The 56554-nt window shown below is 70.9% G+C and carries 52 protein-coding genes (1 of these 52 cut by a window edge); 32 read left to right on the top strand and 20 right to left on the bottom strand.

The genetic code is table 11. The annotated features are described in order from the left end of the window. Together M2283_RS09175 and M2283_RS09170 are read left to right on the top strand one after the other, a co-directional pair. Positions 1–548: the 3' portion of a sensor histidine kinase gene (locus tag M2283_RS09175; protein WP_280875630.1), read on the top strand. The gene continues 655 nt to the left of window position 1, outside the view; the window shows 548 of its 1203 coding nt (coding positions 656–1203); the start codon falls outside the window, past its left edge; the stop codon is at positions 546–548. A gap of 91 nt (positions 549–639) precedes the next feature. Continuing rightward, a complete protein-coding gene (locus M2283_RS09170; protein ID WP_280875629.1) occupies positions 640–1311 on the top strand; it encodes a response regulator transcription factor in 672 nt (223 codons plus the stop codon). A gap of 219 nt (positions 1312–1530) precedes the next feature. On the opposite strand, the gene M2283_RS09165 is transcribed toward M2283_RS09170, so the two are convergent. Continuing rightward, entirely contained in the window at positions 1531–2634 is a 1104-nt protein-coding gene (locus M2283_RS09165; protein ID WP_280875628.1) for a DUF5937 family protein, read from the bottom strand. Between the two features lie 176 nt (positions 2635–2810). Between M2283_RS09165 and M2283_RS09160 the strand changes: the two genes are divergently transcribed. Further along, positions 2811–3020, top strand: a complete 210-nt coding sequence (locus M2283_RS09160) for a hypothetical protein (RefSeq protein ID WP_280875627.1) — start codon at positions 2811–2813, stop codon at positions 3018–3020. On the opposite strand, the gene M2283_RS09155 is transcribed toward M2283_RS09160, so the two are convergent. Beyond that, positions 3010–4233, bottom strand: a complete 1224-nt coding sequence (locus tag M2283_RS09155; RefSeq protein ID WP_280875626.1) for a threonine aldolase family protein — start codon at positions 4231–4233, stop codon at positions 3010–3012. The genes M2283_RS09160 and M2283_RS09155 overlap by 11 nt on opposite strands. A gap of 185 nt (positions 4234–4418) precedes the next feature. On the opposite strand from M2283_RS09155, the gene M2283_RS09150 reads away from it, so the two are divergent. The 10 genes from M2283_RS09150 (at position 4419) to M2283_RS09105 (ending at position 12611) form a co-directional block, all read left to right on the top strand. Continuing rightward, positions 4419–5375 (top strand): Rossmann-like and DUF2520 domain-containing protein, encoded by a 957-nt coding sequence (locus M2283_RS09150; RefSeq protein WP_280875625.1) that lies wholly within the window; start codon positions 4419–4421, stop codon positions 5373–5375. Then, positions 5372–6364: a pantoate--beta-alanine ligase gene (panC, locus tag M2283_RS09145; RefSeq protein ID WP_280875624.1), complete on the top strand. Its 993-nt coding sequence runs from the start codon at positions 5372–5374 to the stop codon at positions 6362–6364. The genes M2283_RS09150 and panC overlap by 4 nt, the downstream gene beginning before the upstream one ends. After that, positions 6361–8076: an L-aspartate oxidase gene (locus M2283_RS09140; protein ID WP_280875623.1), complete on the top strand. Its 1716-nt coding sequence runs from the start codon at positions 6361–6363 to the stop codon at positions 8074–8076. Before panC ends, M2283_RS09140 begins: the two co-directional genes overlap by 4 nt. A 5-nt stretch (positions 8077–8081) precedes the next feature. Beyond that, entirely contained in the window at positions 8082–9071 is a 990-nt protein-coding gene (nadC, locus tag M2283_RS09135) for a carboxylating nicotinate-nucleotide diphosphorylase (protein WP_280875622.1), read from the top strand. 9 nt (positions 9072–9080) lie between these two features. Continuing rightward, the gene (locus M2283_RS09130) at positions 9081–9878 is read left to right on the top strand and encodes a type III pantothenate kinase (protein WP_280875621.1); all 798 of its coding nucleotides are present in this window, start codon (positions 9081–9083) and stop codon (positions 9876–9878) included. A gap of 165 nt (positions 9879–10043) precedes the next feature. Beyond that, positions 10044–10700, top strand: coding sequence for a hypothetical protein (locus M2283_RS09125; RefSeq protein WP_280876238.1), 657 nt, complete (start codon positions 10044–10046; stop codon positions 10698–10700). A 48-nt stretch (positions 10701–10748) separates the two neighbouring features. Continuing rightward, entirely contained in the window at positions 10749–10928 is a 180-nt protein-coding gene (locus tag M2283_RS09120; protein WP_280875620.1) for a hypothetical protein, read from the top strand. Positions 10929–11075: 147 nt separating this feature from the next. Then, entirely contained in the window at positions 11076–11483 is a 408-nt protein-coding gene (locus M2283_RS09115; protein WP_280876237.1) for a BlaI/MecI/CopY family transcriptional regulator, read from the top strand. Between the two features lie 9 nt (positions 11484–11492). Next, a complete protein-coding gene (locus tag M2283_RS09110) occupies positions 11493–12035 on the top strand; it encodes an amino-acid N-acetyltransferase (RefSeq protein WP_280875619.1) in 543 nt (180 codons plus the stop codon). A gap of 240 nt (positions 12036–12275) precedes the next feature. After that, positions 12276–12611 (top strand): histone-like nucleoid-structuring protein Lsr2, encoded by a 336-nt coding sequence (locus M2283_RS09105; protein WP_123998589.1) that lies wholly within the window; start codon positions 12276–12278, stop codon positions 12609–12611. Between the two features lie 37 nt (positions 12612–12648). Here M2283_RS09105 and M2283_RS09100 read toward each other — a convergent pair whose 3' ends face one another. Further along, complete coding sequence (locus M2283_RS09100; protein WP_280875618.1) at positions 12649–13338, bottom strand: SCO3374 family protein; 690 nt, start codon at positions 13336–13338, stop codon at positions 12649–12651. Positions 13339–13779: 441 nt separating this feature from the next. Between M2283_RS09100 and M2283_RS09095 the strand changes: the two genes are divergently transcribed. After that, entirely contained in the window at positions 13780–16308 is a 2529-nt protein-coding gene (locus tag M2283_RS09095) for an ATP-dependent Clp protease ATP-binding subunit (protein WP_280875617.1), read from the top strand. 137 nt (positions 16309–16445) lie between these two features. Here the strand turns inward: M2283_RS09095 and M2283_RS09090 are convergent, their stop codons facing one another. From M2283_RS09090 to M2283_RS09075, 4 genes are all read right to left on the bottom strand, one after another. Next, positions 16446–16796 carry a trypco2 family protein gene (locus tag M2283_RS09090; protein ID WP_280875616.1) on the bottom strand — a complete coding sequence of 117 codons (351 nt, stop codon included), beginning with the start codon at positions 16794–16796 and terminating at the stop codon, positions 16446–16448. Between the two features lie 106 nt (positions 16797–16902). Beyond that, positions 16903–17523, bottom strand: a complete 621-nt coding sequence (locus M2283_RS09085; RefSeq protein ID WP_280875615.1) for an HAD family acid phosphatase — start codon at positions 17521–17523, stop codon at positions 16903–16905. A 108-nt stretch (positions 17524–17631) separates the two neighbouring features. Beyond that, complete coding sequence (locus M2283_RS09080) at positions 17632–20760, bottom strand: NACHT domain-containing protein (RefSeq protein WP_280875614.1); 3129 nt, start codon at positions 20758–20760, stop codon at positions 17632–17634. A 6-nt stretch (positions 20761–20766) separates the two neighbouring features. Beyond that, complete coding sequence (locus M2283_RS09075; protein WP_280875613.1) at positions 20767–23715, bottom strand: NACHT domain-containing protein; 2949 nt, start codon at positions 23713–23715, stop codon at positions 20767–20769. Between the two features lie 371 nt (positions 23716–24086). Here M2283_RS09075 and M2283_RS09070 point away from each other — a divergent pair, with 371 nt between their 5' ends. Continuing rightward, positions 24087–24791 (top strand): M23 family metallopeptidase, encoded by a 705-nt coding sequence (locus tag M2283_RS09070; protein ID WP_280875612.1) that lies wholly within the window; start codon positions 24087–24089, stop codon positions 24789–24791. Between the two features lie 8 nt (positions 24792–24799). Here the strand turns inward: M2283_RS09070 and M2283_RS09065 are convergent, their stop codons facing one another. Continuing rightward, complete coding sequence (locus M2283_RS09065; protein ID WP_280876236.1) at positions 24800–25396, bottom strand: TetR/AcrR family transcriptional regulator; 597 nt, start codon at positions 25394–25396, stop codon at positions 24800–24802. Positions 25397–25564: 168 nt separating this feature from the next. Between M2283_RS09065 and M2283_RS09060 the strand changes: the two genes are divergently transcribed. From M2283_RS09060 to M2283_RS09045, 4 genes are all read left to right on the top strand, one after another. After that, positions 25565–27142 (top strand): MDR family MFS transporter, encoded by a 1578-nt coding sequence (locus M2283_RS09060; protein WP_280875611.1) that lies wholly within the window; start codon positions 25565–25567, stop codon positions 27140–27142. 200 nt (positions 27143–27342) lie between these two features. Continuing rightward, the gene (locus tag M2283_RS09055) at positions 27343–27765 is read left to right on the top strand and encodes a helix-turn-helix transcriptional regulator (protein WP_280876235.1); all 423 of its coding nucleotides are present in this window, start codon (positions 27343–27345) and stop codon (positions 27763–27765) included. Between the two features lie 58 nt (positions 27766–27823). Then, on the top strand, positions 27824–28270 hold the full coding sequence (locus M2283_RS09050) for a VOC family protein (RefSeq protein ID WP_280875610.1): 447 nt from the start codon (positions 27824–27826) through the stop codon (positions 28268–28270). Further along, a complete protein-coding gene (locus tag M2283_RS09045; RefSeq protein ID WP_432423060.1) occupies positions 28267–29127 on the top strand; it encodes a class I SAM-dependent methyltransferase in 861 nt (286 codons plus the stop codon). Before M2283_RS09050 ends, M2283_RS09045 begins: the two co-directional genes overlap by 4 nt. 285 nt (positions 29128–29412) lie before the next feature. On the opposite strand, the gene cseC is transcribed toward M2283_RS09045, so the two are convergent. The 5 genes from cseC to M2283_RS09020 form a co-directional block, all read right to left on the bottom strand. Continuing rightward, positions 29413–30762: a two-component system sensor histidine kinase CseC gene (gene cseC, locus M2283_RS09040; protein WP_280875608.1), complete on the bottom strand. Its 1350-nt coding sequence runs from the start codon at positions 30760–30762 to the stop codon at positions 29413–29415. Positions 30763–30779: 17 nt separating this feature from the next. Continuing rightward, complete coding sequence (gene cseB, locus M2283_RS09035; RefSeq protein ID WP_280875607.1) at positions 30780–31484, bottom strand: two-component system response regulator CseB; 705 nt, start codon at positions 31482–31484, stop codon at positions 30780–30782. A gap of 110 nt (positions 31485–31594) precedes the next feature. Next, positions 31595–32275 (bottom strand): hypothetical protein, encoded by a 681-nt coding sequence (locus M2283_RS09030; RefSeq protein WP_280875606.1) that lies wholly within the window; start codon positions 32273–32275, stop codon positions 31595–31597. Next, positions 32263–32802, bottom strand: coding sequence for a SigE family RNA polymerase sigma factor (locus M2283_RS09025; RefSeq protein WP_123998575.1), 540 nt, complete (start codon positions 32800–32802; stop codon positions 32263–32265). Before M2283_RS09025 ends, M2283_RS09030 begins: the two co-directional genes overlap by 13 nt. A gap of 258 nt (positions 32803–33060) precedes the next feature. Beyond that, the gene (locus tag M2283_RS09020) at positions 33061–34005 is read right to left on the bottom strand and encodes an A/G-specific adenine glycosylase (RefSeq protein ID WP_280875605.1); all 945 of its coding nucleotides are present in this window, start codon (positions 34003–34005) and stop codon (positions 33061–33063) included. A 193-nt stretch (positions 34006–34198) separates the two neighbouring features. On the opposite strand from M2283_RS09020, the gene M2283_RS09015 reads away from it, so the two are divergent. Next, a complete protein-coding gene (locus tag M2283_RS09015; RefSeq protein WP_280875604.1) occupies positions 34199–35026 on the top strand; it encodes a hypothetical protein in 828 nt (275 codons plus the stop codon). A 49-nt stretch (positions 35027–35075) separates the two neighbouring features. Here M2283_RS09015 and disA read toward each other — a convergent pair whose 3' ends face one another. Both disA and radA read right to left on the bottom strand, forming a co-directional pair. Then, positions 35076–36200, bottom strand: coding sequence for a DNA integrity scanning diadenylate cyclase DisA (disA, locus tag M2283_RS09010; RefSeq protein ID WP_280875603.1), 1125 nt, complete (start codon positions 36198–36200; stop codon positions 35076–35078). 81 nt (positions 36201–36281) lie between these two features. Further along, complete coding sequence (gene radA / locus M2283_RS09005; protein WP_280875602.1) at positions 36282–37691, bottom strand: DNA repair protein RadA; 1410 nt, start codon at positions 37689–37691, stop codon at positions 36282–36284. A 250-nt stretch (positions 37692–37941) separates the two neighbouring features. On the opposite strand from radA, the gene M2283_RS09000 reads away from it, so the two are divergent. After that, entirely contained in the window at positions 37942–39639 is a 1698-nt protein-coding gene (locus M2283_RS09000; protein ID WP_280875601.1) for a BACON domain-containing protein, read from the top strand. Between the two features lie 4 nt (positions 39640–39643). Here the strand turns inward: M2283_RS09000 and M2283_RS08995 are convergent, their stop codons facing one another. Beyond that, the gene (locus M2283_RS08995; protein WP_280875600.1) at positions 39644–40468 is read right to left on the bottom strand and encodes a hypothetical protein; all 825 of its coding nucleotides are present in this window, start codon (positions 40466–40468) and stop codon (positions 39644–39646) included. Positions 40469–40539: 71 nt separating this feature from the next. Here M2283_RS08995 and M2283_RS08990 point away from each other — a divergent pair, with 71 nt between their 5' ends. From M2283_RS08990 to ilvD, 4 genes are all read left to right on the top strand, one after another. Continuing rightward, positions 40540–41472 (top strand): Ppx/GppA phosphatase family protein, encoded by a 933-nt coding sequence (locus tag M2283_RS08990; RefSeq protein ID WP_280875599.1) that lies wholly within the window; start codon positions 40540–40542, stop codon positions 41470–41472. 128 nt (positions 41473–41600) lie between these two features. Next, complete coding sequence (locus M2283_RS08985; RefSeq protein WP_280875598.1) at positions 41601–42425, top strand: sugar phosphate isomerase/epimerase family protein; 825 nt, start codon at positions 41601–41603, stop codon at positions 42423–42425. After that, positions 42422–43027, top strand: coding sequence for a TetR family transcriptional regulator (locus tag M2283_RS08980; RefSeq protein ID WP_280875597.1), 606 nt, complete (start codon positions 42422–42424; stop codon positions 43025–43027). Before M2283_RS08985 ends, M2283_RS08980 begins: the two co-directional genes overlap by 4 nt. Before the next feature lie 166 nt (positions 43028–43193). Further along, a complete protein-coding gene (gene ilvD, locus M2283_RS08975; protein ID WP_280875596.1) occupies positions 43194–45047 on the top strand; it encodes a dihydroxy-acid dehydratase in 1854 nt (617 codons plus the stop codon). A gap of 115 nt (positions 45048–45162) precedes the next feature. On the opposite strand, the gene M2283_RS08970 is transcribed toward ilvD, so the two are convergent. Next, positions 45163–47268 (bottom strand): serine/threonine-protein kinase, encoded by a 2106-nt coding sequence (locus M2283_RS08970; RefSeq protein ID WP_280875595.1) that lies wholly within the window; start codon positions 47266–47268, stop codon positions 45163–45165. Between the two features lie 180 nt (positions 47269–47448). On the opposite strand from M2283_RS08970, the gene M2283_RS08965 reads away from it, so the two are divergent. The 3 genes from M2283_RS08965 (at position 47449) to M2283_RS08955 (ending at position 49171) form a co-directional block, all read left to right on the top strand. Further along, entirely contained in the window at positions 47449–47766 is a 318-nt protein-coding gene (locus M2283_RS08965; protein ID WP_280875594.1) for an SH3 domain-containing protein, read from the top strand. Positions 47767–47809: 43 nt separating this feature from the next. Continuing rightward, complete coding sequence (locus M2283_RS08960; protein WP_280875593.1) at positions 47810–48313, top strand: EamA/RhaT family transporter; 504 nt, start codon at positions 47810–47812, stop codon at positions 48311–48313. 87 nt (positions 48314–48400) lie between these two features. Continuing rightward, complete coding sequence (locus M2283_RS08955; protein WP_280875592.1) at positions 48401–49171, top strand: class I SAM-dependent methyltransferase; 771 nt, start codon at positions 48401–48403, stop codon at positions 49169–49171. Here M2283_RS08955 and M2283_RS08950 read toward each other — a convergent pair. Next, positions 49135–50577, bottom strand: a complete 1443-nt coding sequence (locus M2283_RS08950; RefSeq protein WP_280875591.1) for a SulP family inorganic anion transporter — start codon at positions 50575–50577, stop codon at positions 49135–49137. The genes M2283_RS08955 and M2283_RS08950 overlap by 37 nt on opposite strands. A 266-nt stretch (positions 50578–50843) precedes the next feature. On the opposite strand from M2283_RS08950, the gene M2283_RS08945 reads away from it, so the two are divergent. The 3 genes from M2283_RS08945 to proC all read left to right on the top strand — a co-directional run bounded on the left by M2283_RS08945 (position 50844) and on the right by proC (position 53372). Then, entirely contained in the window at positions 50844–51701 is an 858-nt protein-coding gene (locus tag M2283_RS08945) for an ABC transporter ATP-binding protein (RefSeq protein WP_280875590.1), read from the top strand. After that, positions 51698–52498, top strand: a complete 801-nt coding sequence (locus M2283_RS08940; RefSeq protein ID WP_280875589.1) for an ABC transporter permease — start codon at positions 51698–51700, stop codon at positions 52496–52498. Before M2283_RS08945 ends, M2283_RS08940 begins: the two co-directional genes overlap by 4 nt. Positions 52499–52559: 61 nt before the next feature. Beyond that, positions 52560–53372 carry a pyrroline-5-carboxylate reductase gene (proC, locus tag M2283_RS08935; RefSeq protein ID WP_280875588.1) on the top strand — a complete coding sequence of 271 codons (813 nt, stop codon included), beginning with the start codon at positions 52560–52562 and terminating at the stop codon, positions 53370–53372. Between the two features lie 49 nt (positions 53373–53421). Here proC and M2283_RS08930 read toward each other — a convergent pair whose 3' ends face one another. Continuing rightward, the gene (locus M2283_RS08930) at positions 53422–54009 is read right to left on the bottom strand and encodes a cysteine hydrolase family protein (RefSeq protein WP_280875587.1); all 588 of its coding nucleotides are present in this window, start codon (positions 54007–54009) and stop codon (positions 53422–53424) included. 75 nt (positions 54010–54084) lie between these two features. Between M2283_RS08930 and M2283_RS08925 the strand changes: the two genes are divergently transcribed. Further along, positions 54085–55128 (top strand): GlxA family transcriptional regulator, encoded by a 1044-nt coding sequence (locus tag M2283_RS08925; protein WP_280875586.1) that lies wholly within the window; start codon positions 54085–54087, stop codon positions 55126–55128. On the opposite strand, the gene trpS is transcribed toward M2283_RS08925, so the two are convergent. Beyond that, a complete protein-coding gene (trpS, locus tag M2283_RS08920; RefSeq protein WP_280875585.1) occupies positions 55044–56093 on the bottom strand; it encodes a tryptophan--tRNA ligase in 1050 nt (349 codons plus the stop codon). The genes M2283_RS08925 and trpS overlap by 85 nt on opposite strands. Positions 56094–56554 lie beyond the last annotated feature (461 nt).

Raw genomic sequence — 56554 nt, 5'->3', positions numbered from 1 at the left:
TGGACTCCGCGCCCGACCAGGCCAAGAAGGCCCTGGAGACCATCTCCTCCACCGGCCGCCAGGCCCTCGCCGAGATGCGCCGCCTGCTGGGCGTCCTGCGCACCGGCGAGCACAAGGAGGCCGGCGAGTACGTGCCGCAGCCCGACGTCGAGCAGATCGACGACCTGGTCGCGCAGTGCCGTACCTCCGGCCTGCCCGTCGACTTCAAGGTCGAGGGCACCCCGCGCCCGCTGCCCAGCGGCGTCGAGCTGACCGCGTACCGCATCGTGCAGGAGGCGCTGACCAACACCCGCAAGCACGGCGGACCCAACACGGGCGCCAGCGTGCGGCTGGTCTACTTCGACGACGGCCTGGGGCTGCTCGTCGAGGACGACGGCAAGGGCGCCCCGCACGAGCTGTACGAGGAGGGCGGCGCCGACGGCCAGGGGCATGGGCTGATCGGCATGCGCGAGCGGGTCGGCATGGTGGGCGGCACCCTGGACGCGGGCCCGCGCCCGGGCGGCGGATTCCGGATCAGTGCGCTGCTGCCGCTGAAACCCGCACACTGACGTAGACGTACGCCCCCGCTGACACCTGTAACGATCCTCCCGATGCAACGACCCTGCCGACGCAAACGTGAAGAGAACGAAAGAGGCCCCGATGACGATCCGCGTGATGCTCGTGGACGACCAGGTGCTGCTGCGCACCGGATTCCGGATGGTGCTCGCGGCGCAGCCGGACATGGAGGTCGTCGCCGAGGCGGGGGACGGGGTCGAGGCCCTTGAGGTGCTGCGCGCGACGACCGTCGACGTGGTGCTGATGGACGTCCGGATGCCCAAGCTCGACGGCGTGGAGACCACCCGCCGCATCTGCCAGGACGACAACCCGCCGAAGGTGCTGATCCTGACCACCTTCGACCTCGACGAGTACGCCTTCTCCGGGCTCAAGGCCGGCGCCTCCGGGTTCATGCTCAAGGACGTGCCGCCCGGCGAGCTCCTCGCCGCGATCCGCGCCGTGCACAGCGGCGACGCGGTGGTGGCCCCGTCGACCACCCGCCGGCTGCTCGACCGGTTCGCACCGATGCTGCCGAGCGCCGGCAAACAGCCGCAGCACAAGGAACTGGAGCGGCTCACCGACCGTGAGCGCGAGGTCATGGTGCTGGTCGCGCAGGGCCTCTCGAACGGCGAGATCGCGGCCCACCTGGTCCTCTCCGAGGCCACGGTGAAGACCCACGTCGGCCGCATACTGACCAAGCTGGGGCTCCGGGACCGGGTACAGGTAGTTGTCCTGGCGTACGAGACGGGTCTGGTGCGGGCGGGCGGGCACGGCTGACACCACCCGTGCCGGGCGGTCGGCGCGGGATGCCCTGTGCCGGGCGCTCAGTTGCCGGACGCCCTGTGCCGGATGGTCCGTGCCGGGCACTCAGCGAGGGGCTCCCTGCGCCGCACGGTCACTTCTGGACGACCCGTGCCGGACGACTCAGCGCAGGGCGGTCCGCGCAAGACACCCTTCGTCAGACGGCTCGCCGCAGGACGCCCCGTGCCGGACGGCTCAGCGCAGGACGCCCTCCAGGAAGTCGCTGCCCAGGCGGGCCACCACCGTCACGTCCAGCTGGTGCAGGACGTACCGGCCGCGGCGGCGGGTGGTGATCAGGCCCGCCTTCTTCAGGACGCTCAGGTGGCGGGATATCTCGGGGGCCGTCATGCCGTGCACCTGGGCCAGCTCGCTCGTCGTGTAGGCGCTGCGGGCCAGATGCCGGCAGATGCGCATCCGGACCGGGTGGGACAGCGCGGTCATGCGCAGGGTCAACTGCTCCACGGAGGCGGGGGAGGTCAGCTCGGGGGTGGCGACCGGGTAGTGCACGACCGGCTGCCAGCCCGGGCGGTACAGGACCGAGAGGTGGGGCCAGCCAAGGCTCGTCGGTACGAGGATGAGGCCGCCGTCCTCCGTGGCCGTGCGGCCCACGCTCAGCTTGTCGACCGTGATCTGTCCGGCGCCCTCGTCGAGCGTGACCACCGGTGAGACGGCGGTCAGCATCTCGGCCAGGCCCTTGTGGCGCAGCAGGTCCGTCTTGAGCCGGGCGTCGGCGGCGAGCTGGTGGCGCAGCCGGGCCCAGGTGTCCGCGAAGAACGCCTCGTCGCAGTCCGCCAGGAACTGCCGCAGCCACGCCCGGATCCGGGGCGGGTCGCTCAGCAGCCGCTCACTGAAGCGCACCTGCTGGGGTCCGCGCGAGGCGGCCAGCTCCAGGGCCCGGCGGCGCAGCCCGGCATCGACGAGGGGGCTGGGGCCCGTGCCGTAGGGCATCGCGCAGGTGAACTCCAGGGCCGCGTCCACGAACTGCTCGTCCGTCAGCTTGTCGAGCTGGTCCAGCTCCTCGGCGAGCGTCGCCCCGGGGAGCGTGGTCCGGCCGGGGATGCCGGCGCAGGGCATGAAGAGGTCCGAGAACGTCGTCCGCCACAGGAAGTCGGCCTCGCACATCCGGTCGGCCAGCTGCGGGTCCATCCGGGCGGTCACGCCGGTCACCCAGCCCTGCAGGCCGGGATGGTGCCCCGGCTCGGACAGCGCGTGCAGCGCCATGCCGAGCTCGGCCAGGGGCGAGGGGACGACGGCGACCCTCTCCGGCCGCAGCCCCGCGATGTCGATGCGCACGCTCATGACCTCATGGTGCACCCCGCCACTGACAACGCCCCGCCCGATTGACGGCGGCCGTCAATCGGCGCGACGCGACCGACGTACCGGCGCAATCTGGAAGCACCGGGGCAGCCGCGGAGCCCACGGACCTCTGTCCGCACGTCCTCCACCGTCTCCACGTCCCGAGAAGGCGATCCGCCATGAGCATCACGCAGCAGTACCTCCTCGACACCTACCGTGCCCGCCGGCTCGGCGAGCCGGCGCCGCCCGCGCCCGGCGCCAACGACTGGCAGGTCGTCCGGGAACTGCGCGACCACTGGCAGTTCCGCGCCGTCGTCGCCGGGCGCCCGGCCCGCGGGCGGATACGGCAGACCCTGGGCCGGTGGCTGCGGCCGCGTTCTACGGGCTGACGGCGCCCGCTGTTCCCGTGCTGCCGGTCTCCTCCGTCACGCGGGACACGAACTCCGCGGCCGCCGCCTTCACGTCCGCCGCCGTCCACTCCAGGGCGGCGGCCCGGACGTAGACCTCGGTCATGGCCAGGCCCGGGCCCTTCTCGTCCCAGTAGTTGGCGAACAGGGAGACCCCCGTCTCCTCGGCCTGCCGGACCGCGGCCTCGGAGAGCGCGTCGACGTCGTACGGCAGCCAGACCTGGAAGTCGAAGGTGTGCGGTACCTCGGGGTGGACCCGTGCCCACGGCACCCCGGCCGCCGCGAAGCCCTCGCGCAGGGCGGTGGCGACCACGCGTGCGTGGGTCACGTACTCGGGCAGCCGGGGCAGGTCCCGCTCCAGGCCCGCGAGGGCCGACAGGACGGTCGGGAACTGCTGGAAGACCGCGCCCCCGTAGCGGTGCCGCCAGGCCTTCGCTTCCTCGATCAGGGTCTTCGGGCCGGCGAGCGCGGCGCCGCCGAAGGCTTCGAAGGACTTGTAGAACGACACGTAGACGCTGTCCGCGAGGTCCGCGATCTCGTCCAGGGGGCGGCCGAAGTGGACGGTGGTCTCCCACAGGCGCGCGCCGTCGAAGTGCACCACGGCGTCGCGCTCGTGCGCGGCGTCCACGACCGCGGTCAGCTCCTCCCAGGTGGGCAGCACGAAACCGGCGTCCCTGAGGGGCAGTTCGAGCGTCAGGGCGCCGAAGGGCTCCTCGAAGTCGCGGACCTCGTCGGCGCTCGGGAGTCGCGGCTCGCTCGTCAGCCGGACCGGGCGCAATCCGCTGACCTGGCTGAACGCGTTCCGTTCGTGCACCTCGGGGTGCGCGAGGGCGTGCAGGGCGACCGTCGGGTTGCCGGTGCGGCCCGCCCAGCAGCGCAGCGCGACCTGCTGGGCCATCGTGCCCGTGGGGAAGAACGCGGCGGCCTCCTTGCCGAGCAGTCCCGCGACCTTCTTCTCCAGGGCCTCGACGATCCCGTTGCCGTAGATGTCCGCCGTCTCGTCCAGGTCGTACAGCTCGTGCGCGTCGTCCAGCAGCGCCAGGCGCTCGCGCAACGGGTTCAGGAAACCCATGCGGGCCAGTACGCGCTCCGCGTTCCGGTTCGCGTCGACGCGCCGCTGACGGCGCTGCTTGAGCCGCTCTCCCTCGGAGGCCGTCTCGTCCTTCTGCTCGTCCTGTTCCGCCGCTTCACTCATGGTCCGGATCATGCCGGGCGCCCTCCCGTGCGGGCATCCGGTTTTCCACAGGCTTTCCGGTGTGTGGACGGCGTGCCGTCGCCCACAGCCTGTGGACAACCGGACGCCCCTCGAACCAATCGCGTTAACATGACGAGAAATCGTCCGGTACCCAGAGCGGACTGGAACGGGAAGGCCTCGGTCGCGTGAGCACAGTCCAACAGCCAGACCCCAGGGACCGCCCCGCGCGGCTCACCGTAGGCGTCGTCGGCGCCGGTCGGGTGGGCCCCGCGCTGGCCGCGTCGCTCCAGCTCGCCGGGCACCGCCCGGTGGCCGTCTCGGGAGTCTCCGACGCCTCCAGGCGGCGCGCCGCGCTGCTGCTGCCGGACGTGCCCGTCGTGCCGCCCGCGGAGGTGCTGGCGCGCGCCGAGCTGGTGCTGCTGACCGTCCCGGACGACACCCTGCCCGGGCTGGTCGAGGGCCTCGCGGAGACCGGGGCCGTGCGGCCGGGACAGCTGCTCGTGCACACCTCCGGGCGGTACGGCTCCAAGGTCCTGGACCCGGCTCTGCGGGTGGGCGGGCTGCCGCTGGCCCTGCACCCGGCGATGACCTTCACCGGCACCCCCGTGGACGTCCAGCGCCTGGCCGGCTGCTCGTTCGGCGTCACCGCGCCGCACGAACTGCGGCTGGCCGCCGAGGCCCTGGTGATCGAGATGGGCGGCGAGCCCGAGTGGATCGCCGAGGAGCGCCGCCCGCTCTACCACGCGGCCCTCGCGCTGGGCGCCAACCACCTGGTCACCCTGGTCGCCCAGTCCATGGAGCTGCTGCGCGAGGCCGGCGTCGAGGCCCCCGACCGGATGCTCGGCCCGCTGCTTGGCGCCGCGCTCGACAACGCGCTGCGCTCCGGCGACGCGGCCCTGACCGGCCCGGTCGCGCGCGGAGACGCGGGCACCGTCGCCGCGCACGTCGCGGAGCTGCGCAAACACGCCCCGCAGACCGTCGCCGGCTATCTGGCGATGGCCCGCGCGACCGCCGACCGCGCGCTCGCCCACGGCCTGCTGAAGCCGGAGCTCGCCGAGGATCTGCTCGGAGTGCTCGCGAACGGGACGACCGGGACGACGGGCACCGACGGGACCGACGGCGCCGAGGGAGATGCCCGATGACCACCACCCTGCTGCGCACCGCCCAGGAACTGCACGCACGCACGCGTACCGGCCGCCGCGCCGTCGTGATGACCATGGGCGCCCTGCACGAGGGCCACGCCACCCTGATCCGCACCGCGCGCGAGGTCGCCGGACCGGACGGCGAGGTCGTCGTCACCGTCTTCGTGAACCCCTTGCAGTTCGGCCAGGGCGAGGACCTCGACCGCTACCCGCGCACCCTCGACGCCGACCTCAAGCTCGCGGAACTGTCAGGCGCCGACGCCGTCTTCGCGCCCTCCGTGGACGAGGTCTACCCGGGCGGCCGGCCCCAGGTCCGCATCACCGCGGGCCCGATGGGGGAGCGCCTGGAGGGTGCCTCGCGCCCCGGGCACTTCGACGGCGTGCTCACCGTCGTCGCCAAGCTGCTCCACCTCACGCGCCCCGACGCGGCCCTGTTCGGCCAGAAGGACGCCCAGCAGCTCGCCGTCATCCGCCGCATGGTGCGGGACCTGAACTTCGGCATCGAGATCGTCGGCGTACCCACCGTCCGCGAGGACGACGGCCTCGCCCTCTCCAGCCGTAACCGCTTCCTCTCGCCCGAGGAGCGGCGCACGGCCCTCGCGCTCTCGCGCGCGCTGTTCGCCGGCCGCGACCGGCACGCGGCGCAGGAGGCGCTGCGGGCCCGGGCGCGTGAGGTGCCCGCCACGCACGCGCGTGCCGAGGCGCTCAGCGCCATCGGGGAGTCCCGCGCCGCCGCCGACACGCACGCCGTCGCCAAGGCGCTCCCGGGCGCCCCCTCCGCCGTCCGCGCCGCCGCCCGCCTGGCCCTCGACGAGGGCGCGCGCCTGTCGCCGCCGCTCGAACTGGACTACCTGGCCCTCGTCGACCCGTCCGACTTCACCGAGATCGAGGACGGATTCACCGGCGAGGCCGTCCTCGCCGTCGCCGCCCGGGTCGGGACGACCCGGCTGATCGACAACCTCCCCCTGACCTTCGGAGCCGCCTCGTGACCAGCACAGGCATACGACTGCACGCGCCCACCCCCGGGTGGTCCATCGCCGCGGACGTGGTGGTCGTCGGCTCCGGAGTGGCCGGACTGACCACGGCCCTGCGCTGCGAGGCCGCGGGCCTGCGCACGGTCGTCGTCACCAAGGCCCACCTCGACGACGGCTCCACGCGCTGGGCGCAGGGCGGCATCGCCGCGGCCCTCGGCGAGGGCGACACCCCCGAACAGCACCTCGACGACACGCTCGTCGCGGGCGCGGGCCTGTGCGACGAGGAGGCCGTACGGATCCTGGTCACCGAAGGACCCGACGCCGTACGCCGGCTCATCGACACCGGCGCACACTTCGACGAGTCCTCCGAGGGGCTCCTCGAACTCGCCAGGGAGGGCGGCCACCACCGCCGCCGTATCGCGCACGCGGGCGGCGACGCGACCGGTGCGGAGATCTCCCGGGCGCTCGTCGAGGCGGTACGCGCGCGTGGGCTGCGCACGATCGAGAACGCGCTCGTGCTCGACCTGCTGACCGACGCCGACGGGCGCACCGCCGGCGTCTCCCTGCACGTCATGGGCGAGGGCCAGCACGACGGCGTGGGCGCCGTGCACGCGCCCGCGGTCGTCCTCGCGACCGGCGGCATGGGCCAGGTCTTCTCGGCGACCACCAACCCGTCGGTGTCGACGGGCGACGGCGTGGCGCTCGCGCTGCGCGCCGGGGCCGAGGTGAGCGACCTGGAGTTCGTGCAGTTCCACCCCACCGTGCTCTTCCTGGGCGCCGACGCGGAGGGCCAGCAGCCGCTGGTCTCCGAGGCCGTGCGCGGCGAGGGCGCCCACCTGGTCGACGCCGACGGCGTGCGCTTCATGGTGGGACAGCACGAACTGGCCGAACTCGCGCCCCGGGACATCGTCGCCAAGGGCATCATGCGGCGCATGCAGGAGCAGGACGCCGAGCACATGTTCCTGGACGCCCGGCACTTCGGCGCCGACATGTGGGAGCACCGTTTCCCGACGATCCTCGCCGCCTGCCGTGCGCACGGCATCGACCCGGTCACCGACCCCATCCCGATCGCGCCGGCCGCCCACTACGCCTCCGGCGGCGTGCGCACCGACTCCCGGGGCCGCACGACCGTCCCGGGCCTGTACGCGTGCGGGGAGGTCGCCTGCACCGGTGTGCACGGCGCCAACCGGCTCGCCTCCAACTCCCTCCTGGAGGGTCTCGTCTACGCCGAGCGCATCGCCGCCGACATCGGGGCGACGGGCGCGCAGGACGGCCTCCACGCGCGCGTGCCCGAGCCCGTCGAGCACCCGCGGACGCCCGCGCACCCGCTGCTCGCCCCCGAGGCCCGGTTCGCGATCCAGCGGATCATGACCGACGGCGCGGGCGTCCTGCGCTCCGCCGACTCCCTCGCCCAGGCCGCCGACCAGCTCCAGCGACTGCACACCGAGGCCCGCGACGCCCTCGCCGAGAACGGCAAGACGTCCGAGCCCGGCGTCGACACCTGGGAGGCCACCAACCTCCTGTACGTGGCCCGCGTCCTGGTCGCCGCCGCCCTGCTGCGCGAGGAGACCCGGGGCTGCCACTGGCGCGAGGACCACGCCGAGCGCGACGAGACGACGTGGCGGCGCCACATCGTCGTACGGCTGAATCCGGACCGCACACTCGCCGTACACACCACCGATACCGCAGACTTCCCCCCGACCCGGCAGCCCCATCAGGAGCAGTGACAGACGTGAGCACCCCCGACCTCCCCCTCGCCCCGTCCGGAGGCTGCGGCGACGGCTGCGCCTGCGGTGCCGAGGGCGATCCCCATGATGTGGCGGAGTACCTGGAGTGCGGGCTCGATCCCGCGCTCGCGCAGCTCCTGACCGACGCCGGGCTCGACCCCCTGGAGGTCGAGGACATCGCCAACGTGGCCATCCAGGAGGACCTCGACCACGGCGTGGACGTGACCACGGTCGCGACCATTCCCGAGGACGCGGTCGCCACCGCCGACTTCACCGCGCGCGAGGCGGGCGTCGTGGCGGGCCTCAGGGTCGCCGAGGCGGTGATCTCCGTGGTGTGCACGGACGAGTTCGAGGTCGAGCGGCACGTCGAGGACGGCGACCGGGTGGAGGCCGGGCAGCGGCTGCTCTCGGTCACCACGCGCACGCGTGACCTGCTCACCGCCGAGCGCAGCGCGCTGAACCTGCTGTGCCGCATGTCGGGCGTCGCGACCCACACGCGCGCGTGGGCGGACGCGCTGGAGGGCACGAAGGCGCGGGTGCGCGACACCCGCAAGACGACGCCGGGGCTGCGGGCCCTGGAGAAGTACGCGGTCCGCTGCGGCGGAGGCGTCAACCACCGGATGTCGCTGTCCGACGCGGCGCTCGTCAAGGACAACCACGTGGTCGCCGCGGGCGGGGTCGCGCAGGCCTTCGAGGCGGTGCGCGAGGCGTTCCCCGAGGTGCCGATCGAGGTCGAGGTCGACACGCTGCACCAGTTGCGCGAGGTCGTCGACGCGGGCGCGGACCTGATCCTGCTGGACAACTTCACGCCCGGCGAGTGCGAGGAAGCGGTGGGCATCGTGGCCGGCCGCGCCGCCCTGGAGGCCTCGGGCCGGCTCACCCTGGAGAACGCGAAGGCGTACGCGGACACCGGCGTGGACTACCTCGCCGTGGGGGCCCTGACCCACTCCTCGCCGATCCTGGACATCGGCCTGGACCTGCGAGCGGCGGAGTAGGAACCGGCCATGCTGCTGACCATCGACGTAGGGAACACGCACACGGTCCTCGGCCTGTTCGACGGTGACGACATCGTCGAGCACTGGCGGATCTCCACGGACGCACGCCGCACGGCCGACGAACTGGCGGTCCTCCTCCAGGGCCTGATGGGCATGCACCCGCTGCTCGGCGACGAGCTCGGCGACGGTATCGACGGCATCGCCATCTGCGCGACCGTCCCCTCCGTCCTGCACGAGCTGCGCGAGGTGACCCGGCGCTACTACGGCGACGTGCCCGCGGTGCTCGTCGAGCCGGGCGTGAAGACGGGCGTCCCGATCCTCACCGACAACCCCAAGGAGGTCGGCGCGGACCGGATCATCAACTCGGTCGCCGCGGTCGAGCTCTACGGCGGCCCGGCGATCGTCGTCGACTTCGGCACGGCGACGACGTTCGACGCGGTCAGCGCGCGCGGGGAGTACGTCGGCGGCGTCATCGCCCCCGGCATCGAGATCTCCGTGGAGGCGCTGGGCGTGCGCGGCGCCCAACTCCGCAAGATCGAGGTGGCCCGCCCGCGCAGCGTGATCGGCAAGAACACCGTCGAGGCGATGCAGTCCGGCATCATCTACGGCTTCGCCGGCCAGGTCGACGGCGTCGTCACCCGCATGGCCCGCGAACTCGCCGAGGACCCCGACGACGTCACAGTGATCGCCACCGGCGGCCTGGCCCCGATGGTCCTGGGCGAGGCCTCGGTGATCGACGAACACGAGCCGTGGCTGACGCTGGTGGGACTGCGGTTGGTCTACGAGCGGAACGTCTCCCGGATGTGACGCCGACGGCGGCGCCTCACGCGCGCGGGGCGTCTCGTGCACGCGGTTCCGAGCAGGCGGATCAACCGGGTGGCTCCCTCGCGCCACACCGTCCCCCTATGTCGAGTTTGTCTGATTAGCGCGTACCTTCGGCGCATGCCCACGCCATACGGATCCCGCGGCGGCATGGCGTTCGGTGTGGAGGAGCTGCGTGTGCTCCGACGCGCTCTCGCTCTCGCCCTTCGCCCCAGCCCCGCTTCGGCCGAGGACGTCAAGGACTGCCTCCGCCTAGCCGAGTCCCTCGACGAGGCATTGCGCGAGGGGGCTCGGCTGCGCGCCTTCCTGGTGGCCGACCTGGCCCGCTATCGCGCCGCGCTCCCCGGTACCGTCGCCGGATATCTCGCGCTTCTGGAGGAGGCGCTGGGATCCGGGTACCGCCCGGAGCCCGACGACCTCGCGGCACTGCGTGCCCTGCGCGGCAATCCGGTCGCCGCCGCGCTCCTGGACCGCTGCCAGAGGCTCGCGGAACAGGACGTACGCGCGCGTCTGGCGCGCCGTACGGCCCGTGCGGTCGCTCCGGTCGTCCCCGTCTCCCGAACGCGCCTCACGGCCCTGCCCGGCGGTCTCTCGGGCGCGGGTGCCGTCAGTGAGGCGGCGGACGGGGATCCCGCGAGGCGGCCCGAGAAGCGGCCCGCGGAGAAGCCGGCCGCTCCCAAGCCGGCGCCCGCCCCGGCGGCCCCGAAGCCGAACCGGCCCATCCCCACCCCGGGCGAGGTCTTCCCGCGCCGCAAACCGACCCCGCCGACCACGGCGACACCGCCCCGGGAACTCGCGGCGGGCTGAGCCCACCCCCCGCCCGGCCTCCGCACGCCCCGTGGCTACCCTGGAGGCATGGACTACGTCTCCGCGCTCGTGCCCCCGGTCGTCATGGCCGTGTTCTTCATCGGCGTGATCAGGGTGATCGTGAAGACCCAGGGCGGGGCCAACAAGGCCAAGGAGGACGCGGCCGTGGACGCCGTCCTCGCGCGCGTGGAGGGGGCCCAGCAGGCCTCCGCCAAGGGCGACGGCTGAGCGGTTCCCCCAAGGGCGCCCTCATCGGCGTACGACTCGCTTGTTTTCGGAGTCGTACGCCCTTTTTGTTGCCGTTTGCCGGTGAAGTGCACGTCCGGCACGCCAATGCGGTGATCTCCCACTATTGTGCGAGCTGTGCCTCGCCCATTGGGAGAACTCGAAGACTCGGTCATGACGCGGGTGTGGAAGTGGAACCGCCCGGTGACCGTTCGAGAAGTCCTGGAAGACCTTCAGCAGGAACGGTCCATCGCGTACACCACGGTGATGACCGTTTTGGACAATCTCCATCAGAAGGGTTGGGTGCGCCGTGAGGCCGAAGGCCGGGCCTATCGATATGAGGCGGTCTCCACACGTGCCGCGTACGCCGCTGCCCTGATGAACGACGCGTGGGCGCAGAGTGACAACCCCGCCGCCGCTCTCGTCGCGTTCTTCGGCATGATGAGCGACGAACAGCGACATGCTCTGCGGGACGCCGTACGCATGGTCCAGGGACCGGAAACCCGGGAACAGGAAGATGCGAACCCCGGCGCGGCGCCGGGTGACGGCGGGCGATAGCGTCCGCTCATGTCAGCAGTGAGCCCCGAAGGCCCCGAAGTCAGCGCTAAAGCCATCACCGTCCGGCGGGCCCGTACCAGCGATGTCCCGGCCGTGCGCCGTCTCCTTGACGCGTACGTCCGTGACCGCATCCTGCTCGACAAAGCGACGGTGACGCTTTACGAGGACATCCAGGAGTTCTGGGTCGCCGAACGTGATGACAACGCCGAGGTGGTCGGCTGCGGGGCACTGCACGTGATGTGGGAAGACCTCGCGGAAGTTCGCACTCTCGCGGTGAAGGGCGGCCTGAAGGGTGCCGGTGTCGGGCATCAGTTGCTGGAGAAGTTGCTGGAGACCGCGCGCTGGCTCGGCGTTCGTCGCGTTTTCTGCCTGACCTTCGAAGTGGACTTCTTCGGCAAGCACGGCTTCGTCGAGATCGGTGAGACGCCGGTCGACGCCGATGTCTACGCGGAGCTGATGCGTTCCTATGACGAGGGTGTCGCCGAGTTCCTCGGACTCGAACGAGTGAAACCGAACACCTTGGGCAACAGTCGGATGCTTCTGCATCTGTGAGGATCTGTGATCGCCGATCACCAGGCTGTATTCCGCGCGACCCCTGCCCAGGTTCCCTATGTCCGAAACGCGCATGTTTCCGGACCGGGCCGGGTCGGTCGGTCTCTCCCGGGGGTTTGTGTTTTTCCAGCAAAAGCGGTTTGCTTTCCGACGTACTGCAGTACTGCATATAACAAGGGACGGCGAAACGGCGGACGCCGCAGACCCCAGGCCCTCAAGTTATGGATGAAAGGAAATCCGGTGGCACAGAAGGTTCAGGTCCTTCTTGTCGACGACCTCGACGGTGGCGAGGCGGACGAGACCGTCACGTTCGCGCTGGACGGCAAGACGTACGAGATCGATCTCACGACTGCCAATGCGGACAAGCTTCGCGGCCTTCTCGACCCTTACGTGAAGGGCGGTCGGCGTACCGGAGGCCGCGCTTCGGGCGGGCGTGGAAAGGCGCGTGCCGCAACGGGCGGCAGCCAGGACACCGCACAGATCCGCGCGTGGGCGAAGGAGAACGGCTTCGAGGTCAACGATCGTGGCCGCGTTCCCGCGTCCATCCGTGAGGCCTACGAGAAGGCCAACGCCTGATCACAGGCATTACCGTCCCGAAAGCCCGCACGCGGGCCTAGGGAAAGGACGGCGGCCGTGCGCACGCGCGCCCCAGCCGCAGACGGTGACATTGCGTTGCCACCGTGTCCACCAGTCGTACGAGATCGGGGGCGCCCCCAAGGCTCCCCATGGCCGACAGTGTCGGCAGCGAGGCCTCGACCTCGCACCCCGGCTCGGGGGGCCGCAACCACACGGCGGCCCCCTGCAGGGCGTCCGCGCGGACCGGAACCCGCTCGGGCAGCAGCGGCGCGTCCATCCGACCGCCCTCGCCGATCACGGTCAGATCGAGCGCCAGCGCGCGCCACTCCAGCCAGTCCAGCAGCCCCGGCAGCTCCTCCGCGCCGCCCGCGGCCACCAGCAGCCGCATCCGATCGCCCTGGAGGGCCACCGGAGAACCCGGCACGAGATGCCGCAGCGCCGCCCGGCCCGCCTCGGCCGGCACGTCCAGGACGTCGAAACGCTCGCCCACGCGCAGTCGTAGCGGAGAGTCCGGGCGGGCGGGGCGTCCGGGATCCATGGGGTCGGCGAGGGGCATGGGGTCGGTGGGCTCCGGGGGCACCGTCGCCCAGCCCAGCTCGTCCTCGTACCATCGGCGGAGCCGGTCGCCTGGATTGCGTGGATCGTCGGGATTGACCTGATCCAGTGGGCGGCGCGGGGGCGGGACCGTCGTGCGGGCCGCGGTGAGCGAGGGGTCGCTGCCAACCATGACAAGCGCAACCGCCGGAAGAGGCCGCGAGTTACGCTGGGTGTTCCGATAAATGCGCAGAGTGTCGAAAAAGGGGGCGTGCGGGGGTGCGGCGAGGTGCAAGGTTGTTCGCCCATAGCGGAGGGAACCGGTGCGCGCGGCATGGAGTGTCCGTCCGCACGGGTAAGACATCCCTAGTGAGAGGGGGCGACACGCAGGACGGGGCGTCTCACGTTCGCCATCGGCGTACTGATGGTGGGGGTAACTGCCTGGCCTGCGGGAACATCGTCTCGCACCATCGGGTTGGAGCAGATGTCGGCGTTCGGGGTCAGGAGGCAGTGCTGGTTCTCGGTCCGGTGTCGGCAGTTGGAATGAGCGGTCCCCGCTTGCGGGACTAAGCTGCGGAAGGACAGGGAGGGGAAGTTCCCCCCACTGCCTGACCGCTCTGAGGAGCGATTAACGATGTTCGAGAGGTTCACCGACCGCGCGCGGCGGGTTGTCGTCCTGGCTCAGGAAGAAGCCCGGATGCTCAACCACAACTACATCGGCACCGAGCACATCCTCCTGGGCCTGATCCACGAGGGTGAGGGTGTCGCCGCCAAGGCCCTTGAGAGCCTCGGGATTTCGCTCGAGGCGGTCCGCCAGCAGGTGGAGGAGATCATCGGTCAGGGCCAGCAGGCCCCGTCCGGGCACATCCCCTTCACCCCCCGTGCCAAGAAGGTCCTGGAGCTGTCGCTCCGCGAGGCCCTTCAGCTGGGACACAACTACATCGGCACGGAGCACATCCTGCTCGGCCTGATCCGTGAGGGCGAGGGCGTAGCCGCCCAGGTCCTGGTCAAGCTGGGCGCCGACCTCAACCGGGTGCGGCAGCAGGTCATCCAGCTGCTCTCCGGCTACCAGGGCAAGGAGACCGCCGGCGCAAGCGGCGGGCCTGCCGAGGGCACCCCCTCGACGTCCCTGGTCCTCGACCAGTTCGGCCGGAACCTCACCCAGGCCGCTCGTGAGTCCAAGCTCGACCCGGTCATCGGGCGCGAGAAGGAGATCGAGCGGGTCATGCAGGTGCTGTCCCGCCGTACGAAGAACAACCCGGTCCTGATCGGTGAGCCCGGCGTCGGCAAGACCGCCGTCGTCGAGGGGCTCGCCCAGGCCATCGTCAAGGGCGAGGTGCCCGAGACCCTCAAGGACAAGCACCTCTACACCCTCGACCTCGGCGCGCTGGTCGCCGGCTCCCGCTACCGCGGTGACTTCGAGGAGCGCCTGAAGAAGGTGCTCAAGGAGATCCGCACCCGCGGCGACATCATCCTGTTCATCGACGAGCTGCACACGCTGGTCGGTGCGGGTGCCGCCGAGGGCGCCATCGACGCGGCTTCGATCCTGAAGCCGATGCTGGCCCGCGGTGAGCTGCAGACCATCGGCGCCACCACGCTGGACGAGTACCGCAAGCACCTGGAGAAGGACGCCGCTCTTGAGCGCCGCTTCCAGCCCATCCAGGTCGCCGAGCCCTCGCTGCCGCACACGATCGAGATCCTCAAGGGTCTGCGTGACCGGTACGAGGCTCACCACCGCGTCTCCATCACGGACGAGGCGCTGGTCCAGGCCGCCACCCTGGCCGACCGGTACATCTCGGACCGCTTCCTGCCGGACAAGGCGATCGACCTGATCGACGAGGCCGGCTCCCGGATGCGCATCCGCCGGATGACCGCGCCGCCGGACCTGCGCGAGTTCGACGAGAAGATCGCGGGCGTGCGCCGCGACAAGGAGTCCGCGATCGACTCGCAGGACTTCGAGAAGGCCGCCTCCCTCCGCGACAAGGAGAAGCAGCTCCTGGCCGCCAAGGCCAAGCGGGAGAAGGAGTGGAAGGCCGGCGACATGGACGTCGTCGCCGAGGTCGACGGCGAGCTGATCGCCGAGGTCCTCGCGACCGCCACCGGCATTCCGGTCTTCAAGCTGACCGAGGAGGAGTCCTCGCGTCTGCTGCGCATGGAGGACGAGCTCCACAAGCGGGTCATCGGCCAGAAGGACGCCGTCAAGGCGCTCTCGAAGGCGATCCGTCGTACGCGTGCCGGTCTGAAGGACCCGAAGCGTCCCGGTGGTTCGTTCATCTTCGCCGGCCCGTCCGGTGTCGGTAAGACCGAGCTGTCCAAGGCGCTGGCGGAGTTCCTCTTCGGTGACGAGGACGCGCTGATCTCCCTCGACATGTCGGAGTTCAGCGAGAAGCACACGGTGTCGCGGCTCTTCGGTTCGCCCCCCGGTTACGTGGGCTACGAAGAGGGCGGCCAGCTGACGGAGAAGGTGCGGCGCAAGCCGTTCTCGGTGGTTCTCTTCGACGAGGTCGAGAAGGCCCACCCGGACATCTTCAACTCGCTGCTGCAGATCCTGGAGGACGGTCGTCTGACCGACTCCCAGGGCCGGGTCGTGGACTTCAAGAACACGGTCATCATCATGACGACCAACCTCGGCACCCGGGACATCTCCAAGGGCTTCAACCTGGGCTTCGCGGCCACGGGTGACACGAAGTCCAACTACGAGCGCATGAAGAACAAGGTCTCGGACGAGCTCAAGCAGCACTTCCGTCCCGAGTTCCTCAACCGCGTCGACGACGTCGTCGTCTTCCCGCAGCTGACCCAGGCCGACATCCTCGCGATCGTCGACCTGATGGTGGCCAAGGTGGACGAGCGCCTCAAGGACCGGGACATGGGCATCGAGCTCTCCCAGTCCGCCAAGGAACTGCTGTCGACCAAGGGTTACGACCAGGTGCTGGGTGCGCGTCCGCTGCGTCGCACCATCCAGCGCGAGATCGAGGACACGCTCTCCGAGAAGATCCTCTTCGGCGAGCTGCGCCCCGGTCACATCGTGGTCGTGGACACCGAGGGCGAGGGAGAGGCCAAGATCTTCACCTTCCGCGGTGAGGAGAAGTCGGCACTGCCGGACGTTCCGCCGATCGAGCAGGCGGCCGGTGGGGCTGGGCCGAATCTGAGCAAGGAGGCGTAACCCTTCGGGGATTCGCCGAGTGAGGGGCCGGTGCCTTTGGGCGCCGGCCCCTTCTTGCCTGCCGGGGCCCGCTCGGGCTCGCTAGGGCGAGGAACGGCTCCCTGGCACCACGGACCGCTCGACGGCCGAACGCAGCTTCACGGCGTCGTGGGCGCACCACGGCCGAACGCTTCGACGCTGCCCTCCGTCTCGTTGCGGACCTTCAAGGGCGCGCCCGTTCGGGAGTCCCGAGCCTTCAGAGTGAAAGACACCTTGTGCGTACGGGTGTTGGCGCGCATGGTGTCCGCGCCCGCGTCGACGACCCAGGCCAGCACCTTCGCGTGGGCCTTGTTCTCCTTGCGGAACTCGACGGTGAACTCCATCTGGATGTCGCCCACTTCGAAGACGACGTCCTGCCCCGTCGAGCGCCGCGCCGCGGTGAGCAGCTCGTCCCGGATGGTCTGCACGGCGTCCGCGAGTTCGACGCGCGGCGGGTCTGTGGCGCTCATGGAATCCCCCTCGGCCCGGTCGATGCGGTGGGGCCGGTACCCGAAAGTACCGGCCCCACCGGGGACGTGCCCGTCGATCAGCCCAACTCGGGGTCCGGGGTGTAAGTCAGGACAACTGGCCGTCGTAGTCCGGGAGTTTGTACGTCTTCTCGGCGTGGCCGCCCGAGAGGTCGGTGGCGCTGTTGCCGACGTTCGCGATGATCGTGTAGCCCTTGTTCTCGATGTCGACGCGCTGGGCGGTCTTGTAGGCGGCGACTTCCTTGAAGAGGTCGAGGAGACCGCGGACATAGAGGCCGGAGACCTCGTAGCCGTCGTGTTCGAGGTTGTACTCGGTGGGCAGGTAGATGAGGCCCGGGCGGGCCGTGACGAAGAACAGCGAGACGCCGTGCTCCTGGGCGTACTCCGCGACGTCCAGGACGGGCTTGTTGGCCGGCTGCGGCCAGCTGAAGCCGAAGTCGGTCTCCAGAGTGGTGTTGTCGATGTCGAAGACGATCGCCTGCTTCTCACCCGGCTTCGCGGCGGCGATGCGCTGCTTCAGGTAGGGCAGGGCCTGGTCCATGACCGCCTGGCAGTCCGTCTGCCAGGTCGCGTAGCCGACGTCCTCGGCGGCGGCTGCGGTGCTCGTGGTGGTCGTCGCCGCGTTCGCGGGGGCCGCCAGCGCCACGAGGGCCGAGGCGGAGACGGCGGTGACGGCCAGGCGGCGCGTCCAGGGGCGTCCTTGTGTCATGGGGGTCCTCTTCACGTCCGTATGCCGTTGTCTGGTGCATGGTGAGGGGCGCGGGTGGCGTGAGGGGAACCGTAGGGTTACTGGACGGTAGTTTGCTAGGGGCGTGCGTCACACAACGCTGTACAGCTTGGTGACCGTCGGGCTGACGGGGAACTGGGCGAGGACGTTCGCGGGCACTTCGAAGGTGTCCGGGGCGAGGACGATCAACATGGCCCGGAGGTTGGGGAACAGGGTCGGGATGCTCGACACGTCCTCGGTGCCGGTGAAGTTGTTGAAGCGCAGGCCGGTGATGCCGGGCAGCGGAGGGCCGCTCCAACCGAACACCTGCCAGTTGAAGCGCAGTTTCCGCAGGGCGGGCAGGCGGGTGATCTCCTCGCGGTCCTCGGGGGAGAGCTGCGTGGTGAGGTCCGTCGCCAGGCTCAGTTCGGTCAGCGAGCGGAAGCGGTGGAGGCCGCGTAGGCCGGTGTGCACGAGCGCGTTTCTGCCGAAGCGCAGGTAGGACAGGGGCGCGTCCGGGCGGAGGGCTTCGTCGAGAGAGTCCGCCAACAGGGCCTGTCCGATGTCGAGTTCGGTCAGTGTGGTCGAGCGGGAGATCGCGGACAGGGCACCCGGCCGCTCCAGGCCGGGCATGAGGTCCAGTGACAGCTTGGACAGGGGGAGGCGGGCCAGCGGAGTGAGGTCGTCCACCTCCGGACACCTGCTGATGTCCAGAGAAGTGAGCCGGTGCAGGGGCGCGAGGCGGTTCAGGTCTCGCAACCCTGTGCTCTCACGGATGGCGAGCCCGGTCACCTTGTCGGGATCGAGCGCGGACGGGTCGATGTCACCGACCAGTTGCAGACGCGCCCTGCCGCCCATCTCACCCAGGATGCGCAGGTGTTCCTCCGAGTGCGCGGTGAAGAAGAGACCGTCCTCGCGCAGCTGGGACACGACCTGCTCGGCGTAGCGCCGGGCCGGGAACCGGTGCCAGGTCCACGTGAGCTGGGCGCGCACTTCCCGTGCTGGGTGCGAGCGGTACCGGGCCAGCACCGGCAGCGCCGCTTCCGTTCCCATGAGTGACGCGGTGACGACGACCGCCCGGGCCTCCGCGTCGGTCAGGCCTTCCGGACCCGGCAGGAGTTCCAGGGCGAGTGGGCCGGCCAGGCAGAGGGTGCGGGCCTCCTCCGTGGTCCGGGGCGGGATGAGGATGGCCGCGCTCCGTTCGACGGTGGCCCGGACGGCCGGGTCGAGCTGGGTGGCGTGTTCCAGGGAGGCAAGGGCGAGAAGGCGTACGCGGGTGCCCGCGGGGCCGTCGAGATGCCGGGCGGAGTCGATCAAGTCCCGTAACAGTGCTGCTCGTTCGCGTGGCCGTGCATGTGCCACCGCCATCCGGATCACATCCGCCCACTGCTCGTCGGCGGCGTTGCGGACGAGGAGGCCGAAGTCGCCGTCCTCGACCGCCGCCTTCGCGCCGAGATAGTCCTGGAACGTGCGGTGGACGAACTCGACGGTGCCGACGGAGGGTTCGCGGAGCAGGCCGCTGCGGACGAGGAGATGGCGCAGGAGGTCGGCGGCGTCGCCCTGGGGTGCGGCGGCCGGGAGGGAGGGCAGGACGTCGGCGACGATGCGCTCGGCGCGGTCTCGGTCCAGCTCGGACTGGTTGTTGCGGATCAACCAGTAGGCCAGGCGCTGGAGGAGCTGGATCTGGGGCAGTTCGGTGAGGTGGATACCGGTGGAGCGGTCGGCCTGCGGGACCATGTCGCGTTCCGCGTCCCGCCGCGCCAGCAGCATGGACAGAGCCGCCTCGTACAACTCCTGCCTGCCGTGCGGGAGATAGCCGCGGCGGTCGCGGTGCAGGGCGCAGATCAGGCCGCACATCAGAGGGTTGGTGGCGAGACGGCCGAGGTCGGGCTTGGTCTGGACGGCGTCGAGGAGTGAGCGTTCGTAGCCGTCGAGGCGGTCCGGGTCGGAGTCGGGGGACTGGGCGCGGGCCGCGTTGTGCCAGCGTGCGACGAAGGCGGTGATGTCGTCGCGGCTCATGGGGGTGAGCTCGAGTTCGGTGAAGCCGTCGGGGGCGAGCCACTCCTCCCGTACGGCGGAGGGCCGTGAGGTGACCAGCCACTGGTTGCCGGGATAGACCTCAAGCAGCTCACGCAGCCAGCGGCGGGTGCGGGCGCGTTCGGATTCCGGGATCTCGTCTATGCCGTCGACCAGCAGCAGCCCGCGGCGAGCGGCCAGGACGCGGTCCGCCCAGCCGGGCGGCTGCGTGATGTGGAAGGGGACGCGTGCGGCGTCCAGGAAGGCCCCGGGGTCCGGCAGGCCGTCGGGGCGGCGGACGAGGGTGCGCAGCGGGAGCACGAAGGGGACGCGGTCGCCGCGCTCGCCCCTGGCAGCCGTCACCGCGAGCCACTGCACGAGGGTCGTCTTGCCGGAGCCCGCCACCCCGCGGAGCAGGACCAGGGCGTGGTCGGCCAGGGCCTGGTCGGCGGGAACGGGGGTGGCCGCGGCGGCGATGTGCAGGCCGTCCGCCTCGGTCGCGCCGTCGTCCTCAGCGGGGGCGAGGGCCTGGAGGCTGAGATAGGCGGCGTCCAGGGGCCAGCGGTCGGGGGAGTCGACCAGGTCGATGCCGTAGATGGTGAGGTGGCTGTGCCGGGTCGCGACGTAGGCGAGGTAGCGGTGCTCGAAGGCGGAGTCGGTGTCTCCGGGCCGTGGGGTGCGGGCGATCAACTCGTCGACCTTCGCGATGAGTTCGCTCTGCCGGCGGGTCTGTTCGACGAGCGTGCGGGCCACGAACGACGAGCGCTGCGTGAAGAATTGGAGGGTGTGCAGGCAGGCCGTGTGGAGGAGCCGCACGTAGAACAGGCTCGCGTCCAGCGACAGGTCCCGGTCCGGATTCCCGGCGGCCGTACGGAGGTTGGCGGCGAGGAACTCATGCCCCAGCTCGACCGCCTGGACATCCGTCATGGTGATGTCGCCCAGGGCGTGCAGGGTGTCGGTCAGGGCGTGGACGACGGCCTGCTCTTCGTCGGGGGCGATGGGGGGTTCGTCGGTCCTCAGGGCCTGGTGGACCAGGGCGGCGGAGAGCTTGCGCAGGGACGCTTCGTCGAGCGTGCGCTGCTCGCCCTTGAAGGAGACCAGGCCGGATATGCGCAGGGGTCTGTCGACGAGCGCGGCGCCGGGGGGCTGGGGGGCGAAGAGTTTCTTGATGAGGGGGACGACCGCGGAGGAGGCGAGTTTGACGCCGATGGTCACCGGTTCCATGGGCTCTCACGGCTCGGGGTTGAGTTGGATGGAGTTCGGGAGGCGGTCGGCGTTGAGGAGGCGGCAGTCGGGGGGAGTGGTTACGCGGCGGAGGTGCTGGTGAGCTGCCAGGGGGGTCAGGTCGAGTTGGGTGCCGGAGAGCACCCGCAAGGACACCATCCGAGGGAATGCCGTTACCACTGACCGGAGTTGCGCGGGCGATGCGTCGCCTGTCAGGGAGACGTGGCGGAGGTTCTCCAGGCGGATCCCGGTGGACGCGAGGCCGGTGACTTCCGCCGGGCCGAGCCTCAGCGTGCTGAGTAGGTTCAGCTCGTACAGCACGTCCAGGTCCTGGATGCCTGGCAGGTTCATCAGCCCCAGTGATTCCAGGGGCAGTTGCTTCAGCGGGGCGAGAGATATCAGGTTCGCGCAACTCTGCAGGTAGAGCAGCCTCAGTTCCTGATAGGGGGTCAGGAACGTGAGGTCGCTGATCGAGTTGTCGGCTAACGACAGGGTTTCGAGCCGCGTCTCGTCGAAGCATTCCCTGATCAGGTCCCGGCCGAAGTCCCCCACCAGATCGACCCGGTTGTAACCTCCCATGCGCCGCAGCGCTGCCAGCTGTTCGGGGGTACGGAGGTAGAGGGTGGCGGTCGGCGAGCTCAGCAGGTGCCGAACGATCTCGTCCCCGTAGGTCTCGGTGTCGAACTTGTCCCAGTGGAAGCTGAGATATTCCTGGACGATCGTGGCCCTGTGGTTCCGGTATCGCGTCAGGTAGAGCAGGGCGGCGTCGCCACCGATCAGGCCCGCTGTATGGACGACCCCGGCCGCGGCCTCGTCATCGTCCACGTTCTCCGGACCGGGAAGCAGTTCCAGCGCGAGAGGGCCGATGTCGACGAGTTTCTGCACAACGTCCGGATGACGCGGCGGAATCAACTCCCCTGCCCGCCGCTCCACTTCCTCCCGCACTCCGGGCTCCAACTTCGCCGCATGCTCCAGACAGGCCATCGCCAGCAGATGCAACCGGGCCCGGTACTGCTCCTCCAGGTCGCCCCGCTCCATCAACCCGGTGAGCAACCGCGCCCGTTCGTCCGGCCGGGCATGGGCGACCGCCATGCGCAGCACGTCCTCCCACTGGTCCAGATGCGCGTGGGCGATCAGGGCGTCGAAGTCGCGTTCCTCGACGGCCGCGCGGGCGCCCAGGTAGTCCTGGAAGGTGCGGTGCACGAAGTCCACGGCGTCGACGGCCGGTTCGCGCAGCAGGCCGGAGCGGACCAGGAGGTGGCGGAGGATCTCCTCGGCCGAGCCCTGCGCGGCGACGTACGGCATGGACGGCAGGAGCCGGTCCAGTTGGTGCACCGCGTCCGAACGGGACATCTCCGCGCGGCCGTTGCGGATGAGCCAGTACGCCAGTCGTTGCAGGAGCTCGATCTGGGACTCCTCGTCCAGCTCGACGGCGAGGTCGCGTTCGCGGTCCCGGCGTTCGAGGAGCATGGAGAGGGCGGCGTCGTAGAGGGCCTTGCGGCCGCGCGGGAGGAAGCCCCGGCGTTCGCGGTGCAGGGCGCAGATCAGGGCGCACATCAGGGGGTTGGTGGCGAGGCGGCCCAGGTCCTGTTTGGTGCGTACGGCGTTCAGCAGGGCCTCGGCCAGGGACGGCTCCGCCTCCGCCGCCTCGTGCCAGCGGCGTACGAAGACCGTGACGTTCTCGCGGCTCATGGGGGAGAGCGTCAGCTCGGTGAAGCCGTCGCCGGCCAGCCAGTCGTCGCGGACGGCGGACGGGCGAGAGGTGACCAGCCAGAGGTTGCCCGGGAAGGCGGCGAGCAGGTCGGCCAGCCAGCGGCGGGTGCGGGCGCGTTCCTGTTCCGGGACCTCGTCGATGCCGTCGATCAGGAGCAGGCCGCGGCCTGCGGTGAGCACACGGTCCGCCCAACCCGGTGGCTGGGAGCCGGCCAGCGGGCAGCTCACCGCCTTCAGGAAGTCACCGGGGACGGGCAGGTGGGCACCGGCACGGGTCAGGGTCCGCAGGGGGAGTACGAACGGTATGCGGCCCATCAAGTGCGCCAGTTGACCGGTGAGTTCCTCCTGGCGGGCCGTCGTGACCGCGAGCCACTGCACGAGCGTCGTCTTGCCGGAACCGGCGACCCCGCGCAGCAGCACGCGTTCGTGGCCGGCCAGCGCCCGCTCGACCGGCTGCGGCGCGGCCGGCAGGCGGCGTTCCGGGCCCGCCGGGTCGAGCGGGTCGCCCGCAGCCGCGAAGGGCTCCGCCTCCCGCGTCGCCACCAGGCTCAGGTACGCGGTGTCCAGCGGCCACTCCCGGCACTCGTCGAGATCGATGCCGTAGATGGTGAGGTGGCTGTGTCGCGTGGCGATGTAGCGGGCGTACTGCTGCTCGAAGACCGCGTCCTGCGCGGTGCGCGAGGTCAGGCGCTCGACCAGGACGTCGGTGAGCCGGATCAGCTCGTCCAGGCGGCGGCTCTGCTCGACGAGGGTGCGGGCGACGAAGGCGGAGCGCTGGGTGAAGAAGTGCAGGATGTGCAGGCAGGCGCTGTTGAGGAGGTGGAAGTAGAGGAAGGTCGAGTCGTAGCTGAGCAGGCGCAGCAGGTCGTCGCCGCCCGCCTCGGCGAACAGGCGGTCGGCCAGTGCCTCGTAGCCCAGGCGTACGGCCTGCATGTCGTCGAGGTCCAGGTCGCCGAGGGCGAGGAGGGTGCGGCGCAGGGCGTCCGCCACCGCCGCCAGTTCCGCCGCGTCCAGCGGCGCCTCCCGGGTCTCGCGCGCCGCGCGGTCCACCAGCTCCCGGACCAGCTTGCGCAGCTCCCGCTCGCCGAGGGAGCGGCGCTCACCCCGGAAGGACACCAGCGCCGACAGGCGTACGGGCTTGTCGACCAGGTCGGCGCCCGGTCCCTCTCTTGCGAAGAGCTTCTTCACCAGCGGGCCGATCAGGCTGGACGCGAGCCTGGTGCCGATGACCGTCGGATCCACTCGGCCTCCCCCTGAGCCTCGTCGATGGGACAGAAGCGTAGTCCCCGTCACATTCCGAAGGGCCCTGATCCTGCGGGCCGGTGACATGCCGCACAGGGGATTTGTCCGTTACTGCCTTGGGTAGTAGATGGCCCGATGTGGGCAAAAAGGACTTTTATCCTGGAACCCCAAGGCGAGTTCGTCCGTCGTGGGTGGATTCATTCCCGATGGGGGTTGTGTCAAGGAGGGGGAAGTTTTGGGGTGAAGTACTAGCTTCCGTCGTAGATCTTGGGTTTTGGGGTCCGCGGGGGTCGGGGTTACCAAGGGATGGTCCATCCGGCGGCTGTCCGTGTGCCGGGTGGTTTTTCTGTCCCCGTCCCCATGAGGTCTCGATGTCTTCGCGCGTCTCGTCCCGCTCTGCCCGTACGTCCAAGCTCCGCACCCGCGCGGCCGTACTGACCGCCGGTTTCGGTGTGTCGGTCGTGCTGGGGGCCGGGGTCGCGGTCGCCGCCGATGCCACCTCCGCGGTGAGCACCACGGCCGCCGCGAGCGGTGTCCAGGCCCAGGCCGCCGCGCAGGCGAAGGCCGCGAAGGCCGCCGCGAGCGCCAAGGCGACCGCCGCGAAGAAGGCGGCCGCCAAGAAGGCCGCGGTGAAGAAGGCCGCCGCCAAGAAGGCCGTCTCCTGGGTCTCGCCGGTGAAGAGCTACACGCTCTCCGCGACCTTCGCGCAGGCCGGCGGCATGTGGCAGTCCACGCACAGCGGCCAGGACTTCGCCGTCTCCAGCGGCACCGACGTCCGCGCCGCGCACGGCGGCACGGTCGTCAAGGCCGGTTCGAACGGTGCCGGCGACGGACCCGCGTACGGCAACGCCGTCGTCGTCAAGCACGCCAACGGGACGTACTCGCAGTACGCCCACCTGTCCCGGATCGACGTCAAGGTCGGCCAGGTCGTCGCCACCGGCCAGCACATCGCCCGGTCCGGCAACACCGGTAACTCCAGTGGCCCGCACCTGCACTTCGAGATCCGTACGACCGCGAACTACGGCTCGGCGATCGACCCCGTCGCGTTCCTGCGCGCCAAGGGTCTGACCGTCTAGGACGGTGCTCAGGTGGCCTTCGTGCGCTGATGGGCCTGGGTCACCATGTCCGTCGCGACCTCCAGGACGGCCTTGCGCTTCTCCTCGGGGGTGGCGTCCAGGTCCTGGATGAAGAACATCCCGGCGTGCAGGGTGAAGATCGCGCTGACGCTGCGGATCTGGTCGACCAGGGCCGCGTCCGGGTCCACGATGATCTCGCGCAGGCCCTGCATACGGTCCTTGAAGGTCTCGCCGACGCGCAGTTCGCGGACGGCCGCCTGGTTCTCCTGCATGAAGCGGAACAGCGGTGCCGCGCCTGCCAGGATCTCGCTGTAACGCCGTACGATCTCCTGCTTCGTCTCCAGCGTGTGCGGCTGCTGCTTGCCCCACTCGGTCAGGTCGAGGATCGGCTGCGTCAGATCGTCGAAGATGCTGACGAGGATCTCTTCCTTGGTCTTGAAGTGGTAGTACAGGGCCGCCTTGGTGACGTCGAGACTCTCGGCGATCTCGCGGAGCGAGGTCTTCTCGTACCCCTGCTGCGCGAAAAGGTCGAGCGCGACGTCCTGGATGCGCTGGCGGGTGTTGCCGCGGCGCTGCTGCTTGGTGCCGTCCATGGTGCCAACCATCCTCGCGCTCATCGGGGTTCCCTGAAAACTTACTTGCCGACCGACTAGAAAACTTACTTGACGCCCGGCTAGTTACGGGTCTACCTTCCCCAGTGTAGTCAACTAGCCGGGCGGCAAGTAAGTAGCCGGCCGGGGGGATGTACAGGGAAGTACAGGGGAGTGACGACAATGGCGGACACACAGACGGTGGACGTGGACACGGGCAAACAGCCGCGGAGCGTACGGGTCGTTCTGCTGGCGCTCATGATCACCATGATGCTGGCCATGCTCGACAACATGATCGTCGGCACCGCGATGCCGACCATCGTGGGCGAGCTCGGCGGTCTGGAGCATCTGTCCTGGGTGGTGACGGCGTACACGCTCGCGACCGCCGCCTCGACCCCGGTCTGGGGCAAGCTCGGCGACATGTACGGCCGCAAGGCCACCTTCATGACCTCGATCGTGATCTTCCTGATCGGCTCCGCGCTCAGCGGAATGGCCCAGAACATGGGCGAGCTGATCGGCTTCCGGGCGATCCAGGGCCTGGGCGCGGGCGGTCTGATGGTCGGCGTCATGGCGATCATCGGCGACCTGATCCCGCCGCGGGAGCGCGGCAAGTACCAGGGCATGATGGCCGGCGTCATGGCGCTCGCGATGATCGGCGGCCCGCTGGTCGGCGGCACCATCACCGACAACTGGGGCTGGCGCTGGTCCTTCTACATCAACCTGCCGCTCGGCGTGTTCGCGCTCGGCCTGATCAGCGTCGTGCTGCACCTGCCGAAGAAGCGGTCCAAGGCGGGCATCGACTACCTCGGTGTCATCCTGCTGACCGTCGGCATCACCTCCACCGTCCTCGTCACCACCTGGGGCGGCTCCGAGTACGCCTGGTCCTCCGCGCGGATCATGGAGCTCATCGGGATCGGCGTGGTCTCGCTGGTCGGGTTCGTGTACTGGCAGACCAAGGCCGCCGAGCCGGTCGTGCCGCTGCACATCTTCCGCAACCGCAACTTCACCCTGATGTCGATCATCGGCTTCATCACCGGCTTCGTGATGTTCGGCGCGACGCTCTTCCTGCCGCTGTACCAGCAGTCCGTGCAGGGCGCGTCCGCGACCAACTCCGGGCTGCTGCTCCTGCCGATGCTCGGCGCGATGCTGGTCACCTCGATGGTGGCGGGGCGCGTGACCACGAACACCGGCAAGTACAAGGTGTTCCCGGTCGCCGGCAGCATCCTGATGGTGATCGGGCTGTACCTGCTGTCCACGATGGACACCGACACCACGCGCTTCACGTCCGGTGTGTTCATGGCCGTCGTCGGTCTCGGCATGGGCTGCCTGATGCAGATCACCATGCTGGTCGCGCAGAACAGCGTCGAGATGAAGGACATGGGTGTCGCGTCCTCCTCGACCACCCTGTTCCGTACGCTCGGCTCCTCCTTCGGTGTCGCGATCATGGGCGCCCTGTTCAACAACCGGGTCCAGGACGTCATGTCCGAGCGGGCCGGCGCGCTGGGCTCCAAGGTCACCGAGCAGTCGGCGCAGCTGGACGCGGCGAGCCTGGCGAAGCTGCCGGCGGCCGCGCGGGAGGCCTACCAGCACGCGGTCTCCTCGGGCGTCCACTCGGCGTTCCTGCTGGGTGCGATCGTGGCCGTGGCCGCGCTGGTGGCGGCGGTGTTCGTCAAGGAGGTCGCGCTCCGCGGAGCGGGGCCGGCTGCGCCTAAGCCCGGCGAGGAAGGGGCGGCCACCGCGCCGCTCGTCGAGGCCGTCTGACAGTCACAGTGAGCCGAAGGTCCCCCGGTTGGTGTCCGCCCCGGGGGGCCTTCTTCGTGTTCGGGTGCGGCTCCGTTGCCGGGGGCTGCGCCCGCGGGCTCCCCTTCGGTCTGAAGGGCCTCGTCGTCAAACGCCGGACGGGCTGAATCGAGCGAGGCCTGTTTGTCAGTGCTGCGTGCCACCATCGCCGTATGGACAAAATGCGGCAGCTGCGGCTGGCCAAGGACGCGATGGACCGAGACTGGGCCGACGCGGAGTTGGACCTGGTCGCGGTGGCCGCGCATGCCGGGTATTCGCGGTACCACTTCATCCGCGCCTTCAAGGAGGCGTACGGGGAGACGCCGGGGCAGTACCTCACGCACCGCCGTATCGAGCGGGCCGAGGATCTGCTGCGGACCGCCAACCTGTCGGTGACCGAGATCTGCAACGTCGTCGGCTTCAGCAGCCTGGGCACCTTCTCGACCCGGTTCAAGGCGTGGACCGGGCTGACCCCCACCGATTACCGCGCCAAGCACGTGGGCCGTGGGGCCGCGCTCATACCGGGGTGCTACGCCATGCTCTGGGCCGGCGGCTTCCGAAGCGGCCCCGGCGGCGAGCGGCGCAATTCTGGAGAAGCGGACTGACGTCGCCGCTGCCTACGGTGACGGAGCAGGAGACAGCCACCGTCGGCAGGAGCACACCGTGATCAAGGGACTCAAGATCTCGACCGTCTGGGTTCTCGACCAGGACCGGGCCAAGGAGTTCTACACCCAGAAGCTGGGCCTTGAGGTCCGGTCGGACATCACGATGGGCGAGGGCGGCATCCGCTGGCTCACCGTCGGTGCCGAGAACCAGCCGGACGTCGACCTCACGCTGATGGTGCCGGGCCCGCCCGCGATGGACCCCGAGTCCGCCGAGATGGTCCGCAAGCTCGTGGCCAAGGGGGTCCTCGGCGCGGGCGCGCTGACGACGGACGACATCCACGGGGACTACAAGAAGCTCAAGGACCGGGGCGTGGAGTTCCTCCAGGAGCCGCAGGAGCGTCCGTACGGCATCGAGGCGGTGTTCCGCGACGACTCCGGCAACTGGTTCTCCTTCACCCAGGCCCGCGAAGGTGACCTCGACCTCTCGAAGGACTGGGCGTGCTGAGCGACTCCGCCGAGCAGGGACGCGCGGGCGCCGACCACACGGCTGAGCGGACCGCCCTGTGGCGGGCCCTGCACGTCCGCGCCGACGCGCCGCCGCATGTGCTGGACGACGAGATCGGACTGCGCCTCGCGGATCCCGGCGACGACTGGCGGGACCGTCCCGACATGGACGAGCGGGCCACCCGCCGGGTGCGGGCGTCGATCGTGGCGCGGGCCCGGTTCGTCGAGGACCTGGTCGTGGAGCGGGCGGGGGAGGGCGTGGACCAGTACGTCGTCCTCGGGGCGGGGCTGGACACGTTCGCGCAGCGCCGGCCCGAAGTCGCCGCCCGGCTGCGGGTGTTCGAGGTCGACCGGCCCGGACCGCAGACCTTCAAGCGGCGGCGGCTGGAGGCGCTCGGCCTCGGCGTGCCGGACGGGCTGCGGCTCGTGCCGGTGGACTTCGAGGGCGACTGGTGGGGGCAGGTGCTCGCGGCCGGGCTCGATCCCGACCGGCCCGCGGTGGTGGCCTCCGCCGGCGTCACGATGTACCTCACCCCGGAGGCCGTCGAGACGACCTTCCGCCTCGTCGCCGGCCTCGCCCCGGGATCGACCCTGGTCTCGACCTTCCTGCGGCCCATCGAGGACGTGGAGCCGGAGGAGCAGCCGCAGCTCAGGGTCGCGATGGAGGGCGCGCGGGCCGCCGGTACGCCCTTCCAGACCTTCTTCCGGCCGCCGCAGATTCTTGCCCTGGCCCGCGAGGCCGGCTTCCGGACGGCCCGGCATGTGTCGGCGGAGGAGCTGGCCGAGCGGTACTTCGCGGGGCGGACGGACGGGGTGCGGCCTTCGCGGGGGGAGGAGTTGGTGGTGGCGGGGGTGTGAGGGGGGCGGGGAGCCGCGGGAGGGCGGGGCGAGCGCTGTCGCACGGTGTCCGCCTGCCCGGTCCGGCCTCGCGGGGCAGGGCGTGGGGTGTGCGCTGTGGCACGGGCAGGGTCCTGCGGAGTCCGGGCGGGGTGAGGGCTGTCGAAGGCGTCCGGTCCTGGGGCGCGGGCCGTGGAAGGGGCAGGGTTGTCGAAGGCTGTTCGTCCGTCGGGTCCAGCCCCTGGAGGGGTCGGCGGCGTCGCCTGGTGGCCCCCCTCCCAACCTCCCCGCCGAACCCCCGGAGGGCTACGGCAGCATCGGATAGCTGCCCGTGTTCGTCGGTGCGTGTTCCGGGAGCCACAACACCGCCACCGCGCCCTCCGACGGGACGTGGTCCGGGGCGCCGGCCGGGCGGATGTTGCGGAAGGTGAGGCGGGCGCCCATGACGCGGGCTTGGCCGGCGGCAATGGTCAGGCCGAGGCCGTGGCCGTGGCCCGCGCGGTCCGTGCTGCCGGTGCGGAAGCGGCTGGGGCCGTCGGCGAGGAGGTCCGCCGGGAAGCCGGGACCGTGGTCGCGGACGCGGATGACGCGGCCCTCGACGGTGACCTGGATGGGCGGCTTGCCGTGCCGCGCGGCGTTGGCCAGCAGGTTGAACAGGACGCGCTCCAGACGGCGCGGATCGGTGGTGACCAGCGACTCGTGCACCACCCGCACCTCGATGTCCCGGTCCTTCGCCGCCACCCGCCGGGCCACGAACTCGCCCAGCACGATGTCCTGCAACTCGGCCCGCTCGGAGGCCCCGTCCAACCGGGCCACCTCCAGGACGTCCTCGACCAGCGTGCGCATCGCCTTCGCGCGGTCCAGGACCAGCTCCGTGGGGCGGCCCGGAGGCAGCAGTTCCGCCGCCGTGAGCAGTCCCGTCACCGGCGTACGCAACTCGTGCGCGATGTCCGCCGTCACCCGGCGCTCCGCCTCCAGCCGCTGCTGGAGCGTGTCCGCCATGGCGTCCACCGCGCGCGCGAGGTCGTCGGTCTCGTCCCGCACCACCCCGCCGATGGCGTTCCGCACCCGTACGTCCGTCTCGCCCCTGGCCACCTGGTTCGCCGCGGCGGCCGCCTTGCGCAGCCGGCGCGACAACTGCCCCCCGATCAGCACGCCGAGGGCGCTGCCGCCGAGGACCGCCGCGATGGAGCCGATGACGAGGGCCTGGTCGAGGTCCTTGAGGATGTCGGTGCTGCGGTCGGTGAATCCGGTGTGCAGGGACAGCACATGCCCGTCGTTGACCGGCACCGCGGCCCAGATGTCCGGGACGCCGTTCGCCAGGTCCGTCACATAGGTCGCCCGCCGGCCCTCCGCGACCTTCTCCCGCAGCGCCGACGGCAGATCCGGGTCGTCGATGCGGACGTTGGGGAAGTTCAGCCGGTTGGACAGCTCGTAGCTGCGCTGCGCGATCCGCACCCGCTCGGCGGCGAGGTCGCGCGCGTTGTCCAGCATCGACACCCGGGCCGCGTTGTGCACGACCAGGCTCAGCGCGATCGCCACCAGCGCGCCGACCAGCGCGATGGCCGCGCTGAGTTTCCAGCGCAGCCCCGTACGAATGCCCGTGACGGCGCCCGTGTCGTCGCCCGTCCCTGGGTTCCCGAAGATCCCCCGCATGTCCCTGACGTCCCCGCTCAGGCCTTCAACTTGTAGCCGAAGCCGCGGACCGTCTCGATCCGGTCCTGGCCGATCTTCGTACGCAGCCGCTGCACATGGACGTCGACCACGCGCGTGTCCCCGCCCCAGCCGTAGTCCCACACCCGCTCCAGCAGCTTGTCGCGCGAGAGCACCGTGCCCGGCGCCGAGGAGAACTCCAGCAGCAGCCGCATCTCGGTCGGCGTCAGCGCCACCGGTTGCCCGGCCCGGCGCACCTCCATGCCCTCGGTGTCGATCTCCAGCTCGCCGAAGGTCAGCATCCCGCCGGCCACCTCGGGCGGCGCCTCGTCGGCCTTGTCGCCGCCGCTCGCGTGTCCGAACCTGCGCAGCACCGCCCGGATCCGCGCGACCAGCACGGCACCGTCGAACGGCTTGGTCACGTAGTCGTCCGCGCCCGCCTCCAGGCCCAGCACCACGTCGATCGAGTCCGCCCGCGCCGACAGCATGATCACCGGCACGGTCGACTCGTCGCGGATCCGGCGGCACAGGCTCACGCCGTCCAGGCCCGGCACCATGACGTCCAGCAGCGCGATGTCGGGGCGGTTGGCCCGGAACGCCTCAAGACCCGACAGCCCGTCGGGCATCGCGGTGACCTCGAAGCCGTCCCGCTCCAGGGCGAGCTGGGTGGCCTCACGGATGACGTCGTCGTCCTCCACGAACAGGACGTGGGTCTGGTCTGCCATCCTGCGTTCTCAGCTCTCGTTTCGTCTGTGGGGGAGTACGTGGTCTTCGCGGGTAGTACGTGGTCGGCGTGCGCTTTCGTCAACTGATCGGTTCGAGGAGCCCGAACGGTTCACGGTGCCGGTGACGGCGACGCGTCGCCTCCGACCGCGTTGCTGTAGTCGTTGCGCGTGCGGAACTCCTCGGTGAAGCGGCCCGAGCCCCAGCGGTACGTGATCACGTTCTCGCCGGACGGACTCGACACCGGATCGCCCTTCTCGTACACCTGCTTGGTCACCACCAGGTCGCCGCGGTCGATCTCCGCGTAGACCGGAGGCTCCTCGACCTTGAACACATTCTCGTACCGTCCGCTCACCTCGCGATAGACGTACGAGCCGATCCCGACCGCGTCGCCGCAGGTCAGTACGTTCACCACGACGTCGTCCGCGCGGCCGCCGGTGAGGTCGCCGTACGACACGTCGACCGGGTACTCGTCGGCCACGCACGGCTTCAGCTCGCGCTTGACCTCCGTCGCGACCGCGGGGTCGTCCTGGACCAGCTTGACCGCGTCCACGCGCGCGCTCGTCGAGGACGGGCTGGGGGACGGGGAGACCGCCGCGCCTGCCACGGAGTCCGAGGCGCCCTCGTGCGCCGGGCCCTCGTCACGGGCGCCGGTGCCGCCGGTCGCGCAGGCGGAGACGAAAAGGGCGAGGGCGGCGAGCACGACCACCGCCGTGAACGCCGCCTGCAAAGTCCCTCGGCCCGGTGTGGGCCGTCGGCCCGGACTGGGCCCCGCGCCGGTCAGACCGCGCACCGCTCCCGCTCCTCACGCTCCAGCGCGCGTGCGTCCAGATCGCGGCTCTCCAGCTCCTCTCGGAGCCTTGCGAGCGCCCGGTGCAGCGTGCTCTTGACCGTTCCCGCCGACATACCGAGGGCGGCGGCCGTCTCCTCCGTGGACATCTGCTCCCAGTGTCGCAGGACGACCACACTGCGCTGCTTCGGTGCGAGAACTTTCATGATGTCCATGAGGAGGGCGCGGTCCGCGTGCTGCTCGGTGGAGTCGTCGACGCTCGCGTCCGGCAGCTGCTCGGTGGGCACCTCTTCGAGCTTGCGGGCCCGCCACCACTCGGTACGCGTGTTGATCATGACCCGGCGCAGGTAGGCGTCCGCGAGCCGCTTGTCCTCGATGGTCTCCCAGCGGCCGTACGTCCGTACCAGCGCCGTCTGGAGCAGGTCCTGGGCGTCCACCGGGTCCGGGACCAGCCGGCGGGCACTGCGCAGCAGCGCGTCCTGCCGGGTGCGGACGTACTCCTCGAACTCGAGCACCTCGCCCTGCGCCATGTCGAACCGCCTTCCGATCCCCGTTTCCGCCGACGTTCGCCGGCGGTTCGTCCGTAGTCGCCCCGGGCCTGCCGGGTACGTAGATGAAGCTACGGAGGGGTTGTCACGGGCCTGTCCGAAGCAGCGCGCGGCTAGCAATCGGCTGTCCGTCGGTTGTGTAACAGCCGTAGGGGTGGGGTAAGCGGGTGGGGTTGTTGGTGCCGTTGTGAGGGGATTTGGTGGTGGGGCGGGGAGTTACGTCCGCTGTTGCGGTCGTCGTTACGCCAACGGGAGTCGGTACAGACCACCTGGGAGGGGCTCCACCAGACCGTCCGCGACCAGGCCGTCGAGTGCCCTCGCTCGCTGTACCGGCTCGTGCCACATCCGGTCCAGTGCCGACTGCGGCACGGGCGCGTGCGCCTCGCGCAGGACGGCCAGCAGTCGGCCGCGTACCTGGCGGTCCGTGCCCGCGTACGTCTGTCCGCGGCGCGGTGGGCCCTCGTGGTCGGGCTTGCCCGCGAGCCGCCACGCGCACTGGGCGGCGATCGGGCAGCGCTGGCAGGTCTCGTTCTTCGCGGTGCAGATCAGCGCGCCCAGTTCCATGGACGCCGCCGCCCAGCGCGAGGCCGTGTGTTCGTCGTCCGGCAACAGGGCGCGGGCCAGCCTGCGTTCGGCCGCCGTGGTGGCGTTGGGCGGGTACTGGACGCCGGTGACCGCGCGCGCGAAGACCCTGCGCACGTTGGTGTCCAGCACCGCGTGCCGCTGGCCGTAGGCGAAGGACGCGACCGCCGCGGCCGTGTACTCGCCGATGCCGGGCAGGGCGAGGAGCTGGGCGTGGTCCGTCGGTACGTCGCCGTCGTGCCGTTCCGTTATCGCGACCGCGGCGCCGTGCAGGCGTAGGGCGCGGCGGGGATAGCCGAGGCGGCCCCAGGCGCGGACCGCTTCGCCGGGGGCGTCGGCGGCCAGGTCTGCGGGGCGGGGCCAGCGGGCCAGCCACTGTTCGTAGACGGGCAGGACGCGGTTGACGGGCGTCTGCTGGAGCATGAACTCGCTGACCATCACGCCCCAGGGGCCGGCTTCGGGGCGGCGCCACGGGAGGTCTCGGGCGTGCTCTTCGAACCAGTCGATCACGGGGGCGTGGAGGTCGCCGGCGGTCTCTCCGAGGGGGGAGACGGAGGGGGAGTTGGCGGGGCCGTTGTGTGGGGGTTTCGTGGGCGCAGTCATGGCGCTTCCGATCCTGCCATGGTGTGCGCGCGTTGGGCCGCCGTTGCGCTGTGTGCCGGTGGGTGGGTCGGGGCCGTGGCGGTGCGTCGGCGGCCTCGCGTGCGGGTCCCTCCGGGATGATGATCCGGAAAAGTTGAGGTACTGGCGGCGGGTGGGGCTAGGGAACCTTCCGATCTCTCGTACAGTTTGCGCCGTGGGATCTCTGCGCAATCCGGTCGGGCCGCTTCCCTCCACCATCTACTGGCGTCGGAGGGCCGTACTGCTGTCTGTGCTCGCCCTGTTGGCGTTGCTGGTCACGTGGATCGTGACCTCCGGCGGCGGGGGTGGGAAGAAGGACGACGACGGGGCCAACGGGAAGAGTCCCGCGCCCACGATCACCGCGGGGCCGTCCGGTTCTGGGCCCGCGATCAGTCAAGCCCCGGGCGGGCGCGATGAGTCGAGCGGTGGGGGCTCCGGGGGGAGTTCCGGGGGCAGCCCTGGGGCCGGCTCCGGTGGGGGTGCCAACGGTGGTGATTCCGGCGCTGGTTCGGGTGCGGCTGGTGGGGCGGGGGGCTCTTCCGGGTCGAACGGGGCCGGGGGTGGGGGTGTCGGTACGGGGGACACCGTGCCCGTCGACTCCACCTTGCCCAACTGCACTGCCAGTAACGTGACTTTGAGTCTGCGGAGCCTTCACAACAACTACGGGCCCGATGACACGCCCTCTTTGCTGCTCACCGCGAAGAGCTCTGCCGACAGTGACTGCAAGGTCGATCTCGGGCCCAAGAGGGCGGTGGTGACCATTCTCAAGGGTGGGAGCGCCTATTGGTCGTCCGCCGACTGCCCCAGGACCGCGGGGAGTTTGATGTACCGGGTGCCGGCCGGGAGCAGCGTTACCTACACGGTGAAGTGGGATCGCAAGCCGAGCGCGCCTGAGTGCGCCACGCCTCCGGCCGGGTCCGCGGGGGCCGGGACCTACCTGGTGGAGGTTCAGGCGGCGGGGTACGCCAAGCTGCAGACCTCGTTCGTGCTCGACAACGACTGACGTTCGTCCTCGACGGCGGCTGACGGTGGGTGGGGGCCTGCGGGGGCCGTCAGACGTAGCGTTCCAGGATTGAGGATTCCGCCAGGCGGGAGAGGCCCTCTCGGACGCTGCGGGCTCGGGCCTCGCCTACGCCGTCGACCGTTTGGAGGTCGTCGACGCTTGCCGCCAGGAGTTTCTGCAGGCCGCCGAAGTGTTCCACCAGGCGGTCGATGATGGCGCCGGGGAGTCTCGGGACCTTGGCCAGGAGGCGGAAGCCCCGGGGGGAGACCGCCGAGTCGAGGGTCTCGGGGGAGCCTGTGTAGCCCAACGCCCGGGCCACTGTGGGCAGTTCCAGCAGTTCCGCGTGGGCGAGGGCGTCCAGTTCTGAGAGGGCCTCGTCCACCGTGCGGGAGCGCTTGGCGGTGGGTTCGGGGACGTAGTCGCGGACCACCAGCTCGCGCTCGGGCTCCACGCCTGCGATCAGTTCGTCCAGCTGGAGGGCCAGCAGGCGGCCGTCGGTGCCGAGTTCGACCACGTACTCGGCGATCTCGGTGGCGATGCGGCGGACCATTTCCAGGCGCTGGGCGACGGCGGAGACGTCGCGGACCGTCACCAGGTCCTCGATCTCCAGCGCGGAGAGCGTGCCCGCGACCTCGTCGAGGCGGAGCTTGTAGCGCTCCAGGGTCGCCAGGGCCTGGTTGGCCCGGGAGAGGATCGCCGCGGAGTCCTCCAGGACGCGGCGCTGGCCGTCGACGTAGAGGGCGATCAGGCGCATGGACTGGGAGACGGAGACCACGGGGAATCCGACCTGTTTGGAGACGCGGTCCGCCGTGCGGTGCCGGGTGCCTGTCTCCTCGGTCGGGATCGTCGCGTCGGGGACGAACTGCACGCCCGCGCGCAGGATCTTCGACAGGTCCGAGGAGATCGCGATGCCGCCGTCGAGCTTGCACAGCTCGCGCAGACGGGTGGCCGTGAACTCGACGTCCAGGACGAAACCGCCCGAGCACATCGACTCCACCGTCTTGTCGAAGCCCAGCACGATGAGACCACCGGTGTTGCCGCGGAGCACCCGCTCCAGGCCGTCACGCATCGGCGTGCCTGGTGCCACGGCGCTCAGGGAGGCGCGCATCAGGCCATCGGCACCGGAACTCCCACCGGACTTTCCGGGAGCTGCTGCCCGGTCGTTGGCTGCCACTGCACTCCTCCGGTCGCAGGTTGCTGGGACACCCCCGTTCGCACTTCACGTTCGTACGGACGGGCGAGACCAGGGCAAAGTCTACCGGCGGTCCTCCGCGTCCCGTGGGGCCTCTCTCCTACGGGAGCTCGGAAGGACCCTCAGAGCGTCCCCTATGTCCGCGACTTCCAGCACCTTCATGCCGTTCGGGATCTTGCCCGGGTCGCCCGGCACGAGGGCGTGGGTGAAGCCCAGACGGTGTGCTTCGGAGAGCCTGCGCTGGACGCCCGTGACCCGTCTGACCTCGCCCGCGAGGCCCACTTCGCCGATCGCGACCAGGTTCTTGGGGAGCGGGGTGTCGCTCGCGGCGGAGGCCAGGGCGAGGGCGATCGCCAGGTCTGCGGCCGGTTCCGAGAGTTTTACTCCGCCGACCGTCGCGGAGTAGATGTCCCGCTTGCCCAGGGCGCTGATCCGGCCGCGCTGCTCCAGAACCGCGAGCATCATCGAGACGCGGGAGGTCTCCAGGCCCGAGGTGGTGCGCCTGGGGGAGGGGATCTGCGAGTCGACCGTGAGTGCTTGGACTTCGGCCACCAGGGGGCGGCGGCCCTCCAGGGTGACGGTCAGACAGGTGCCGGGGACCGGCTCCGCGCGGCGGGTCAGGAACAGGCCGCTCGGGTCGGCCAGGCCCGTGATGCCCTCGTCGTGCAGCTCGAAGCAGCCGACCTCGTCCGTCGTGCCGTAGCGGTTCTTGACGCCCCGTACGAGGCGGAGGCGCGCGTGGCGGTCGCCTTCGAAGGAGAGGACCACGTCCACGAGGTGTTCCAGGAGGCGGGGGCCGGCGATCGCGCCGTCCTTGGTGACGTGTCCCACGAGGAGGGTGGACATGCCGCGCTCCTTGGAGGCGCGGATCAGGGCGCCGGCCACCTCGCGGACCTGGGCCATGCCGCCGGGGGCGCCGTCGATCTCCGGGGAGGCCACCGTCTGCACCGAGTCGAGGATCAGGAGCGAGGGCTTCACCGCGTCCAAGTGGCCGAGGATCGTGGCCAGATCGGTCTCGGCGGCGAGATACAGGTGGTCGTCGATCGCCTTGATCCGGTCGGCGCGCAGCCGGACCTGGCTCGCCGACTCCTCGCCGGTGACATAGAGGGTGCGGTGCTCGTCGCTCGCCGCCTTGGCCGCCACGTCGAGCAGGAGGGTCGACTTTCCTACGCCGGGTTCGCCCGCGACGAGGACGACCGCGCCGGGGACCAGGCCGCCGCCGAGCACCCGGTCCAGCTCGGGCACGCCGGTCGAGCGGGCGGTGGCCTGGCGGCCGTCGACCTGGCCGATGGGCACCGCGGAGGTGGTGACGCGGCCCGGTGCCGTCGTGCGGACGGCGGGCGCGCCGTACTCCTCGACCGTCCCCCACGCCTGGCACTCGGAGCAGCGACCGAGCCACTTGGCCGTCTGCCAGCCGCACTCGGTGCAGCGGTAGGACGGACGGTCCTTGGTGGTCTTCGTACGGGCAGCCATGAACGGAACCGTAGTCGAGGCCACTGACATCGCCGTCGGACGCCGGGCCCGACAACCCGACAGCCCGGCCGCCGACCGGTCCGGGCGGGCCGGCGCGCGGTGCGCGCCCCCGAGATCCGGCCACCTCCTGTCAGGAACAGGCCACGGAATTCGGGGTTCCTGTACCCGATTGAGGGATCGTTTCACCCGTACGGATTAAAAGTGCTCAAGGTGCCGGAAGGGGCCGTCGTGGGCCGCCTACGGTCCACGGATGATGAGCAGCAGTCCGGAGACCTCGCCCCGCACCACCGGCGCGCACCGGGCGCGTCGGGAGGCGCGTGACCGTGCCGCGGCGCGCACGCTGGCGCAGCGGCCGCCCGCGCGCTACGAGCCGTATCTGGACGGGCTGTTCACCTACTGTCTGTCCGTCCTGTGCGACCACGACTCGGCCACCGAGGCGCTCGGTGACGTCCTCGCGCTCGCCGAGCGGCGCCGCGGTCCGGAAGCGGACGGCGATCGCCGGGCCTGGCTGTACGCGCTGGCCCGCTGGGCGTGTCTGCGCAAGCTGGCCGAGGCCAAGCAGAAACGTCAGGGCACCCACGCGGCGGGCCGTCACGAGGGTCACCAGCCCACCGCCGCGCCCGTCGCCGTCGAGGTCCAGGAGGAGCGGCGGCGTGAACTCGCCCTGCTCGCCTGGCCGGAGGCGGCCGGCACCACCCCGGAGCAGCGCGAGGCGCTCGAACTCGCCGTGCGCCACCACCTCGCCGCCCACGAGGTCGCGGCCGTCCTCGGCCTGGACCTGGCCGCCGCCCGCGAACTGCTGGCCTCCGCCGCCTGCGAGGTCGAGCGCACGCGCGCGGCCCTCGCCGTCGTGGAGACCGGCAACTGCCCGAGCGTCGCCCGGCTCACCGGCGATCATCAGCTGGTGCTCAGCACGGCCCTGCGCAAGGAACTCGTCCGGCACGTAGACGACTGTCCGCACTGCCGCCGCAGCGCCGAGCGCGCGATCCCCGGCCCCTGGCCCGGCGCGACGCTCGCCCCCGCCGAACTCGCCGTCCTGGAGGCGCCCCGCGCGGCCCTGCACACCGCGCTGGCGCATCACCCACGCGCGCGTGGCGCCGCCGCACCTCGCTTCGACCGGCGCGGCTTCCCGATGGACCCCAAGGACCGCGCCGCCCGCCGCGACCGCCTGCGCGCGCGTGCCGTCACCACGACCGTCGTCGCCACCGTCGTGGCCGCCCCCGTGCTGGCCCTGTGGGCCGCCTACCGCGGCGAGCCGGTCGGCGAGGGACCGGATGGGCGCAGTGCCACCGCCAGCGAGGCACACGGCCCCGGCCTGCTCGACGGCGAGGCGGCCGGCACCGGCTACGAGAACGCCGGAAACGCCAGCACCAGGCCGGGCCCGCGCTTCGGCAAGGGCGACAAACCGGATGTCTCCGTGGAGGTCATCAGCGTCATCGGCGCCGGCCGCAAGGGCGCCGGACACCTGGACGTCTCGGCCGGCAACAGCGGCGACACCACCCTCGTCACCCTCACCGCGACCGGCTCGGCCCCGGTGCGCTGGTCCGCCACCACGGGCGCCTCCTGGCTCTACCTCAGCCAGTCCTCGGGAACGCTCGCACCGGGCGAATCGTTGACGATCAAGGTGTACGTCGACCATCTGCGCGAGCCGTCCGGCCACTGGAGCGCACGGGTGGCGATCTCACCGGCCGGCGCCGTCGTCTCCATCGACGGCTACGGCACCGCGCCCAGTCCGTCCGACCCCGGTTCCGATCCCGGCGACCCGCCGCCCTCGTCGTCCGATCCCGACCCGACCCCGACGACCTCGGCGCCCTCGGACCCCACCCCGAGCGACCCGCCGCCCTCGTCGTCCGACCCGGATCCGACGCCCACCGACACGGCCCCGTCCGACCCGGGCGGCTCGCCGCCGCCCGGCGACGGCGGCGACCCGAGCCCCTCCACCTCGTAGCGCGTCAGTCCACCGGGTCCGCGGGGTGCGGGGCCAGCAACGGCAGCTGCGAGGCCAGCCGCTCCTCGCACAGCTCGACCAGGCGGTCGTAGCCGGCCTTGCCCATCAGCTCGGTCAGCTCGGGCCGGTAGGACACGTACACCGGGTCGCCCGCGCCGTGCGCCGAGGTCGCCGACGTGCACCACCAGTGCAGGTCGTGGCCGCCCGGACCCCAGCCCCGGCGGTCGTACTCACCGATGGAGACCTGGAGCACGCGCGTGTCGTCGGGCCGGTCGATCCAGTCGTAGGTCCGCCGCACCGGCAGCTGCCAGCACACGTCCGGCTTGGTCTCCAGCGGTTCGAGGCCCTCCTTGACGGCCAGGATGTGCAGCGAGCAGCCCGCGCCGCCGGCGAACCCGGGCCGGTTCTGGAAGATGCAGGAGCCCTGGAAGGGACGGGTCTGGCGGTCGCCGTCCTCGTCCTCCGAGACCCAGCCGCTCTCGCGGCCCTCGTCGTGGTGCTGCCAGATGTCCGGGGTGAGCCGCTCCACGAAGCCGGCGACGCGTTTCTCATCGTCCTCGTCGGAGAAGTGGGCGCCCAGCGTGCAGCACCCGTCGTCCGCGCGGCCCGCCTGGATGCCCTGGCAGCCACTGCCGAAGATGCAGTTCCAGCGCGAGGTCAGCCAGGTCAGATCGCACCGGAAGATCTGCTCGTCGTCCGCCGGGTCGGGGAACTCCACCCACGCGCGCGCGAAATCGAGCCCCTTCTCGTCGGCTGCCCTGGCCTTCTTCGCCGCCTTCGACGTTTTACCCGTCGACTTGTCGGCCTTTGCCTTTTTCGTCTTTGGCACGAGACCAGGGTAAGGCGCCAAGGGCGGCATCGAGGACGGAGGACCGTTCAGCTGGCAGTAGCGTTCTGTACATGAGACTCGGTGTCCTCGACGTGGGATCGAACACGGTGCATCTGCTGGTCGTGGATGCGCACCCGGGCGCGCGCCCGCTGCCCGCGCACTCGCACAAGGCGGAGCTTCGCCTTGCCCAACTCCTCGACGAGGACGGGGCCATCGACCCCGAAGGCGTGGACAAACTGATCTCGGTCGTCCGCGAGGCCGTACAGGCCGCGGAGGACAAGGGCGTCGAGGAAATGCTGCCCTTCGCGACCTCCGCCGTGCGCGAGGCCAGCAACGCCGACGACGTCCTCGCGCGCGTGCAGGCCGAGACCGGCGTCGAGCTCCAGGTCCTCAGCGGCGCCGAGGAGGCCCGGCTCACCTTCCTCGCGGCCCGCCGCTGGTTCGGCTGGTCCGCGGGCAAGCTGCTCGTCCTCGACATCGGCGGCGGCTCCCTGGAGATCGCCTACGGCATCGACGAGGCGCCCGACGCGGCCGTCTCCCTCCCGCTCGGCGCCGGCCGCCTCACCGCCGGCTGGCTCCCCGGGGACCCGCCCGACCCCGAATCGATAAGGGCGCTGCGCCGCCACGTACGGGCCCAGATCGCCCGCACGGTCGGCGAGTTCACCCGCTTCGGCGCCCCCGACCACGTCGTCGCCACCTCCAAGACCTTCCGCCAGCTGGCCCGCATCGCCGGCGCCGCCCGCTCCACCGAAGGCCTCTACGTCCAACGCGAACTCAAGCGCGAGTCCCTCGAAGCCTGGGTCCCGCAGCTCACCGGCATGACCACCCACCAGCGCTCCGAACTCCCCGGAGTCTCCGAGGGCCGAGCCGGCCAACTCCTCGCCGGCGCCCTGGTCGCCGAGGGCGCGATGGATCTGTTCGGTGTCGAGACGGTGGAAATCTGCCCCTGGGCGCTGAGGGAGGGCGTAATTCTGCGGCGACTTGACCGTATGCGTCCCGTATAGCGCGCCCCGAAAGGGGCGCGGGGAACGGCGCGAGCAACCACGAACGAACCCGCACCCGCCCGTGGCGAACCCCACAACGGCCAATAGGCGCCCCGCCCCACCCAACCGCACCCCGTAATCTGTCCCCCATGGCGGAGCCAGTCGTGAGGATCCCGGATGCGAAGGTCGCCCTGTCAACGGCCTCGGTGTACCCGGAGTCGACAGCGACCGCCTTCGAGATCGCCGCGCGCCTCGGCTACGACGGCGTAGAGGTCATGGTGTGGACGGACCCGGTCAGCCAGGACATCGAGGCACTGCGCAGACTCAGCGACTACCACCAGGTCCCGATCCTCGCGGTCCACGCCCCGTGCCTGCTCATCACCCAGCGGGTGTGGTCGACCGACCCGTGGATCAAGCTCCAGCGAGCCCGCGCGGCAGCGGAGAAACTGGGCGCGAGCACAGTGGTCGTACACCCCCCGTTCCGCTGGCAGCGCCAATACGCGCGGGATTTCGTGAGCGGGATGTGGCGCATGGCGGACGAGACGGATGTGCGGTTCGCCGTCGAGAACATGTACCCGTGGCGCTATCGCGACCGCGAGATGCTGGCGTACGCCCCCGACTGGGACGTCACCAAGGACGACTACCGGCACTTCACGATCGACCTCAGCCACAGCGCGACCTCCCGCGTCGACGCGATGCACATGGTCGACCGCATGGGCGACCGGCTCGGCCACGTCCACCTCGCGGACGGCCGGGGCTCGGCCAAGGACGAGCACCTCGTCCCGGGCCGCGGCACCCAACCCTGCGCCGAACTGCTGGAACGTCTCGCCCTGACCGGCTTCGACGGCCACGTCGTCATCGAGGTCAACACCCGGCGCGCGATGTCCAGCGCCGAACGCGAGGCCGATCTGGCCGAGGCGCTCGCCTTCACGCGTCTGCACCTCGCCTCCGCGCTGAAGGTGCCCCGACGGTGACCGAGGCCACCTCCCGGCGCCGCGGCCGGCGTCCGAACACGGAGTCCGCCGACACCCGCGACCGCATCCTGACCGTGGCCCGCGAGGAGTTCTCCGAACGCGGGTACGAGAAGACGTCCGTACGGGCCATCGCCAAGGCGGCCGGCGTGGACTCCGCGCTGGTGCACCACTACTTCGGCACCAAGGAGCAGGTCTTCGAGGCGGCCATCGCGGTCGCCCTCGCACCCGCGCAGAACGCGCCGGCGGCGGTGGCCGACGGCCCCCTGGACTCCGTCGGCGAGCGTCTGACCCGCTTCATCTTCGGCGTCTGGGAGAACCCCACCACCCGTACGCCCCTGCTGGCGATCGTCCGCTCGGCGGTCAACAACGAGGCCGCGGCCGCTGTCTTCCGTCGGCTGGTCGTCTCCCAGGTGCTGGGCCGGGTCGCGGTCCAGCTGGACGTGCCGGACGCGGAGCTGCGGGCCGAACTGGCGGGGGCGCAGCTGGTGGGGTGCGCGATGCTGCGGTACGTGATCAAGGTCGAGCCGCTGGCGTCGGCGGACGTGGAGCAGGTCATCGCGCGGGTGGCGCCGGTGGTGCAGGGGCATCTGACGGGGCCCTGACCGGCCCGAGCCCCCGTCGACGCCCTCGGTCACCGAGACACCCGTCCCGCATTCCGGACACCGCGTCCCGACCCCTGGATGACGGGCGTACGCTCGAATGCAGTCAGAAGTCTCCTACGACCGTCTCCGAAGTCTCTGACGACCCTCTCTGAAGGAGCGAGCGACGATGCCCGAGCTGAGGTCCCGCACAGTCACCCACGGCCGCAACATGGCGGGCGCCCGCGCCCTAATGCGCGCCTCCGGTGTACCCGGCGCGGACATCGGACGCAAGCCGATCATCGCGGTCGCCAACTCGTTCACGGAGTTCGTCCCCGGGCACACGCACCTGCAGCCGGTCGGGCGGATCGTCAGCGAGGCGATCACCGAGGCCGGTGGCATCCCGCGCGAGTTCAACACCATCGCCGTCGACGACGGCATCGCGATGGGCCATGGCGGCATGCTGTACTCCCTGCCCTCCCGCGACCTGATCGCGGACAGCGTGGAGTACATGGTCGAGGCGCACTGCGCCGACGCCCTGATCTGCATCTCCAACTGCGACAAGATCACCCCCGGCATGCTCATGGCGGCACTGCGCCTGAACATCCCGACGGTCTTCGTCTCCGGCGGTCCGATGGAGGCCGGCCGCGCCACGCTGGTCGACGGCACGGTCCGTACGCTCGACCTGATCGACGCGATGGTCGATGCCGCCAACGACAAGATCTCGGACGCGGACGTCCTCCGGATCGAGGAGAACGCCTGTCCGACCTGCGGCTCCTGCTCCGGCATGTTCACGGCCAACTCGATGAACTGCCTGACCGAGGCGATCGGCCTGTCCCTCCCGGGCAACGGCTCGGTCCTCGCCACGCACACGGCCCGCAAGGGCCTGTACCAGGACGCGGCCCGCACGGTGATGGACGTCACCCGCCGCTACTACGAGCAGGACGACGAGACGGTCCTGCCGCGCAACGTCGCCACCTTCGCGGCCTTCCAGAACGCGATGGCGCTCGACATCGCGATGGGCGGCTCCACCAACACGATCCTGCACCTCCTCGCCGCGGCGCAGGAGGCGGGCGTCGCCTTCGGCCTGGAGGAGATCAACGAGGTCTCGCGCCGGGTCCCGTGTCTCGCCAAGGTCGCCCCGAACGTCGCGAAGAACCGCACGTACTACATGGAGGACGTGCACCGCGCCGGCGGCATCCCCGCCCTGCTGGGCGAGCTGCACCGCGCGGGCCTGCTGAACGAGGACGTCCACTCGGTCCACAGCCCCTCCCTCGCGGACTGGCTGAAGACGTGGGACGTCCGCGGCGGCTCGCCCTCCCCGGAGGCGCTGGAACTGTGGCACGCGGCCCCGGGCTGCGTCCGTTCCGCCGAGGCCTTCTCCCAGTCGGAGCGCTGGGAGGAACTGGACGAGGACGCGGCGGAGGGCTGCATCCGCAGCGCCGAGCACGCGTACTCCAAGGACGGCGGCCTCGCGGTCCTCAAGGGCAACCTCGCCGTCGACGGCTGCGTGGTGAAGACGGCCGGCGTCGACGAGTCCATCTGGACCTTCGAGGGTCCCGCGGTCGTCTGCGAGTCGCAGGAGGAGGCCGTCGAGAAGATCCTGAACAAACAGGTCACGGACGGCGACGTGGTGGTCATCCGCTACGAGGGTCCCAAGGGCGGCCCCGGTATGCAGGAGATGCTCTACCCGACCTCCTTCCTCAAGGGCCGCGGCCTCGGCAAGACCTGCGCCCTGATCACCGACGGCCGCTTCTCCGGCGGCACTTCGGGTCTGTCGATCGGCCACGCGTCCCCCGAGGCGGCCTCCGGCGGCACGATCGCGCTCGTCGAGGACGGCGACCGCATCCGCATCGACATCCCGAACCGCACGATCGAGCTCCTCGTCGACGACAGCGAACTCGCCCGGCGCGAGCAGGAGTTGGGCGGCGTGTACGCCCCGAAGAACCGCGAGCGCAAGGTCTCGGCGGCCCTGCGGGCCTACGCGGCGATGGCGACCAGCGCGGACCGCGGCGCGGTGCGGGACGTGTCGAAGCTGGGCTGAGTGGCGTAGCTGGGCGAGTGTTGAAGTCGGGCTGAGGTTTCCGCCTGCTTCTCAGGGGCTGTCCCTTCGGGGGCGGCCCCTTTCGCCTGCCCTGCCCTCTGCTTGCCCTCGGGGGCTACCAGTCCGCCGGCTTACGGGAGTTCACCGCAAAGACGGTGCCGTCAGGGGCGGTCGCGTAGACGTGGCTGCCGGCGAGAACCGGCCGCGGAACCGTCCCGGCGACCTGGCCCGAGTTCGCGCCCGGTCGCGCCGGAGTCTGCCCGACGAGCCGTCCCGTGCCGGCGTCGACCGCGAGCAACCGCCCGTCGCCCGCCGCGAGATACACGTGGTCGTCGTCGGCGACCGGCTCCGAGCCCCGGCTCACCGAGGTCTCCAGGTGCCAGAGCCGTTTGCCCGCCTCCATGCCGACCGCGTCCAACGCGCCGTCGGCGGCCAGGAGATAGACGACGTTCCCGTGCACGGTCGCCCGGGCGTCGGGGCGGGCGACGGGGAGGGCCACCCGGCGCGAGGACTTGTCCGCCGGGGTGTACCGGACGACGGCGTCCGTGTCGCCGTAGACCGGGTCGGTGGACAGGAGGAAGACGGAGCCGTCGTGGACACCGACGGGCGTCAGGTTCCCGTCCAGGCTCGCGTCCCAGCGCACCGCTCCGGTGGTCGGGTCGACGGCGGTGACCCGGGTGCTCGACCCGTCGGCGGACTGGCCGGAGGTGTACGCCAGCGCGTCACCCGCGAACGAGATGAAGTACGGCCGACTCTGGCCCGGTATCCGGCGCTCCCACTTCGTCTCGCCCGTCGCGGCGTCCACGCCGGTGACCGTGCCGTCGGAGTGGGTGAGCAGCAGCATCCCGCCGACGGCGCGGAACGAGGTGTGCGCGGGCATCTTCCGCTGCCAACTCACCTTGCCCGAGGCGGGATCGAGCGCTTCGAGCCGTGGGCCCTGGTCCACCAGCGGCTGCACGAGACCGCCCGCGAGGACGGGCGGCCCGCTCCGTTGCGCCGCGGCCACCGAGTGCCGCCACAGCAGACTGCCGTCGGAGGGGTCGAGGGCGAAGACCGAGCCGGACCGCGCACAGATCAACTGCCCGGTCCCGTACGAGCATTGCGGCGTGCCCGACTTCCCGGCCGCCGCGTCCGAGGTCCAGGGGCGGAACCCGGACGGCGCCGCCGCCGACGTCGTGGGGGCGCTCTCTTCCGCAGTGGCACCGCTGTCGCCGACCAGTTGAACGCCGGCCAGCGCACCGCACGCGACGAGGGCGAGGCTGAGCAGACCGGCCGCGAGGGCCACCTTTCTTCGCCGGCGTCCTCCGGGAGACCGCTCCGGCTCCGGCTCCGGCGCGGGTGCGACCTCGCGGTTCGTCCGCTGGGCCGGTATGAAGGCCTGCGTGTCGTAGGAGGCCGCCACCGACCGCAGTTCCCGCATCAACTCGTCGGGCGTGGGCCGGTCTTCGGGCTCCTTGGCCAGACACCGCAGCACGAGCGGCGCGAGATTCTCCGGTACGCCGCTCAGATCCGGCTCGTCGTGCACGACCTGGTAGGCGACGACGTAAGGGCTGTCGGAGTCGAACGGCCCCCGCCCGGTCGCCGCGTGCACCAGCACCGACCCGAGCGCGAAGACGTCGGCGGCGGGGCCGACTTCACGCGGACGCCGGAACTGCTCGGGCGCCATGAACGGCGGGGTGCCGATCAACTTCCCGGTCTCGGTGCGCAGTTCGCTGTCCTTTGGCCGAGAAATGCCGAAGTCGATGACCTTGGGCCCGTCGTCGGCAAGCAGCACGTTGCTCGGCTTCAGGTCCCGGTGGACCACCCCGACCCGGTGGATGTCACGTAGCGCCTCGGCCAGTCCGGCCATCAGCCGGCGCAACTCGGCAGGGGCCATCGGCCCGTTCCGCTTCACCTGCTCGGCGAGGGTCGGACCGGGGATGAACAGCGTTGCCATCCACGGCCGTTCGGCCTCGGGATCGGCGTCCACGACGGACGCGGTGAACGCCCCGCTCACCCGCCGCGCGGCGGCGACCTCCTGCCGGAAACGGCCCCTGAACTCGGGGTCCTTGGCGAAGTCGGCGTGCACGACCTTCACCGCGAGCTTCATCCCGGAAGTGCTCTGTGCCAGATGCACGACCCCCATGCCGCCCGAGCCGAGGCATGACTCCAGGCGGTAGTGACCGGCGTACTCGGGAAGTTCCGCTTCCGCGCCCGCTCCGGTGTTGCCCTGTGGCGCCATGGGACCACTCCCGTGCTGTTCGTCCGCGCGCGACGCTCGGAGCCTAGTCGATGAGGCGTTCGGGACAGAGGCGGCTTGCTGGCGTTCGTGTGCGAGTTGCGTACATGTGTTTCATGGCGTGTTTTAGGGGAATCAATGGGGCCCCATGGCAGTCATGGGGACCAACGGGGGAGGTTTTTCATGTCCATTGACCGCACGGAGGAGGCCGGGAGCGCCGAGAGCGCCCAGGCCCTGACGGCCGCCGCGACCGTCCGCCACTACTCGGTCGCGCCGGGTGTCCGCCTCAACGTCCGCAGTGGTCCCGGCACGAGCTACGGCATCGTGCGGGTCCTGGCCGCGGGCGCCAAGGTGCCGATCTACTGCCAGACGCCGGGTACGCGGGTGACGGGCCCGTACGGCACGAGCAACATCTGGGACAACATCAGCAACGGCGAGTACGTCTCCGACTCCTACGTCCTCACCGGCAGCGACGGCTACGTCGCCGACCGCTGCGGCTGATCCCGGCAGGGAGCCCGCCCCGCCTCGGCGCCATAATCGTCCCGTGAGCGACGAAAACGGCACCCAGGACACGGCGGGCTCCCCCTCAGGGCCCCGCCCCGAACCCCTCCGCTTCTTCGGCACCACCTGGGTGAGCCACGACAACGGCTACGCGCTGCGCCGCATCGGCGTCGCCGTCGGCTCCCTCGCCGCCGGGGTCGCCTCCTGCCTCGTCCTCCGCTTCGCCTACCAGGGCCTCCAGCTCGCCGACACCGGCTCCTTCGTCACCGTCCTGGTCGTCGCGATGTTCGCGATCTGCAGCGCGCTCGCCTTCCGGCACACCTGGGAGGCGTTCGGCAAGCGCCCCGACCCCGACCGCCAGGCCTCCCTCCGCGGCCTCCTGGCCATCGGCTTCGTCGGCTCCCTCGCCGCGTACTTCTTCCGCTCCCTCACCGAGGCCCCCGGCGAGAAGCTCCACCGCGAGGAGTACGAGACGGCCCGCGAGGAGTACGAGAAGCGCAGCACCCGCCGCACGGGCAACCCGTCCAAGAAGCGCCGCCGGAAGTAGCACCGCCGCAAGCAGCGGGGCCGCGGCTTCCGCTTCCCCCGCGAAAAACTCACGCTCCCCTTTACCCGACGGGTCCACCATGGCCGTATGACCGCCTCCTTCCACGCCACCCGCGCCCACTCCTTCAACGCCGCCGCGGCCCAGTACGCCGCGAACCGTCCCTCCTATCCGCCCGCCCTCTTCGACGCGGTCGAGGACCTCGCCGGCCGCTCCCTCGAAGGCGCCCGGGTGGTGGACGTCGGTGCCGGGACGGGGATCGCGACCGCGCTGCTGCACGGGCGCGGCGCCGAGGTGGTCGCGGTGGAACCCGGGGAGGGCATGGCGGCGCAGTTCCGGCACACCAACCCCGGTATCCCGATCGTGCGGGGCAACGGCAACCAACTGCCCCTCGCCGACGCCTGCGCCGACTTCGTCACCTACGCCCAGGCCTGGCACTGGACCGAGCCCGTCCACGCGGTCCCGGAGGCGCTGCGGGTACTGCGGCCGGGCGGCGCGCTGACGCTGTGGTGGAACACGAGCGCCCTCGACGTCCCGTGGATCGACGCGCAGACCGAACGCATCCGGCGCCACTTCGGCGCCGACGGCGTCGTCGACCGCAACGGCAGCGGCATGCACTCCGCGCTCGCCGACCCCACCGGCCGGCTCCACTTCGCGCACCGCCGCGTCCGCTGGAGCCGGGACGTCCCCGTGGACACCCACCTCGCCAACATCAGCAGCCACTCGATCTTCCTGGTGCAGGACGAGGAGAGCACGGAGGCCTTCCTCGCCGAGGAGCGCGACCAGCTGCTCACGGTCTTCCCGGGTGGGATCGTCGAGGAGATCTACGTCGTCGAACTGCTCGTCGCCACCGGTTCCTGACCCCGTGCGGCGGCCCACCCCTCCAGGGCCGCCGCACAGGCATGGTCCAGGTGCCGCAACCCGCCCAGCTCCAGCCGCACCTCCCGGTCGACCGGCAGCGCTTCGAGCGCGTCCAGCAGCTTCGGCAGCCGCAGGAACGTGGCGTGGCCCAGGACCCGTACGACGATCCCGGCCGCCCCGCGGTCCTCCGTCTCGACGTGCACATGGCTGACGTCCCAGGCCGTCTTGGCCACCGCCAGCGTCAGCCCCACCAACACTCCCTCGAACAGGTTCCCGACGACGATCGCCCCCGCCGTCACCACCAGCACGACCACCTCCCCGCGGTGCCCGCGCCACAGCCCCCGCACCTCCCGCACCGGCACGAGCTTGCACCCGGCGTGCACGAGCAGCCCGGCCAGCGCCGCCACCGGAATCACCCCGAGCACCCCCGGCACGACGACCGCGAAGAGAAGCAGCCACACCCCGTGCAGCAACCGGGACGCCTTGGTCCGCGCCCCCGCGTGAACGTTCGCGGTGCTTCGCACGATCACCGCAGTCATCGGCAGCGCCCCCAGCAGCCCGCACACCGCGTTCCCCGCACCCTGCGCCAGCAACTCGCGGTCGTAGTCCGTACGCGGCCCCCGGTGCAGCCGGTCCATGGCCGCCGCGCTGAACAACGACTCCGCCGACGCGATCAACGCGAACGCCACGACGGTCCCGATCACCCCCACTTCCGTCAGCCGCCCGAAGTCCGCCACCTCGGGCACTCGTACGGCATCGAGCAGCCCCCGCACCTCGACCCGCCGCACGCCCAGGCCGAACACCCCGGTCACCGCCGACACCACCGCCACCGCCACCAACGGCGCAGGCACCACCCGTGCCCCCCTGCGCCAACGCGGCCACAGCAGCAATACCGCAATGGTGGCACCCCCCACTGACAACGCCACCGGATCCACCTGCCCGGGCAGCGACACCAGCCCGGCGAGCTTGCCGAGTCCGCCGGCAGGCGCCGCCATGTCGCCCAGCGCGTAGACCTGACCGGCGATCAGCACCAGCCCGATGCCGGCGAGCATCCCCTGCACCACGGCCATGGACACGGCCCGGAACCAGCGCCCGAGCCGCAGCGCCCCGAGCCCCAGCTGCACAAGCCCGGCCCCGAACACCAGCACGCCGAGCGCCTGGACGCCGTAGCGGTGGACGGCCTCGTACACGAGCACGGTCAGTCCCGCCGCCGGCCCGCTCACCTGGAGGCTGCTGCCGGGCAGCGCCCCGGCGACCAGTCCGCCGACGATCCCGGTGACCAGACCCAGTTCGGCGGGGACTCCGGAGGCTATGGCCACGCCCACGCAGAGCGGCAGCGCGACGAGGAACACGACTAGGGAAGCGAGCAGATCGGCCTTCTGTACGACGCCACAGCGCTTGCGCATGACGGGAGCACCTCCGGTGATCAAACGGGAGATGCGTGGGCGCCGAGCCGGGGGAGGGCACGGCAGACCTACGTGCGCGGCATATGACCTCGCACTGAAATCCATTGTCGGGAAAGGGAGTTGGCCGCGCACTCGATTCGTGTTGCCGACCCGTGAACGCGGAAGCGCAGATACCGGACCGACCCATTCCGATCACGCCGGCACGCGCCTGCGCCGTCGGATGCACCCGCTTGACGGCATCGCCGCGCGAGAGCATTATTCATCGCATGATGAATTACGTTGCCGACCCACCCGGCACGGGACGTGAACCCGCCGTCCACGCCGAGAACCTCACCGTCGTCCGCGGCCCCCGCACCGTCCTGCACAGCCTCGACTTCACCGTCCCGCGCGGCCAGATCACCGGCCTGCTCGGCCCCTCCGGCTGCGGCAAGTCGACCCTCATGCGCTCGATCGTCGGCACCCAGGCGAAGGTCACCGGCACCCTGGACGTCCTCGGCCGCCCCGCCGGCCACCCCACCCTGCGCACCCGCATCGGCTACGTCACCCAAGCCCCCTCCGTCTACGACGACCTGACCATCCGCCAGAACCTGGACTACTTCGCCGCGATCCTCGACCCCGGCCGCTCCGGCACCGACCGCCGCCAGGACGTCGAACGCGTCCTCACCGACGTCGACCTCACCAGCCACGCCGACTCCCTCGCGGGCAACCTCTCCGGCGGTCAGCGCAGCCGCGTCTCCCTCGCGGTCGCCCTCCTCGGCACCCCCGAACTCCTCGTCCTCGACGAACCCACCGTCGGCCTCGACCCCGTCCTGCGCCGCGACCTGTGGACCCTCTTCCACGCCATCGCCGCCGATCGCGGCGCCACCCTCCTCATCTCCTCCCACGTCATGGACGAGGCCGAGCGCTGCCACCGCCTCCTGCTCATGCGCGCGGGCGAGATCCTCGCCGACGACACCCCCGAGGCCCTGCGCACCCGCACCGCCACCGAGACCGTCGAAGCGGCCTTCCTCCACCTGGTCGACGAGGCGAGCGCAGCCGCCCGCGATGACTCCCGCGAGAACTCCCGTGATGACTCCGGCGACGGCTCCCGTGAGAACTCCCGCGCGAAGGAGAACACCCGATGAGTACGACGACCACGGCCCCCACCGGCACAGCGGCACCGAAGCCCGCCCCCACCGGCGCCCTCAACGCCGCCCGCACCCTCGCCACCGCGACCCGCGTCCTGCGCCAGCTCCGCCACGACCCGCGCACCATCGCGATGCTGATCCTGATCCCCTGCGTGATGCTGTTCCTGCTGCGCTACGTCTTCGACGGCAGCCCGCGCACCTTCGACAACATCGGCGCCTCGCTCCTCGGCATCTTCCCCCTGATCACGATGTTCCTGGTCACCTCGATCGCCACCCTGCGCGAACGCACCTCCGGCACCCTCGAACGCCTCCTCGCCATGCCGCTCGGCAAGGCCGACCTCATCGCCGGCTACGCCCTCGCCTTCGGCGCCCTCGCCATCGTCCAGTCCGCCCTGGCCACCGGCCTCGCCGTGTGGTTCCTGGGCCTCGACGTCACCGGCAGCCCCTGGCTGCTACTCCTGGTCGCGCTCCTCGACGCCCTCCTCGGCACCGCACTCGGCCTGTTCGTCTCGGCCTTCGCGTCCTCGGAGTTCCAGGCCGTCCAGTTCATGCCGGCCGTGATCTTCCCCCAACTCCTCCTCTGCGGCCTGTTCACCCCCCGCTCCAACATGCACCCCGCCCTGGAGGCCGTCTCCGACGTCCTGCCCATGTCCTATGCCGTCGACGGCATGAACGAAGTCCTCAAACACACCGACATGACCGCCACCTTCGTCCGCGACGCCCTCATCGTGGCCGGCTGCGCCCTGCTGGTCCTGTGCCTGGGCGCGGCAACCCTGCGGAGGCGCACGGCATGACGGCGTTCCGCCAGCCGGACAGCCACCTCCCCCCACGCACCGCCGGTGCGAGGATGAACCCATGACCCAGAAAGTCGCAGTCCTCGGCACCGGCAAGATCGGCGAAGCCCTGCTCAGCGGAATGATCCGCGGCGGCTGGACCCCCGCCGACCTCCTGGTCACCGCACGCCGCCCGGAGCGCGCCGAGGAACTGCGCGCCCGTCACGGTGTCACCGCGGTCACCAACCAGGAAGCCGCCAAGGCCGCCGACACCCTGATCCTCACGGTCAAGCCGCAGGACATGGGCAACCTCCTCGACGAACTCGCCCCGCACGTCCCCGCCGACCGCCTGATCATCAGCGGCGCGGCGGGCATCCCCACCTCCTTCTTCGAGGAGCGCCTGGCCGCGGGCACCCCCGTCGTCCGCGTCATGACGAACACGCCCGCCCTCGTCGACGAGGCCATGTCCGTCATCTCCGCCGGCAGCCACGCCACCGAGGCCCACCTCGCCCACGCCGAGGAGATCTTCGGCGCCGTCGGCAAGACCCTGCGCGTCCCCGAGTCCCAGCAGGACGCCTGCACCGCCCTCTCCGGCTCCGGCCCGGCCTACTTCTTCTACCTGGTCGAAGCCATGACCGACGCCGGAATCCTGCTCGGCCTGCCCCGCGACAAGGCCCACGACCTCATCGTCCAGTCCGCGATCGGCGCCGCCGTCATGCTCCGCGACAGCGGCGAACACCCGGTCAAGCTCCGCGAGAACGTCACCTCCCCGGCCGGCACCACCATCAACGCCATCCGCGAACTCGAGAACCACGGCGTACGAGCCGCCCTCATCGCCGCCCTCGAAGCCGCCCGCGACCGCAGCCGCGAACTGGCCTCAGGCAAGAAGGACTGACCCCCACTCGACCGACTGGCCCGACCGACGTCCACCAGGCGGCGCCCCCTCACACCGCCGCCGAGTCCACCACCTCCTTCGTGGTGACCACGCGCGCGAAGCCACCCCCGTGCAGCGACACCGCCGCCGCCTGCCCGACTTCGTCCGCGGTCCGCCGCCAGCCGAACGGCCCCTCCAGGTCGAAGGTGTACGTCGCGTCGTACGGCACCACCACGTCGTACCCGAGATTCCCGCCCATCCGGGCCGTCGTCTCCACGCACATGTTCGTCTGGATCCCGGCCAGCACGACCTGCGAGATCCCCGCCTCCGTCAGCCAGGCCCCGAGATCCGGCGTCCCCAGAAACGCCGAGTTCACGGTCTTCGTCACAAACAACTCGGGCCCGCTCCCCTTCCCCCTCCTCTCCGCTACGTACTGCTTCAGCTCGTTCCCCTCGTACCCGGGCCGCAACGGCGACTCGGGCTTCGACGAGTCGTGCCGCACGAACACGACCGGCCGCCCCGACGACTGCCATACGTCGATCAACTGCGCGATGTTGTCATCGGCCCCCGGGTTGTTCCGAGGCCCCCAGAAGTCGGCCTCCTCGAAGCCCTTCTGCACGTCCACGACCACCAGTGCTGCGTTCTCCGCTATCTCCATGACCACCATCCTGGCGCCGTGGGCACGCCCGCCCCAGAGCGCCAAAAGCCAGCGGCCGATGGTTTACTGCCACCCATGGCCCAAGCCAGCACCGACACCCCGGCCAGTCCCTACCGCGTCGCCCTCGTCGCCTTCCCCGGCATCCGCGCCTTCGACGTCTCCGTCATCACCGAGGTGTGGGGCACCGACCGCACCGACCGAGGCGCCCCCGCCTTCGACCTGCGCCGGGTCGCCACCGACACCACCCCCGTCCCGATGCGCGGCGGCCTCACCCTCCTCCCCGACCGCACCCTCACCTGGCTCCCCCGCGCCGACCTGATCGTCGTCCCCGGCCTCGACGACCACGTCACCCCCGCACCCACCCCCGTCCTCGACGCCCTGCGGCGCGCCCACGCCCGCGGCACCACCATCGCCGCCCTCTGCGGTGGCGCCTTCACCCTCGCCCAGGCCGGTCTCCTCGACGGACGCCGCGCCATCACCCACTGGAACCTCGTCGCCCTCCTGCGTGCCCACCACCCCCGTGTCACCGTCGTCCCCGACGCCCTCTTCATCGAGGACGACAACCTCTGGACCGCGGCCGGCACCGCAGCCGGCATCGACCTCTGCCTCCACCTCGTCCGCCGGTCACACGGCGCCGAGGCAGCGGCCACCATCGCCCGGTCGATGGTCACCGCCCCCTTCCGCACCGGAACCCAGGCACAGTTCATCGAGCACCCCACCCCGCGCACGGACCGAGACGCCGACACCCTCGCCGCCGTACGCGAGCACGCCCTGCGCCACCTCGACGAACCGCTCACGGTCGCCGACCTGGCCACCCACGCGGGCATGTCGCCGCGCAGCTTCGCCCGTCACTTCACCGCGGAGACCGGCACGACCCCGCTGCGCTGGCTCCTCGACCAGCGCATCGCCGCAGCCCAGAAACTCCTCGAACGCACCGACCTCCCCATGCCCGAGGTCGCCCGCCGCGCCGGCTTCGGCAGCGAGGTCACGATGCGCCAGCACTTCGCATCGCGCCTCGCCACCAGCCCACGCGCCTACCGCGCCGCGTTCAGCACCGGCTCCGTCACGGGTTCCGTCACCGGCTCCGACACGGGCTCCAGCAGCCCGATCGCCCGGTAAGCCGTATCCACCGTCGGCCGCGCCATGGCCCGAGCCTTCTCCGCACCATCCCGCAGCACCCCCTCCACATAGCCAGGATCCGCGCACAACTCCTTGTGCCTCGCCTGTACGGGCTTGAGGATCTCGACCACGGCCTCGGCGGTGTCCTTCTTCAAGGACCCATACGACTCATATACACCGCTCAAGGCCTCGGGGTTCCCACCCGTGCAGGCCGCGAGGATCTCCAGCAGATTGGCGATCCCCGGCCGACCCTCCCGGTCGTAGACGACCTCCTGCCCGCTGTCGGTCACGGCCCGCATGACCTTCTTGCGCACCACGTCCGGCTCGTCGAGCAGGTAGACGATCCCCGACCCGGAGTCCTCCGACTTCCCCATCTTCGAAGCCGGCTCCTGGAGGTTCATCACCCGTGCCGCGACCTGCGGAGTGGTCGCCTTCGGCACCACGAACGTGTGCCCGTACCGCTGGTTGAACCGCAACGCCAGATCCCGCGTCAGCTCCACATGCTGCGTCTGGTCGTCCCCCACCGGCACCTCGTCGGCCGAGTACGCCAGGATGTCCGCCGCCATCAGCACGGGATAGGTGAGAAGGGACAGCCGCACACTCCCACCGCGCTCGCGCTCCTGCGCGGCCTTCTCCTTGTACTGGATCATCCGACGCATCTCGCCGTCAGTGGCCACGCACTCCAGCACATACGAGAGCCGGGCGTGCTCGTCCACATGACTCTGTACGAAGACGGTGCACAGCTGTGGATCAAGTCCCGCCGCCAGCAACAACGTCGCGGCCTGCCGACTCAGCCTGCGTACTCTCGCTGGATCGTGGTCCACGGTCAGCGCGTGCAGGTCGACGACGCAGAACAACGCGTCCGACCGGTGCTGGTCCACATCGACCCACCGCCGCATGGCTCCCAGGTAGTTCCCCAGGGTCAGGTGTCCGGTCGGCTTGATCCCGCTGAAGACCCGAGTCATTTCCACTCCACCTCCTGATCGAGACCGCCGCCCCGGCGGCCGACCCTCAGGAGCTCTGGAGGGAGAAACGAGAACGGCCGCCGAGGCGGCGGCCGTTGAGTGCATACGTGCGCACGGCCGCCGTCAGGCGGCCCACCAGAGCTGGGTGCACGTACGCGTAGTCATGGCCCCAGAGTACGCCTCGGGGCCCCCGTCCGACCGCGAGTTGACACACCCAGATCCGGTACGTACTGTTCTCCGAGTTGTCCGACGTGAGCGCCGACTCCGGTCGGTCCCCGGACAGCCATTCCGCAAGTACCAACCACTAGTCGACTAACAGTCGGTCTGACTGTCGTCGTGTTATTGGCGTGCGTATTCGCGAAATGAGGAATCCGCGTTCGAAAGAGCGCAGCACCCGATTAGCGTCGGGGGCGGGAGTCCGCTAAAGTCTCACTCGTCGGAACGGCCCAACAGCCGGAAAG

The sequence above is a fragment of the Streptomyces pseudovenezuelae genome, assembly GCF_029892565.1.
Classification (GTDB): Bacteria; Actinomycetota; Actinomycetes; order Streptomycetales; family Streptomycetaceae; genus Streptomyces; species Streptomyces pseudovenezuelae_A.
Note: the sequence above shows the minus strand (reverse complement) of the source record. Positions and strands in the feature narration are given on the sequence as shown.

Coding starts and splice junctions, on each gene's coding strand:
- M2283_RS09170 (WP_280875629.1), top strand. CDS start 640: ATGACGATCCGCGTGATGCTCGTGGACGACCAGGTGCTGCTGCGCACC.
- M2283_RS09165 (WP_280875628.1), bottom strand. CDS start 2,634: ATGAGCGTGCGCATCGACATCGCGGGGCTGCGGCCGGAGAGGGTCGCC.
- M2283_RS09160 (WP_280875627.1), top strand. CDS start 2,811: ATGAGCATCACGCAGCAGTACCTCCTCGACACCTACCGTGCCCGCCGG.
- M2283_RS09155 (WP_280875626.1), bottom strand. CDS start 4,233: ATGAGTGAAGCGGCGGAACAGGACGAGCAGAAGGACGAGACGGCCTCC.
- panC (WP_280875624.1), top strand. CDS start 5,372: ATGACCACCACCCTGCTGCGCACCGCCCAGGAACTGCACGCACGCACG.
- M2283_RS09130 (WP_280875621.1), top strand. CDS start 9,081: ATGCTGCTGACCATCGACGTAGGGAACACGCACACGGTCCTCGGCCTG.
- M2283_RS09125 (WP_280876238.1), top strand. CDS start 10,044: ATGGCGTTCGGTGTGGAGGAGCTGCGTGTGCTCCGACGCGCTCTCGCT.
- M2283_RS09120 (WP_280875620.1), top strand. CDS start 10,749: ATGGACTACGTCTCCGCGCTCGTGCCCCCGGTCGTCATGGCCGTGTTC.
- M2283_RS09110 (WP_280875619.1), top strand. CDS start 11,493: ATGTCAGCAGTGAGCCCCGAAGGCCCCGAAGTCAGCGCTAAAGCCATC.
- M2283_RS09100 (WP_280875618.1), bottom strand. CDS start 13,338: ATGGTTGGCAGCGACCCCTCGCTCACCGCGGCCCGCACGACGGTCCCG.
- M2283_RS09095 (WP_280875617.1), top strand. CDS start 13,780: ATGTTCGAGAGGTTCACCGACCGCGCGCGGCGGGTTGTCGTCCTGGCT.
- M2283_RS09090 (WP_280875616.1), bottom strand. CDS start 16,796: ATGAGCGCCACAGACCCGCCGCGCGTCGAACTCGCGGACGCCGTGCAG.
- M2283_RS09085 (WP_280875615.1), bottom strand. CDS start 17,523: ATGACACAAGGACGCCCCTGGACGCGCCGCCTGGCCGTCACCGCCGTC.
- M2283_RS09080 (WP_280875614.1), bottom strand. CDS start 20,760: ATGGAACCGGTGACCATCGGCGTCAAACTCGCCTCCTCCGCGGTCGTC.
- M2283_RS09070 (WP_280875612.1), top strand. CDS start 24,087: ATGTCTTCGCGCGTCTCGTCCCGCTCTGCCCGTACGTCCAAGCTCCGC.
- M2283_RS09065 (WP_280876236.1), bottom strand. CDS start 25,396: ATGGTTGGCACCATGGACGGCACCAAGCAGCAGCGCCGCGGCAACACC.
- M2283_RS09060 (WP_280875611.1), top strand. CDS start 25,565: ATGGCGGACACACAGACGGTGGACGTGGACACGGGCAAACAGCCGCGG.
- M2283_RS09055 (WP_280876235.1), top strand. CDS start 27,343: ATGCGGCAGCTGCGGCTGGCCAAGGACGCGATGGACCGAGACTGGGCC.
- cseC (WP_280875608.1), bottom strand. CDS start 30,762: ATGCGGGGGATCTTCGGGAACCCAGGGACGGGCGACGACACGGGCGCC.
- cseB (WP_280875607.1), bottom strand. CDS start 31,484: ATGGCAGACCAGACCCACGTCCTGTTCGTGGAGGACGACGACGTCATC.
- M2283_RS09025 (WP_123998575.1), bottom strand. CDS start 32,802: ATGGCGCAGGGCGAGGTGCTCGAGTTCGAGGAGTACGTCCGCACCCGG.
- M2283_RS09020 (WP_280875605.1), bottom strand. CDS start 34,005: ATGACTGCGCCCACGAAACCCCCACACAACGGCCCCGCCAACTCCCCC.
- radA (WP_280875602.1), bottom strand. CDS start 37,691: ATGGCTGCCCGTACGAAGACCACCAAGGACCGTCCGTCCTACCGCTGC.
- M2283_RS09000 (WP_280875601.1), top strand. CDS start 37,942: ATGATGAGCAGCAGTCCGGAGACCTCGCCCCGCACCACCGGCGCGCAC.
- M2283_RS08990 (WP_280875599.1), top strand. CDS start 40,540: ATGAGACTCGGTGTCCTCGACGTGGGATCGAACACGGTGCATCTGCTG.
- M2283_RS08985 (WP_280875598.1), top strand. CDS start 41,601: ATGGCGGAGCCAGTCGTGAGGATCCCGGATGCGAAGGTCGCCCTGTCA.
- ilvD (WP_280875596.1), top strand. CDS start 43,194: ATGCCCGAGCTGAGGTCCCGCACAGTCACCCACGGCCGCAACATGGCG.
- M2283_RS08970 (WP_280875595.1), bottom strand. CDS start 47,268: ATGGCGCCACAGGGCAACACCGGAGCGGGCGCGGAAGCGGAACTTCCC.
- M2283_RS08965 (WP_280875594.1), top strand. CDS start 47,449: ATGTCCATTGACCGCACGGAGGAGGCCGGGAGCGCCGAGAGCGCCCAG.
- M2283_RS08955 (WP_280875592.1), top strand. CDS start 48,401: ATGACCGCCTCCTTCCACGCCACCCGCGCCCACTCCTTCAACGCCGCC.
- M2283_RS08950 (WP_280875591.1), bottom strand. CDS start 50,577: ATGCGCAAGCGCTGTGGCGTCGTACAGAAGGCCGATCTGCTCGCTTCC.
- M2283_RS08945 (WP_280875590.1), top strand. CDS start 50,844: ATGATGAATTACGTTGCCGACCCACCCGGCACGGGACGTGAACCCGCC.
- M2283_RS08940 (WP_280875589.1), top strand. CDS start 51,698: ATGAGTACGACGACCACGGCCCCCACCGGCACAGCGGCACCGAAGCCC.
- proC (WP_280875588.1), top strand. CDS start 52,560: ATGACCCAGAAAGTCGCAGTCCTCGGCACCGGCAAGATCGGCGAAGCC.
- M2283_RS08930 (WP_280875587.1), bottom strand. CDS start 54,009: ATGGAGATAGCGGAGAACGCAGCACTGGTGGTCGTGGACGTGCAGAAG.
- M2283_RS08925 (WP_280875586.1), top strand. CDS start 54,085: ATGGCCCAAGCCAGCACCGACACCCCGGCCAGTCCCTACCGCGTCGCC.
- trpS (WP_280875585.1), bottom strand. CDS start 56,093: ATGACTCGGGTCTTCAGCGGGATCAAGCCGACCGGACACCTGACCCTG.